The organism is Mesorhizobium sp. PL10 (assembly GCF_053714315.1).
The window spans coordinates 444593-499832 of sequence record NZ_JBSKBR010000001.1 but is presented as its reverse complement, the minus strand read 5'-3'; the positions used below and the strand labels follow the sequence as shown (position 1 = coordinate 499832).

57 protein-coding genes and 1 tRNA gene (2 of these 58 cut by a window edge) are annotated in these 55240 nt (G+C 63.7%); 32 read left to right on the top strand and 26 right to left on the bottom strand.

From position 1 onward, the window contains the following. On the bottom strand, positions 1–232 hold the beginning of the coding sequence (locus ACWGTO_RS02530) for a ComF family protein (RefSeq protein WP_454573505.1). The gene continues 554 nt to the left of window position 1, outside the view; 232 of the gene's 786 nt are visible here — the first part of the coding sequence; it begins with the start codon at positions 230–232; its stop codon lies off the left edge, out of view. A 56-nt stretch (positions 233–288) separates the two neighbouring features. Between ACWGTO_RS02530 and ACWGTO_RS02525 the strand changes: the two genes are divergently transcribed. Continuing rightward, positions 289–1161, top strand: a complete 873-nt coding sequence (locus ACWGTO_RS02525) for a class I SAM-dependent methyltransferase (RefSeq protein WP_454573282.1) — start codon at positions 289–291, stop codon at positions 1159–1161. A 12-nt stretch (positions 1162–1173) separates the two neighbouring features. On the opposite strand, the gene ACWGTO_RS02520 is transcribed toward ACWGTO_RS02525, so the two are convergent. From ACWGTO_RS02520 to ACWGTO_RS02495, 6 genes are all read right to left on the bottom strand, one after another. Further along, the gene (locus tag ACWGTO_RS02520; protein ID WP_454573281.1) at positions 1174–1356 is read right to left on the bottom strand and encodes a Flp family type IVb pilin; all 183 of its coding nucleotides are present in this window, start codon (positions 1354–1356) and stop codon (positions 1174–1176) included. A 127-nt stretch (positions 1357–1483) separates the two neighbouring features. Further along, on the bottom strand, positions 1484–1798 hold the full coding sequence (locus ACWGTO_RS02515) for a hypothetical protein (protein WP_454573280.1): 315 nt from the start codon (positions 1796–1798) through the stop codon (positions 1484–1486). A 96-nt stretch (positions 1799–1894) separates the two neighbouring features. Further along, positions 1895–2314 (bottom strand): 8-oxo-dGTP diphosphatase MutT, encoded by a 420-nt coding sequence (gene mutT / locus ACWGTO_RS02510; RefSeq protein ID WP_454573279.1) that lies wholly within the window; start codon positions 2312–2314, stop codon positions 1895–1897. After that, positions 2311–3060 carry a GNAT family N-acetyltransferase gene (locus ACWGTO_RS02505; protein ID WP_454573504.1) on the bottom strand — a complete coding sequence of 250 codons (750 nt, stop codon included), beginning with the start codon at positions 3058–3060 and terminating at the stop codon, positions 2311–2313. The genes mutT and ACWGTO_RS02505 overlap by 4 nt, the downstream gene beginning before the upstream one ends. A 29-nt stretch (positions 3061–3089) precedes the next feature. Next, positions 3090–4331 carry a bifunctional glutamate N-acetyltransferase/amino-acid acetyltransferase ArgJ gene (argJ, locus tag ACWGTO_RS02500; protein WP_454573278.1) on the bottom strand — a complete coding sequence of 414 codons (1242 nt, stop codon included), beginning with the start codon at positions 4329–4331 and terminating at the stop codon, positions 3090–3092. Further along, positions 4273–4500, bottom strand: a complete 228-nt coding sequence (locus tag ACWGTO_RS02495; RefSeq protein WP_454573277.1) for a hypothetical protein — start codon at positions 4498–4500, stop codon at positions 4273–4275. Before ACWGTO_RS02495 ends, argJ begins: the two co-directional genes overlap by 59 nt. Between ACWGTO_RS02495 and ACWGTO_RS02490 the strand changes: the two genes are divergently transcribed. The 3 genes from ACWGTO_RS02490 (at position 4499) to ACWGTO_RS02480 (ending at position 7440) form a co-directional block, all read left to right on the top strand. After that, a complete protein-coding gene (locus ACWGTO_RS02490; RefSeq protein ID WP_454573276.1) occupies positions 4499–5728 on the top strand; it encodes a caspase family protein in 1230 nt (409 codons plus the stop codon). The two genes, ACWGTO_RS02495 and ACWGTO_RS02490, sit on opposite strands and share 2 nt — an antisense overlap. A 156-nt stretch (positions 5729–5884) precedes the next feature. Next, positions 5885–6469, top strand: a complete 585-nt coding sequence (locus ACWGTO_RS02485; protein ID WP_454573275.1) for a TetR/AcrR family transcriptional regulator — start codon at positions 5885–5887, stop codon at positions 6467–6469. 41 nt (positions 6470–6510) lie between these two features. After that, on the top strand, positions 6511–7440 hold the full coding sequence (locus tag ACWGTO_RS02480) for a glycosyltransferase (RefSeq protein WP_454573274.1): 930 nt from the start codon (positions 6511–6513) through the stop codon (positions 7438–7440). A gap of 71 nt (positions 7441–7511) precedes the next feature. On the opposite strand, the gene ACWGTO_RS02475 is transcribed toward ACWGTO_RS02480, so the two are convergent. Then, entirely contained in the window at positions 7512–8429 is a 918-nt protein-coding gene (locus tag ACWGTO_RS02475; RefSeq protein WP_454573273.1) for a peptidylprolyl isomerase, read from the bottom strand. A 243-nt stretch (positions 8430–8672) separates the two neighbouring features. Here ACWGTO_RS02475 and secA point away from each other — a divergent pair, with 243 nt between their 5' ends. After that, positions 8673–11405 carry a preprotein translocase subunit SecA gene (secA, locus tag ACWGTO_RS02470; protein ID WP_454573272.1) on the top strand — a complete coding sequence of 911 codons (2733 nt, stop codon included), beginning with the start codon at positions 8673–8675 and terminating at the stop codon, positions 11403–11405. Positions 11406–11578: 173 nt separating this feature from the next. Here the strand turns inward: secA and ACWGTO_RS02465 are convergent, their stop codons facing one another. Next, a complete protein-coding gene (locus ACWGTO_RS02465; protein ID WP_454573271.1) occupies positions 11579–14170 on the bottom strand; it encodes a helix-turn-helix transcriptional regulator in 2592 nt (863 codons plus the stop codon). Positions 14171–14410: 240 nt separating this feature from the next. Here ACWGTO_RS02465 and ACWGTO_RS02460 point away from each other — a divergent pair, with 240 nt between their 5' ends. The 7 genes from ACWGTO_RS02460 (at position 14411) to ACWGTO_RS02430 (ending at position 20449) form a co-directional block, all read left to right on the top strand. Beyond that, entirely contained in the window at positions 14411–14683 is a 273-nt protein-coding gene (locus ACWGTO_RS02460; RefSeq protein ID WP_454573270.1) for a DUF4242 domain-containing protein, read from the top strand. Beyond that, the gene (locus ACWGTO_RS02455) at positions 14661–14960 is read left to right on the top strand and encodes a hypothetical protein (protein ID WP_454573269.1); all 300 of its coding nucleotides are present in this window, start codon (positions 14661–14663) and stop codon (positions 14958–14960) included. Before ACWGTO_RS02460 ends, ACWGTO_RS02455 begins: the two co-directional genes overlap by 23 nt. 169 nt (positions 14961–15129) lie before the next feature. After that, positions 15130–15630, top strand: coding sequence for a hypothetical protein (locus ACWGTO_RS02450; RefSeq protein WP_454573268.1), 501 nt, complete (start codon positions 15130–15132; stop codon positions 15628–15630). 261 nt (positions 15631–15891) lie between these two features. Continuing rightward, positions 15892–17295: a lipopolysaccharide biosynthesis protein gene (locus ACWGTO_RS02445; protein WP_454573267.1), complete on the top strand. Its 1404-nt coding sequence runs from the start codon at positions 15892–15894 to the stop codon at positions 17293–17295. Then, on the top strand, positions 17295–18575 hold the full coding sequence (locus ACWGTO_RS02440) for a GNAT family N-acetyltransferase (RefSeq protein WP_454573266.1): 1281 nt from the start codon (positions 17295–17297) through the stop codon (positions 18573–18575). The genes ACWGTO_RS02445 and ACWGTO_RS02440 overlap by 1 nt, the downstream gene beginning before the upstream one ends. Positions 18576–18680: 105 nt before the next feature. Beyond that, positions 18681–19838 carry a YVTN family beta-propeller repeat protein gene (locus ACWGTO_RS02435; RefSeq protein ID WP_454573265.1) on the top strand — a complete coding sequence of 386 codons (1158 nt, stop codon included), beginning with the start codon at positions 18681–18683 and terminating at the stop codon, positions 19836–19838. A 122-nt stretch (positions 19839–19960) separates the two neighbouring features. After that, positions 19961–20449 carry an RrF2 family transcriptional regulator gene (locus tag ACWGTO_RS02430; protein ID WP_454573264.1) on the top strand — a complete coding sequence of 163 codons (489 nt, stop codon included), beginning with the start codon at positions 19961–19963 and terminating at the stop codon, positions 20447–20449. 152 nt (positions 20450–20601) lie between these two features. Here the strand turns inward: ACWGTO_RS02430 and ACWGTO_RS02425 are convergent, their stop codons facing one another. From ACWGTO_RS02425 to ACWGTO_RS02415, 3 genes are all read right to left on the bottom strand, one after another. After that, complete coding sequence (locus tag ACWGTO_RS02425) at positions 20602–21354, bottom strand: SDR family oxidoreductase (RefSeq protein ID WP_454573263.1); 753 nt, start codon at positions 21352–21354, stop codon at positions 20602–20604. A 141-nt stretch (positions 21355–21495) separates the two neighbouring features. Next, positions 21496–22413 (bottom strand): MBL fold metallo-hydrolase, encoded by a 918-nt coding sequence (locus tag ACWGTO_RS02420; RefSeq protein WP_454573262.1) that lies wholly within the window; start codon positions 22411–22413, stop codon positions 21496–21498. Between the two features lie 567 nt (positions 22414–22980). Then, a tRNA-Leu gene (locus tag ACWGTO_RS02415) sits at positions 22981–23065 on the bottom strand. 205 nt (positions 23066–23270) lie between these two features. Between ACWGTO_RS02415 and ACWGTO_RS02410 the strand changes: the two genes are divergently transcribed. Together ACWGTO_RS02410 and ACWGTO_RS02405 are read left to right on the top strand one after the other, a co-directional pair. Continuing rightward, positions 23271–23855: a YqaA family protein gene (locus tag ACWGTO_RS02410; RefSeq protein WP_454573261.1), complete on the top strand. Its 585-nt coding sequence runs from the start codon at positions 23271–23273 to the stop codon at positions 23853–23855. A 62-nt stretch (positions 23856–23917) separates the two neighbouring features. Next, entirely contained in the window at positions 23918–24436 is a 519-nt protein-coding gene (locus ACWGTO_RS02405) for a disulfide bond formation protein B (RefSeq protein WP_454573260.1), read from the top strand. 162 nt (positions 24437–24598) lie between these two features. Here ACWGTO_RS02405 and ACWGTO_RS02400 read toward each other — a convergent pair whose 3' ends face one another. Both ACWGTO_RS02400 and ACWGTO_RS02395 read right to left on the bottom strand, forming a co-directional pair. Continuing rightward, positions 24599–25156 carry an HNH endonuclease gene (locus ACWGTO_RS02400; RefSeq protein ID WP_008874122.1) on the bottom strand — a complete coding sequence of 186 codons (558 nt, stop codon included), beginning with the start codon at positions 25154–25156 and terminating at the stop codon, positions 24599–24601. A gap of 228 nt (positions 25157–25384) precedes the next feature. Beyond that, positions 25385–26026 (bottom strand): DNA-3-methyladenine glycosylase family protein, encoded by a 642-nt coding sequence (locus tag ACWGTO_RS02395; RefSeq protein ID WP_454573259.1) that lies wholly within the window; start codon positions 26024–26026, stop codon positions 25385–25387. Between the two features lie 75 nt (positions 26027–26101). Here ACWGTO_RS02395 and gluQRS point away from each other — a divergent pair, with 75 nt between their 5' ends. Continuing rightward, positions 26102–26983: a tRNA glutamyl-Q(34) synthetase GluQRS gene (gluQRS, locus tag ACWGTO_RS02390; protein ID WP_454573258.1), complete on the top strand. Its 882-nt coding sequence runs from the start codon at positions 26102–26104 to the stop codon at positions 26981–26983. Here the strand turns inward: gluQRS and ACWGTO_RS02385 are convergent. Next, positions 26978–27355: a hypothetical protein gene (locus tag ACWGTO_RS02385; RefSeq protein ID WP_454573257.1), complete on the bottom strand. Its 378-nt coding sequence runs from the start codon at positions 27353–27355 to the stop codon at positions 26978–26980. The two genes, gluQRS and ACWGTO_RS02385, sit on opposite strands and share 6 nt — an antisense overlap. Before the next feature lie 134 nt (positions 27356–27489). Between ACWGTO_RS02385 and ACWGTO_RS02380 the strand changes: the two genes are divergently transcribed. Further along, positions 27490–28395, top strand: a complete 906-nt coding sequence (locus ACWGTO_RS02380; protein WP_454573256.1) for a DMT family transporter — start codon at positions 27490–27492, stop codon at positions 28393–28395. Positions 28396–28458: 63 nt separating this feature from the next. Here ACWGTO_RS02380 and ACWGTO_RS02375 read toward each other — a convergent pair whose 3' ends face one another. Next, positions 28459–29307 (bottom strand): YihY/virulence factor BrkB family protein, encoded by an 849-nt coding sequence (locus tag ACWGTO_RS02375; protein ID WP_454573255.1) that lies wholly within the window; start codon positions 29305–29307, stop codon positions 28459–28461. A 60-nt stretch (positions 29308–29367) separates the two neighbouring features. On the opposite strand from ACWGTO_RS02375, the gene ACWGTO_RS02370 reads away from it, so the two are divergent. The 7 genes from ACWGTO_RS02370 (at position 29368) to ACWGTO_RS02340 (ending at position 34789) form a co-directional block, all read left to right on the top strand. Further along, positions 29368–30234: an SDR family oxidoreductase gene (locus ACWGTO_RS02370; protein WP_454573254.1), complete on the top strand. Its 867-nt coding sequence runs from the start codon at positions 29368–29370 to the stop codon at positions 30232–30234. Between the two features lie 24 nt (positions 30235–30258). Next, the gene (locus ACWGTO_RS02365; RefSeq protein ID WP_454573253.1) at positions 30259–30450 is read left to right on the top strand and encodes a twin transmembrane helix small protein; all 192 of its coding nucleotides are present in this window, start codon (positions 30259–30261) and stop codon (positions 30448–30450) included. A gap of 19 nt (positions 30451–30469) precedes the next feature. Then, entirely contained in the window at positions 30470–31051 is a 582-nt protein-coding gene (locus tag ACWGTO_RS02360) for a cob(I)yrinic acid a,c-diamide adenosyltransferase (protein WP_454573252.1), read from the top strand. 29 nt (positions 31052–31080) lie between these two features. Then, positions 31081–31881: a rhomboid family intramembrane serine protease gene (locus ACWGTO_RS02355; RefSeq protein ID WP_454573251.1), complete on the top strand. Its 801-nt coding sequence runs from the start codon at positions 31081–31083 to the stop codon at positions 31879–31881. Positions 31882–32086: 205 nt separating this feature from the next. Further along, positions 32087–32836, top strand: a complete 750-nt coding sequence (locus ACWGTO_RS02350; RefSeq protein ID WP_013892836.1) for an electron transfer flavoprotein subunit beta/FixA family protein — start codon at positions 32087–32089, stop codon at positions 32834–32836. Between the two features lie 23 nt (positions 32837–32859). Then, a complete protein-coding gene (locus ACWGTO_RS02345) occupies positions 32860–33789 on the top strand; it encodes an electron transfer flavoprotein subunit alpha/FixB family protein (protein WP_454573250.1) in 930 nt (309 codons plus the stop codon). Positions 33790–33910: 121 nt separating this feature from the next. Further along, a complete protein-coding gene (locus ACWGTO_RS02340; protein WP_181061792.1) occupies positions 33911–34789 on the top strand; it encodes a 3-hydroxybutyryl-CoA dehydrogenase in 879 nt (292 codons plus the stop codon). Between the two features lie 28 nt (positions 34790–34817). Here the strand turns inward: ACWGTO_RS02340 and ACWGTO_RS02335 are convergent, their stop codons facing one another. The 3 genes from ACWGTO_RS02335 to ACWGTO_RS02325 all read right to left on the bottom strand — a co-directional run bounded on the left by ACWGTO_RS02335 (position 34818) and on the right by ACWGTO_RS02325 (position 38133). Then, a complete protein-coding gene (locus ACWGTO_RS02335) occupies positions 34818–36752 on the bottom strand; it encodes a PAS domain S-box protein (protein WP_454573249.1) in 1935 nt (644 codons plus the stop codon). Positions 36753–36956: 204 nt separating this feature from the next. Further along, positions 36957–37595 carry an NrsF family protein gene (locus tag ACWGTO_RS02330; protein WP_454573248.1) on the bottom strand — a complete coding sequence of 213 codons (639 nt, stop codon included), beginning with the start codon at positions 37593–37595 and terminating at the stop codon, positions 36957–36959. Between the two features lies 1 nt (position 37596). Beyond that, a complete protein-coding gene (locus ACWGTO_RS02325; RefSeq protein WP_142866419.1) occupies positions 37597–38133 on the bottom strand; it encodes a sigma-70 family RNA polymerase sigma factor in 537 nt (178 codons plus the stop codon). 201 nt (positions 38134–38334) lie between these two features. Between ACWGTO_RS02325 and ACWGTO_RS02320 the strand changes: the two genes are divergently transcribed. From ACWGTO_RS02320 to ACWGTO_RS02310, 3 genes are all read left to right on the top strand, one after another. Further along, positions 38335–39342, top strand: a complete 1008-nt coding sequence (locus ACWGTO_RS02320; RefSeq protein WP_454573247.1) for an iron ABC transporter substrate-binding protein — start codon at positions 38335–38337, stop codon at positions 39340–39342. A gap of 163 nt (positions 39343–39505) precedes the next feature. Beyond that, positions 39506–41077: an ABC transporter permease gene (locus ACWGTO_RS02315; RefSeq protein ID WP_454573246.1), complete on the top strand. Its 1572-nt coding sequence runs from the start codon at positions 39506–39508 to the stop codon at positions 41075–41077. Next, entirely contained in the window at positions 41074–42156 is a 1083-nt protein-coding gene (locus tag ACWGTO_RS02310; RefSeq protein ID WP_454573245.1) for an ABC transporter ATP-binding protein, read from the top strand. Before ACWGTO_RS02315 ends, ACWGTO_RS02310 begins: the two co-directional genes overlap by 4 nt. Here ACWGTO_RS02310 and ACWGTO_RS02305 read toward each other — a convergent pair. From ACWGTO_RS02305 to ACWGTO_RS02285, 5 genes are all read right to left on the bottom strand, one after another. Beyond that, positions 42153–42965, bottom strand: coding sequence for a phosphodiesterase (locus ACWGTO_RS02305; protein ID WP_454573244.1), 813 nt, complete (start codon positions 42963–42965; stop codon positions 42153–42155). The genes ACWGTO_RS02310 and ACWGTO_RS02305 overlap by 4 nt on opposite strands. A gap of 24 nt (positions 42966–42989) precedes the next feature. After that, positions 42990–44090, bottom strand: coding sequence for a sn-glycerol-3-phosphate ABC transporter ATP-binding protein UgpC (gene ugpC / locus ACWGTO_RS02300; protein WP_454573243.1), 1101 nt, complete (start codon positions 44088–44090; stop codon positions 42990–42992). Positions 44091–44100: 10 nt separating this feature from the next. Next, entirely contained in the window at positions 44101–45015 is a 915-nt protein-coding gene (locus ACWGTO_RS02295; RefSeq protein ID WP_454573242.1) for an ABC transporter permease subunit, read from the bottom strand. 7 nt (positions 45016–45022) lie between these two features. Continuing rightward, positions 45023–45907, bottom strand: a complete 885-nt coding sequence (locus tag ACWGTO_RS02290) for a carbohydrate ABC transporter permease (protein ID WP_454573241.1) — start codon at positions 45905–45907, stop codon at positions 45023–45025. A gap of 119 nt (positions 45908–46026) precedes the next feature. Further along, positions 46027–47379 carry an extracellular solute-binding protein gene (locus tag ACWGTO_RS02285; RefSeq protein ID WP_454573240.1) on the bottom strand — a complete coding sequence of 451 codons (1353 nt, stop codon included), beginning with the start codon at positions 47377–47379 and terminating at the stop codon, positions 46027–46029. Positions 47380–47707: 328 nt separating this feature from the next. Between ACWGTO_RS02285 and ACWGTO_RS02280 the strand changes: the two genes are divergently transcribed. Beyond that, a complete protein-coding gene (locus ACWGTO_RS02280; RefSeq protein ID WP_454573239.1) occupies positions 47708–47914 on the top strand; it encodes a hypothetical protein in 207 nt (68 codons plus the stop codon). Between the two features lie 144 nt (positions 47915–48058). Further along, a complete protein-coding gene (locus tag ACWGTO_RS02275) occupies positions 48059–50509 on the top strand; it encodes a bifunctional diguanylate cyclase/phosphodiesterase (protein WP_454573238.1) in 2451 nt (816 codons plus the stop codon). On the opposite strand, the gene tlpA is transcribed toward ACWGTO_RS02275, so the two are convergent. Then, a complete protein-coding gene (gene tlpA, locus ACWGTO_RS02270; protein WP_454573237.1) occupies positions 50501–51202 on the bottom strand; it encodes a thiol:disulfide interchange protein TlpA in 702 nt (233 codons plus the stop codon). The two genes, ACWGTO_RS02275 and tlpA, sit on opposite strands and share 9 nt — an antisense overlap. A 35-nt stretch (positions 51203–51237) precedes the next feature. On the opposite strand from tlpA, the gene argH reads away from it, so the two are divergent. The 3 genes from argH to lysA all read left to right on the top strand — a co-directional run bounded on the left by argH (position 51238) and on the right by lysA (position 54254). Next, on the top strand, positions 51238–52638 hold the full coding sequence (argH, locus tag ACWGTO_RS02265) for an argininosuccinate lyase (RefSeq protein WP_454573236.1): 1401 nt from the start codon (positions 51238–51240) through the stop codon (positions 52636–52638). A gap of 70 nt (positions 52639–52708) precedes the next feature. Continuing rightward, on the top strand, positions 52709–52915 hold the full coding sequence (locus tag ACWGTO_RS02260) for a hypothetical protein (protein ID WP_454573235.1): 207 nt from the start codon (positions 52709–52711) through the stop codon (positions 52913–52915). Positions 52916–52985: 70 nt separating this feature from the next. Next, the gene (lysA, locus tag ACWGTO_RS02255; RefSeq protein WP_454573234.1) at positions 52986–54254 is read left to right on the top strand and encodes a diaminopimelate decarboxylase; all 1269 of its coding nucleotides are present in this window, start codon (positions 52986–52988) and stop codon (positions 54252–54254) included. A 20-nt stretch (positions 54255–54274) separates the two neighbouring features. On the opposite strand, the gene ACWGTO_RS02250 is transcribed toward lysA, so the two are convergent. After that, positions 54275–54577 carry an ArsR/SmtB family transcription factor gene (locus tag ACWGTO_RS02250; RefSeq protein ID WP_112562241.1) on the bottom strand — a complete coding sequence of 101 codons (303 nt, stop codon included), beginning with the start codon at positions 54575–54577 and terminating at the stop codon, positions 54275–54277. A gap of 50 nt (positions 54578–54627) precedes the next feature. On the opposite strand from ACWGTO_RS02250, the gene ACWGTO_RS02245 reads away from it, so the two are divergent. Further along, positions 54628–55240, top strand: the 5' portion of a protein-coding gene (locus ACWGTO_RS02245; RefSeq protein WP_454573233.1) for a threonine/serine dehydratase. 329 nt of this gene lie beyond the right edge of the window; only the first 613 of its 942 coding nucleotides appear in the window; the start codon lies at positions 54628–54630; its stop codon lies off the right edge, out of view.

Sequence of the window (55240 nt, the reverse complement as noted above, 5' to 3'; positions counted from 1 at the left end):
TCGCTTCGGCCGATAGGAACCCCTCGCCCATGTCGTGGGTGAATGGCGTGCCCATCACCGCGCACCATGGCCGCTCCAACAGCCTGAGCTTGGGCCAGCAGGCGCCGCATAAAACGCCGGGCTGAGAGACATGCCTGCGGCAGCCGGCGCAGACCGGCGGGAACAGCACCCGCGCCGGCCAGTCCAACATCGTTTGAGCGAGGCTCTTGATCTCCATCACCGGATCGGCCACGTGGTTTGTCGTCCGCGCCACTTTTATCACAAGGCGGACAAACAGGGATGTTTGCCTTGCAGCCCATCATCGATACAGAGCTCTGGCTGGCACACAAGCGCCGGGCATTGGGCCATCCCCTGGCCGGCGCCGATTTTCTGATGCGGCGGGCAGCGGAAGACCTTGCGGACCGGCTCGGCGCGGTCGAACGCAAATTCGGCAAGGCCGCCGTGCTGTTTTGCCAGACGCCGGACGCAACGGACGTGGTTGCCGCAAGCGGCAAGGCAGCGGAGATCGTGCGCGTCGAGGCTGACGCGGCGTTTCTGGCCGACCGGCCAGGGCTGGTCGCACCGCCCGAGACCGTGCCGTTTCCGCCGGAAAGCCTGGATCTCGCCGTCTCGCTGCTGTCACTGCAGGCGATGAACGACATTCCAGGCATGCTGGTGCAGATCCGCCGCTCTCTGCGGCCCGACGGGCTTTTCCTAGGTGCCTTCGCCGGCGCCGGCACGCTTTCCGAACTGCGCGAAAGCCTGCTCGCCGCCGAGACCGAGCTTTATGGCGGCGCCAGCCCGCGTGTCATCCCCTTCACCGATGTCCGCGATGCCGGCGCGCTGCTGCAGCGCGCCGGCCTTGCACTGCCGGTGGCCGACGTCGAAACGGTGACCGTGCGCTACGATACTCTTTTCGACCTCATCGCCGATCTCAGGGCGATGGGCGAAACCAGTGTGCTGACCGATCGCAGCCGGCGGCCGGGTGCGCGAAAGCTGTTTGCCCGTGCCGCCGAAATCTATGCCGAACGTTTTTCGGACGCCGATGGCCGGATCAGGGCAAGTTTCTCTGTCGTCTGGATGTCGGGCTGGGCGCCCGATGCCTCGCAGCAAAAGCCCTTGAAACCGGGCTCGGCGAAGGTCTCGCTGAAGACGATACTGGAAAATCCCGGCGGGCGGTGACGCCGCTCCGGATCAGTGCTCGGCGAAGGCGTTGGCAAGCTTGCTGTTGGTGTCGCTGAACAGAAACTGGATCGCATTGCTGACCCTACCGACGCCGCCGACGATGGCAAGCGACAGCACGGCGACGATCAGGCCATACTCAATGGCCGTGGCGCCAGTCTCGTCTTCCAAAAATCGCTGCAACAATGTCTTCATGATCGTCGATCCCTCTTGTCACGACCATACCGCCGACCCGTTAAGAAAGGTTAACGGCACAAGCTTAACAGGCGATGAAACGGGGCCTGCGTTAAGGAAATCAATAAGCTTTTGTTGACCTTCTTTCTCAGCAGTCGCCGCTGCGCCGGCCGTCGGCGCGGATGATGCAGACCGAACTGGGTGAGGGCTGCAGCACGCTTCTGCGCAGCGTATAGGTGGCGCGCGAACCGACCGAGCCGGTGCTCATCGTGTCCAGGCCGCTTGCAAGAGCATCGCGGCTGGAAGATCGCGTCTGTTTGTCGAGGACGGGGACCGCAATCAGCGCCAGCGCCACCGCGGCCGAACCGAACAACAGCGTGATGCGCAATACGCTGATGCCGGCATTGGCGGCTCGAAAGCTGCGATCCGGCCGGATCGAGTCCCATTCCCTGTCGAGGCTCATGCAATCGCTCCCGGCGAATCCGCTTTGCCGCAATTTTTCACGACGAGATAAATCTTCCATTAACGCTAGCTACATCAGCCGGCGAAACGGTTGAGATCACAGTAGGTCGATGAGGAACTGGATCAGCGGTGCGTCGGCCGGCGGCATCGGGTAGTCGCGCATCTGCTTTGGCCGGACCCATTTCAACGCCTGCCCCTCTTTCGGCTGCGCGATACCGCGAAAGCGGCGACAGACGAACAGTGGCATCAAGAGATGGAAATCATCATAGGAATGGCTGGCAAAGGTGAGCGGCGCCAGGCAGGGTATGTCGGTCTCGATGCCGATCTCTTCCTGCAGCTCGCGGATCAGGCATTCTTCCGGCGTCTCGCCAGGCTCGACCTTGCCGCCCGGAAACTCCCACAGGCCGGCAAGTTGCTTGCCCTCCGGCCGCTGCGCCAAAAGCACGCGGCCATCGGTATCGACCAGCGCGCAGGCGGCGACCAGGAGCAGGCGTTTGCCGGTGAGAATCTGGCTCATGCTCCCGGGGGCCGTCGATAGTGGTAGCGATAGACTTCCTCGAATTCCAGCGAGCGATAGAGCGCCAGTGCCGGCGCGTTGCCGGCCTCGACCTGCAGCCAGGCTTCCCGCGCACCGCGCAGCCTGGCCCATTTCAGCGCCGACAGGATCAGGTTGCGGCCATGGCCCTTGTTGCGCGCCGACTTGTCGGTAGCGATCTCGAACAGGCCGGCAAGATCGCCGTCATGAACGCAGATCAGCACCGCCAGCGGGTCGGCCCCCTCCTCGAGCGCAAACAGTCCGACCTCGGGTTGAATCGCGCCGATGATTTCCGAAAGACCTGGCCGTAGCGATGCATCCGAGCCGCTGACCTTGAGCGACGCACCAAGAAAGCGGCTGATATCCTTCAGCGGAATCTGGTCCATGGCCGGCGCCAGCTGCGCGTCCGCCAGCGGCAGCCGCATCACCAGCGATTCGTCGAATGTGCTCCAGCCCTCATTGTCGAGATGCCTGGCCAGGTCCGGCCCCGACAGCGGCGAGATGCGGAAGGTCAGCGGCCTGCCATAGGCGTCGAAGCGCCGGCTGGCGCGGCCGATGCGCTCGGCAATGTGCTGGGTGTCGCCGGGATCGAGCGGGTTGACCGAGTTCAGCCGCTTGGCCGGATGACCGGCCGTCAGCCGCACCACCCAGGTGCCGTCATAGTGGACGGCCGCGGCTGGCCAGGCGCGAAAACCCGCCGCCTCGTAGCGGCGCACGATGGCGAGCATGCTTGCCGGATGCCTGGAAGCCAATTTCATCAGCTCCGGTAGTCGCCATTGATGGCGACATATTCCTTGGTGAGATCGCAGGTCCACACCGTCGCCTTGCCGCGGCCGATACCGATATCGGCGCGGATGCGGATGTCGTCGCGCTTCATATAGGCCGAGGTCGCTTCCTCGGAGTAGCCGGGGTCGCGTTCGCCTTCATGCGCCAGACGGTTGTCGCCGAACCAGATCGACAGGCGGTCGCGGTCGGCCGGCTCGCCGGCCTTGCCGACGGCCATGACGACGCGGCCCCAATTGGCGTCCTCGCCGGCAACCGCCGTCTTGACCAGCGGCGAATTGGCGATCGACAGCGCGATGCGCTTGGCCGAGCGCGCCGATTTCGCGCCGGTGACGGTGACTTCGACCTGCTTGCGGGCGCCCTCGCCGTCGCGCACCACTTGCAGCGCCAGCGATTTCAGCACCTTGCCAAGTGCGCGGCGGAAGGCGCCGAGGCGCGCGTCCTTTGGATCGCTGATGGCGGGCGCACCGCGCTTGGCGGCAGCACCGGTGGCGAACAACAGCAGCGTGTCGCTGGTCGAGGTGTCGCTGTCGACGGTGACCGCATTGAAGGTCTTGGTCGTGCCGCGCGACAACAAATCCTGCAACACGGGGGCGGCGATCGGCGCGTCGGTGGCGATGAAGGACAGCATCGTCGCCATGTCGGGCGCGATCATGCCGGCGCCCTTGGAAATGCCGTTGATGATGACGTCGGCGTCGCCGAGCTTGACCGTCGCGGTCGCCACTTTCGGATAGGTGTCGGTGGTCATGATGGCCTTGGCCGCTTCGGTCCAAAGGTCTGGCTTGCCGTCCTTGACCAGTCCGGCCAGCAAATGGCTGAATTTGGTGGTGTCGAGCGGCTCGCCGATGACGCCGGTGGAGGCGAGGAACACTTCGCCTGGCGTGCAGCCGGCGGCCTTGGCCGCCGCCTCTCCGGTCAATTGGGTGGAGGCGCGGCCCTTCTTGCCGGTAAAGGCGTTGGCATTGCCGGAGTTGACGACCAGCACCCGCGCCTTGCCGGCGCCGAGGTTCTGCCGGCAGAAATCGACCGGCGCCGAGGGGCATTTCGATTTCGTGAACACGCCGGCGACAGCGGTGCCGGCATCGAACACCATGGCCAGGAGGTCGGTGCGGTTCTTGTATTTGATCCCGGCCTCGGCGGTGGCGATGCGTACGCCCTCAATGGCAGGCATTTTGGGATATTTCTTCGGCGCGAGCGGCGAAATCGTTGCGGACATTGGGGACCTCGGGCGACGGAAAACGCTGGGGAAGGCCGGTTTGCCCGATACCACGGCCCGGCGCAAGGGCGTTTTCTTGGCCTTCGGCGTCGGCAAGCCACCTTGGATTAAGCTTGCATTTCAAATCCGTTGGCGTCACCGCGGCCTCTGGCGTTATGATATCGGCCATGGGCAGGCTGGTTATCTTGGCAGTGGCGTTTATGGGGCTTTTGCTCCTGAGCGCCGATGCGCAGCCGGAACGGCGCGTGGCGCTGGTCATCGGCAACGGCACCTATGCCGAAGCCGGTACGCTCGCCAATCCGGTCAACGATGCAACAGACATCGCCGGCAAGCTGCGCTCGATCGGCTTCGACGTCATCGAGGGCAACGACCTCGGCAAGCGTGAGCTTGAGCGCAAGATCGGCGAATTTTCCGATGCGCTGGAAGGTGCGGGCGTGGGGCTTTTCTACTACGCCGGCCACGGCCTGCAGGTCGAAGGGCGCAACTATATCGTGCCGGTCGACGCCCGCCTCGACATGCCGGTGAAGCTGCAGCTCGAAGCCGTGCCGATCGACGAAGTCCTCGACATCATGGAGCAGCAGACCAAGGTCAGCCTGGTGTTCCTCGATGCCTGCCGCAACAATCCCTTTGCCCGCAGCCTGAGCCGCACCGCCACGACGCGCTCGGCGACGGCGCTTGCCGGCCTGGCGCAGTTCGATTCGACGCGCGGCTCCTTCATCGCCTTCTCGACGGCCCCAGGTGCTGTTGCCATGGACGGAACAGGACGCAATTCGCCGTTTGCCGCCGCCCTGCTGCGGCACATGGCCCAACCCGGCCAGAGCATCAACGACATGATGATCGCGGTGCGCCGCGATGTAGTCTCCGAAACCCGCGAGGGACAGCGCCCCTGGGAACAGGGTTCGCTGCTCGAGCGGTTCGAGTTCGTGCCTGGCGGCGAAACGGTGGCGCAGCCGAAGCCTGCCGTCGCCGCGGCGCCCGAAACAAAAGTCGCGGCACTCGAACGATCCGTCGGCGACGACAAGACCGCGATCGAGAAATTCCTGCGCGACGACTATCTGGCGCCCGATGCCGCAGCGATCGGCGAAACGGTCAAGCGGCTCTATGCTCCTTCCGCCACCATCTTCGGCACGCGCTATGACAGCGACGCCGTCGTCAAGCTCAAGACTGACTGGTTCGCGCAATTTGCATCCTGGTCGTTCGGTCTCGAGCCCGGCAGCCTCGAAGTGATACCGCAGGGCGAGGACCGCGCTGAAGCCGCGTTCGCGATGAGCTATGACTATGTGTCGAAAGACAAATCGGCGGCACGCATGACCGGCAAGGCTCGAGTTACGCTTGGGCTGGTGAAGAGCGGCGGCCAATGGCGGATCGCCTCGGAAACCTCGCAAGCGATGAACTGATCGCTGTCGAGGGCGAGCCTCGGGCATGCGCCCTCCTGCCCCAAAGCGTATCTGCTGCCCCGCGATTCCCGACTTCCACACTATCGCTTGAAACGGGCCGTTTCGTTTGACTGCCGTCTCACCTATATTGCCGGCGAATTGTTGGCGAGGACAGACATGGGCGAGGATCCGGCGCGCAGATCGATAGGGGCGCGGCGCAACCCAGACAGCGCCGAGGCCATTCTCGAGGCTGCGGAGGCAGTGCTGGTCGAGGCCGGCTATGCCGGCTTTTCCATTGAAGCCGTCGCGCGACGTGCACGCGCCGGCAAACCCACGATCTATCGTTGGTGGCCGAGCAAGGCGGCCTTGCTGCTGGAGGTCTACAAGCGGCAAAAGCGCGTCTCCGTGCCCGATACCGGTAATCTCGAAGACGATATCGTCGGTTTCCTTCAAAACCTCTTCTCGCACTGGCGCGACACATCTTCGGGCAGCGTGTTCCGCTCGCTGATCGCCGAAGCGCAGTCCGATAAAGCGGCGGCCATGGCCCTGACTGGCTATGCCGATGGACGTCGGTCCCACACCGCCCGGATCATCGAGCGCGCCAAGGCGCGAGGCGAGGTTGCGGCCGATATCGATGCAGCGCGGGTCGCCGACCTCATGGCTTCCTATGCCTGGAAACACCTTTTGACCAACCGTCTCGACGAAGACGAGGTTACAATCCGTACCACCGTCCGCTATGTGATATCTGGCATCTCTCGCTAATCGCTGACTTATCGCCGGGGGGCGACTTGACCGAAAACGCGTTGCCAATTCTGCCCGTCAGCCTGGTCATCGTTTCCGACTATCTGACACCCGATGGCGATGAAGAACTGCGTCGGGCAGTGCGCGCCTATGCGCAGGATGCGCGTGGCGTGCCCGGTGAAATCATCATCATGCTGCCGCATGGCCACGCATCGTCGATCGAAGCCGAACTGTCCGACAAACCGGCCTTTTCCTGCCCTTCGGTGATCGTCGCGTCGCATGACAGCGACGAGTCCTCGCAACTGAAAGATGCCGCGCTGGTCTATTGCCGCCATGACCTCGTCGCCGTCGTCGAGGCCGATTGCCTGACGCGGCCCGGATGGCTGGCGATCCTCTACGAAGCTTTCGAGAGGAACCCGAAGATCGATGCGGTTTCCGGTCGTACCATTTATGACCAAGACACCATGATGATGCGGGTGATGTCGCTGCTCGATCGCGGCTTCATCGAACGCCGCAACCGCAAAGGCCAGATCATCCATGTCAGCAACAACGGCGCTCTGTACCGGCGGCCGGTTCTCGAGCACTACCGCTTCGAAGCCGACCACGGACCTTTCGTCTCCTCGCATCTGCGGCAGCATGCGATGTTGAAGGATGGCGTGGCGATGGAGGTAGCCACCGAGGCGGTCTCGATCCATGCCTATGAGGGGCTGGGCTTCATCTGGGACGTCAGGCGCAACAAGGGCTACCAATTCGCGCGCATGGATTTGCTGACGAAGGGCCGACGTTCGAGGCTGGGCCTCGCCTGCCGGGCGGTGAGAACGTCCTTCAAGGAAAACCGGCAGACGGCGCAGGCCGTCGGCACGGCGTTTTGCCGCTGGACAGACTGGCCGCTGTTCTGGGCGATGATGCTCCTGGTGCGCATCCCCGAATTCACCGGTGCCCTTGCCGCAGGCGATCCGGCGGCGTTCAAGGCTTCCACCCACTATCGCTGACTTCCGCCAGCCAAGGCTCGAAACGAAAAGGGCGCCAAACGGCGCCCTTTTGCATGCTTTTCGATGCTGGCCTACTTGCCGGCTTCCATCGTGTCGACAGCCTTCTTCAGATTGGCGTCGGGGATTTCGACCTTGGCGGCGCCGCGCAGCTGCTTGACCAGCGCGAAGTACTTGTCGCGGATAACCGCCTGCTTGGCCTGGTCCTTGACGTCGTCGAACGCCGGCGGTTGCTTGACGCGCTTGTCCTCGAGCTTGATGACGTGCCAGCCGAACTGCGACTGCACCGGCTCCTTGGTGTATTTGCCGACGTCGAGCGCGAATGCCGCCTTGTCGAACTCAGGCACCATCTGGCCAGGTCCGAACCAGCCGAGATCGCCGCCATTGGTCTTTCCGGAGGGATCGCTGGTGTGCTCGTTGGCGAGCTTCTGGAAATCGGCGCCTCCGTCGAGCTGCTTGATGATCGCCTCGGCCTCTTCCTTCGTCTTCACGAGGATGTGACGGGCATGAACCTCATTGACCGGCGGCGTGCTGGCGATTTCCTGGTCGTAGCGGGCGCGCACCTCGGCGTCGGTGACCTTGTTGACGACGCCCTTCTCGACCATCTCACCATGCAGCGCGCGCTGCTGCAGGAACGCCATGCGGCGCTGGAATTCAGGATCCTTGTCGAGCCCGGTAGCGACCGCCTGGGCGGCCATGACGCGGATTTCGATGGCCGCCGAAAGGGCGGCGGCGCGGCGCTGCTCGGGCGGCAACTGCGCGAACTGCTGCGACAGCTCACCCTCCGCAAGCCCAAGGTCCGCCTCGGTCAGCTTCTCGCCATTGACGGTGGCGACGACCGCGTTGGGATCGACGGGTGCGGCGGCCGGCGCGGCAGCATCGGCCGGGGCGGGTGCGGCTTCCTGCGCCATGACAGGCGACAGCGAAAGAGCCGACAGGCCGAAGACCAGGCCAAGGCTGGCGAGCGACGCACGGCGAAACAGTAAGGACATCAAGATTAACTCCAAGGGGGATTGGTCGGGCTTGCAGATCAGCCGGATTGTGGCGGAATTTGGCGCTGCCCATGGGGCTAACGCGGCGTTGACATCAGTTGAGCCCCCTCTTATCTGTCCAACGACTTTGCGTCCAGAACCGTTTTCCGGGCGCTTTTTGCGTTTGTCTGCGTTTCACGCGGAATTGATGGGGCCGGCCGGCGTTCATCTCAAGATTGAGAATTCTATCGAAAGGACCATTGGATGGTCAGTCTCGGCGGTCTCGCCCGTAAGGTTTTCGGTTCCTCCAACGATCGTCGCGTCAAATCGACCCGCCCTCGCGTCGAGGCGATCAATGCCATGGAAAACGAGATGCGGGCATTGTCCGACGCCGACCTTCAGGCGCGTACGGAGAAATTTCGCCAGGACTTCGCCAACGGCGCCACGCTCGATGACCTCCTGGTGCCAGCCTTCGCCACCGCGCGCGAGGCGTCCCGCCGTGTGCTTGGCATGCGCCCATTCGACGTGCAGCTGATCGGCGGCATGGTGCTGCATAATGGCGGCATTGCCGAAATGCGCACCGGCGAAGGCAAGACTCTGGTCGCCACCCTTCCGGTCTATCTCAACGCGCTGGCCGGCAAGGGCGTCCATGTCGTCACCGTCAACGACTACCTCGCCACGCGCGACTCCGAATGGATGGGCCGCGTCTACAAATTCCTCGGCCTCTCGGTCGGCGTCATCGTCCACGGTCTGTCCGACGAGGAGCGCCGCGTCGCTTACGCCGCCGATGTCACCTACGCCACCAACAACGAGCTCGGCTTCGACTATCTGCGCGACAACATGAAGTATGAGCGCGCCCAGATGGTACAGCGCGGCCACAATTACGCGATCGTCGACGAGGTCGATTCCATCCTTGTCGACGAGGCGCGCACGCCGCTGATCATTTCCGGTCCGCTCGAGGACCGTTCGGAAATGTACAACACCATCGACGCCTTCATGCTGCAGCTCGGCCCGGCCGACTACGAGATCGACGAGAAGCAGAAGACCTCGATCTTCACCGAGGAAGGCACCGAGAAGCTGGAAAACCTGCTGCGCGCGGCCGGTCTGCTCAAGGGCGAGTCGCTCTATGACGTCGAAAACGTCGCCATCGTTCACCACGTCAACAACGCGCTGAAGGCGCACCGGCTGTTCCAGAAGGACAAGGACTACATCGTCCGCAATGGCGAGATCGTCATCATCGACGAGTTCACCGGCCGCATGATGCCGGGACGCCGCTATTCGGAAGGCCTGCACCAGGCGCTCGAAGCCAAGGAGCATGTCGCGATCCAGCCGGAAAACCAGACGCTGGCCTCCGTCACCTTCCAGAACTATTTCCGCCTTTACAAGAAGCTGTCCGGCATGACCGGTACGGCGCTGACCGAGGCCGAGGAGTTCGGCAACATTTACGGCCTCGAAGTCACCGAGATTCCGACCAATCTGCCTGTCATCCGCAAGGATGAGGACGACGAGGTCTACCGGACGGTCGAGGAGAAGTACAAGGCGATCGTCAAGGAGATCAAGGAAGCGCGCGCCAAGGGCCAGCCGACGCTGGTCGGCACCACATCCATTGAAAAATCCGAGCAGTTGGCCGAGCGCCTGCGCAAGGAAGGGTTCAAGGATTTCGAGGTGCTGAACGCCCGCCACCACGAGCGCGAGGCGGCCATCGTCGCCCAGGCCGGAAAGCCCGGCGCCATCACCATCGCCACCAACATGGCCGGACGCGGCACCGACATCAAGCTCGGCGGCAACGCCGAGATGCGCATCGAGGACGAACTGGGCGACATGCCTGCGGGCCCCGAGCGCGAGGCGCGCGAAAAGGAAATCAATGCCGATGTCGAACGCCTGAAGGAAAAGGCGCTGGCCGCCGGCGGCCTCTACGTGCTCGCCACCGAGCGCCATGAATCGCGCCGCATCGACAACCAGCTCCGCGGCCGTTCAGGCCGCCAGGGCGACCCTGGCCGTTCGAAATTCTTCCTGTCGCTGCAGGACGATCTGATGCGCATCTTCGGGTCCGAGCGCATGGACGGCATGCTGCAGAAGCTCGGCCTCAAGGAAGACGAGGCGATCATCCATCCGTGGATCAACAAGGCGCTGGAAAAGGCGCAGAAGAAGGTCGAGGCGCGCAACTTCGACATCCGCAAGAACCTGTTGAAATACGACGACGTCTCGAACGACCAGCGCAAGGTGGTGTTCGAGCAGCGCATCGAATTGATGGACGGCGAAGGCCTGTCCGAAACGATCGCCGAGATGCGCGAAGGCGTCATCGAGGAGATCGTCACCAAGAACATCCCGGAAAACGCCTATGCCGAGCAGTGGAACGTCGCCGGCCTCAAGGCCGAAGTCGCCGAGTTCCTCAATCTCGATCTGCCGGTCGAGGACTGGGTCAAGGAAGAAGGCATTGCCGAGGACGATATCCGCGAGCGCCTGACCGAGGCCGCCGACGCTGCCGCCAAGGAGCGCGCCGAGCGTTTCGGCCCCGACGTGATGAGCTATGTCGAACGTTCCGTGGTGCTGCAGACGCTCGACCATCTGTGGCGCGAGCACATCGTCAACCTCGACCATCTGCGTTCGGTCGTCGGTTTCCGCGGCTACGCCCAGCGCGATCCGCTGCAGGAATACAAGGGCGAGGCGTTCGAGCTGTTCCAGGCGCTGCTCGGCAATCTGCGCCAGGCCGTCACCGCGCAATTGATGCGCGTCGAACTGGTCCGCCAGGCCGCCGAAGCCCCGCCTCCGGAAGCGCCGGACATGTTCGGCAGCCACATCGACGGCACCACTGGCGAGGACGACTTCCAGGGCGGCGAAACGGCGCTTCTGGTTCGCCAGGAGAGCAACGCCATCGTCGCTCCCGAAGACCGCGACCCGAACAACCAGGCAACCTGGGGCAAGGTCGGCCGCAACGAGGCCTGCCCCTGCGGCTCCGGCAAGAAATACAAGCACTGCCACGGCGCGTTTGCCTGACACCCCTTGCCTTCTCCCCGTTTACGGGGGTGAGGCGTGGTCCGCGCAGCGGACGAAAAGCCAATTGCTTGGCTTTTCGTACACGAGCGCCCGAAGCGGGAGCGAAGGGCTTGCCCGCAGGGCCGGATGAGTGGAAGCGCCGCCCATCGTTAATCTAGCTGGCTAAACAACCCTCACAACAATCCCGAATCGCGCGCCGCGGCAGTCGCTTCGCCGCGCGACACCGCATCCAGTTTGCCCAGCACCGCCGAGACGTGGTGATCGACCGTCTTCGGCGAAATCGTCAATTGCTCGGCGATCCGCTTGTTGGAGAGGCCGCGTTCGATCAGCTGCAGCACTTGCATCTGGCGCAAGGTGAGGCCGGCCAGGTTGGCGCGCGTCGAGCGGCGTGGGCCACGGGCAATGTTGTTGACGCCGCTGCGACGCATCGTTTCACGCACATGCTGGGCGACCGGCCTGGCTCCGAGCCTCTCGAAAATCTCCAGCGCCGTGCGCTGCGCCTCCTCGTCGCCCTGGGTGAGCACAAGCGCGCGTTCGTATGGCGCTTGCAATTCGTCCCAGAGTGCAGCGGCCGCCTGCCAGTCGCCGGCCAGCAGCAGGCGGTAGGGCTCGGCCATGCCTGATATGTCGCCCGGATCCTGGTCTGGAGCCAGCATTCGCCGCCATGCGGCCAGCTCGGCGAAAACCGCCCTTGTCGGCGCCATGGCTTCGGCACGATCGATCAGCAGCAAGGCCGCGTCCCTGTCGCCCTGGCCAAGCCATGCCTGCTCAGCCATGAGTGCCGCATAAGGCATCAGCCGCTGCAGCTCCGTGCCTTTTTCCAGGAACAGCATCATTTCGGCAAATAGCGGCTCGGCTGACGGATCGCCACGCCGCATCCGCAATTTCGCCAGCGCCACCACGGCGGGATAGCGAACCAGCATCGCAGTCTGGCCACTGGAAAGCACGTCAAGCGCCTCGCTGGCAGCGTCTTCCCAATGGCCTTGGCGCAGCAACAGCTGCGCCTTTACGCCGCGCATATAGTCGCGCCAGGTCACGAGATCATTGTCGACGCAGTAATCGATGCCGCGTTCCAGAAAGGCCTTCGCCTGGCTGAAGCCGAGCTGGTTCATCTCGGTGCAGGCGCTGTTGGTGAAGGCGCGCGCCGCATGCTCCTGAAGGTTCTGCTCCAGCGCGATTTCCAGGCTGCGGGCGAGATCCGCACGCCCCTTGGCAAAATTCAGCCATTGCCCGGCTGCGCCGACATTGTTGAGCGCATGGCAGACGATGTCGGCCCTGTTCATGCGCTCGGCCAGGCTGACGGCCTTCTCGCCAAGCTTCAGCGCCTTGTCCGGCCTCTCGGCCAGCATCGCCAGTTGCGACAGATTGGAATAGGCCATGGCCAATTCAGGGCCGGCAGGCACGGTTTCCAGCAGCGCGACCGCATCTTCGCCAAATCTGTCGGCGGCGCCTCGGTCGCCGGCGAGATAAGCAAGGCGCGACAGCCACCGCAGGCTGTCGCCTTCCTTCGCCCCGTTTCCGTTCGCCTGATGCAGATTGCGCGCATGGGTCTGCGCCTGAATCGCCTCGTCGATCCGCCCGATAAGATGGCACTCGAACGCATAACTCTCGTTGAGCGACGCGCAGTCTTCCGCCCGCTGGCAGTCGACATGCCGTAGCGCGACCTCATAGTATCCGGCGGCGTCGCGATGGGCGCCGACACGCGAGGCCTCGCGCGCGGCAATCGGTGCGAGTGCACGCACTGCCTCCAGATTGTTCGCCTCGACCGCATGATGGACCAGGCGGCCGGTGGAAACGTCGCCATTTTCGAGCAGCGCAGCCAAAGCGCGCTGGTTGAACTGCCGTCTGTGCGAGGTTGTCAGCATCATTTCGATGGCGCGCCGCGCAATGTCGTGGCGGAAGGCGTAGCTGTCGCCCAGATCGTCGAGCAGTCCGTTGGCGACGCACTCGGCAAGCTGGCCGGCGCTGGCCACGCCACACAGGCCCTGCAGGGCCCAGGCGTCGGCCCGGCGTGGAAACACCGACACCGCGTCGAGCATTGCGCGGGCCCCTGGCGACAGCCGCTCTGCACGCGCCAGCACGGCGTCGCGCACGCTTGCCGGCAACGCCGTTTCATTTTCGGCTGACAGCAGTTCGGTGACGAAGAAGGCATTGCCGGCGGTCGCCCGGTAGATGGCGTCGCCGTTGCGGCCGGCCGCATCGGCCAGCGACAGCACGGCCGCCTCGCTGAGCAGCGGCACGTCGATACGCGCCACGCTGCCTGCCGGGATTTCGCCCAGCGCGCGGCGGACCCTGACCTGCGCCTCGCTGCGGTCGGTGCGCGCGGTCACCAGGAGCAGAATCTGGGTGTTGGCGATACGCCGGCCGAGGAAGCGCACGAAATCGAGCGTCGCATCGTCGGCCCAATGCAGGTCTTCGATCACCAGCAGGCTCGGTCCTTTCGCCGCGAAGGCGTCGAGCGCATCGGAAAACAGCGGCAATCTCTGTCCATGCCGGGCGTCGATTGCGCGCGGCAGCGCCCATTGCGCCTCACGGGCCAGGTCGTAGAGAGGTCCCAGCGGGTCGGGAATCGACAAATCCTCGCAAGCGCTTCGCAACGTCGCCGCGCTGTGCCCGACACGGGCCGCGAATGCCTCGACAAGCGCTGTCTTGCCGGCGCCCGCCTCCCCCGCCAGCACCGCAACGCGGCCATGGCCGCCGATTGCATCGCCAAGCAGGCTCTCCAGCTGCTGCAGCTGCGTCTGCCGTTCCAGAAGCATCATCATCATCGTCTCGTATGATCGGAGTTTTCCCACCATGGCGGGCCGCTCACGATAGCCCGGGAAGAGAGCGGCGCAATGTGACTTCGCACACATTGCCGTGACTCTCTCCACAAAGAACGACGCCAACATAGGGAATCGTCCCGCCAAATATGGGGAATCGTTCCGATGCGCGGGCCGGCACGGCGTGGTCAACGTCCAGCCGCGCTCCGATCGAGCGTGAATCAATGGAAAAGGAAGCCTTCCATGCCTCGCTATCTGATTGAACGGACATTTCCGGACGGCCTCAACATACCGATGACCGACATCGGCGCCACCGCGGTGGGCGGCGTCGTCATGCGCAATGCCGAAAAAGGCGTCACCTGGATCCAGTCCTTTGTCACCCCTGACAAGAAGCGCAGCTTCTGCATTTACGAAGCGCCCTCGCCCGAAGCGATCCGCAGCACCGCCCAGAAAAGCTCGCTGCCGGTCGACAGGATCACGGAGGTGCGGGTTCTTGACCCTTACTTTTACCTCTGATCACACGCTCGATCGCTACAATGATGAGCATCAAACTGCCCTTCGCGGCCATGGCGAACTGCCTGATTGCCTGCCGGTCGGTGGAACCGAGCCTGTCCTGGGAAAGACCGGCCACTCCCTGCTCGGCCGTCTATGGCAGTTCGCGACGAAGCTGCCTGCGCATCTGTCTGAAAGGCGGCGCCTGCCCCCGGAAGGCGACTATCTGAGGCACGACATCGGGCTGGCGGAGCGGGAAGTGCCGCAGGAATATTGGCAATATTACTTTTGGGATCGTTGATTTTGCACGATTTTTAGCGGCCACAGCCAGAAGTCCGGCAACCGGCGCCGCATAGCCATCACATGAACCGGGACGAACAAGCCCGTCCCGCCAACCCAACGCCGCTGGCGTTTCGGCAGGCCCGATCGGCCGCCGTCGCCTCAAGCGTCAACAAAACGGACGAAACACCATGACCATAACTCTTTGGACGACACGCTTCGCGGCCCTGGCCGCCATCTCGATCGCGGCCGGCACCGCCCAGGCGCGCGACGCCAATCCGCTGGACGAAAAGGTGCGCGCCGCCAACAGCCGCTTCGAGAATGTGGCAGCCGCCACAGCCGAAGGCTACGCCCCGATCCCTTGCGCCAGCGGCATCACCGGCGGCGCCATGGGCATCCACTATGTCAACGGCGCCTATCTCAAGGACGATGCCGTCGATGTCGCCAAGCCCGAGGCGGTGATGTACGAGCCGATGGCCGACGGCAGCCTCAAGCTGATAGCGGTCGAATACATCACCTCGAAGGGGCCGGCCTCGCTCGAAGGCCAGCTGTTCAACTTCAACAGCGCCCCCAACCGCTACGGCCTCGGCCCATTCTACGAATTGCATGTCTGGGCCTGGAAACAGAACCCGACCGGCGCCTTCGCCGACATGAACCCCAACGTGTCGTGCGACGCGATGAAGGGGATGTAGCACTCCGGTACCTCGGGCACCGGACAAACCCCGGTGCCTGGCCTTCCCCCTTGGCGGGGGGAGGGGCGAGCGCAACGCCGACCGGCTCCCCAGTCTTCCCCGGCGTTCGCTCGCCTTTTGTTTCGCACCGGCGCGCGAGCGACGGACTTTGCACATGCGACTGTCCTTGGCTGATTGGCGCACCCGCCCCCCACCCTTTCTTAAGGTGTTTCGGATACACCGAAAACCTTGAAACGAGGCGGAAAACGGAGAGACATCGGGGTGCGCTTTTCCGCGGCGACGACGGCCGGGCGGTTCTTGCCGCAGCGCTTGGCGCTGCGCATGGGGCCGCTGCTTGGCCGCATCGATGCGGTGCTGTTCACCGCCGACGAGCGCGGCGAAGCCGGGCGCATGTCGCTGATCGCCTTTGCCATCCGCATCGTCAGCGCCGTCATCGCCTTCATCAGCCAGGTGCTGATGGCGCGCTGGATGGGCTCGTTCGAATACGGCATCTTCGTCCTCGTCTGGGTGACGATGGTCATCGTCGGCAACCTGGCCTGCCTCGGCTTCCATACCTCGGTCATCCGCTTCATCCCCGAATACCGCGAACGCAACATGCTGTCCGAACTGCGCGGCATCGTCGTCGCCAGCCGCCTGTTCGTGCTGATTGCCTCAACCGCAATCGCCGGCTTGGGCGCACTGGGGGTCTGGCTGTGCTCGGACTGGATCGAGAGCTACTATGTCATCCCCTTCATCCTCGGCCTGTTCTGCCTGCCGATGATTGCCATGGGCGACCTGCTGCAAGGCCAGTCGCGCGCCAATTCCTGGGCGCTGTTTGCGCTGTCGCCGACCTATCTCGTGCGGCCGGTGCTGATCCTGGCGCTGATGGCGCTGATGCTGGCGCTGGGCTATGCGCCCGATGCCAGGACGGCGATCTTCGCCTCGATCGCCGCCACCTACGCCACCACGCTCGCCCAGCTCATCGGCGTCACCTCGCGCATGGGCAAGAGTATCCCGGCCGGGCCGATGAAGGTGCATTTCGGCAATTGGTTCATCGTCTCACTGCCGATCTTCCTGGTCGAAAGCTTCTTCTTCCTGCTCACCAATGCCGATGTGCTGATGGTCGGCGCCTATCTCCAGCCCAACGACGTCGCCGTCTATTTCGCCACCGTCAAGACGCTGGCGCTGGTGCATTTCGTCTACTTCTCGGTCAAGGCCGGCGTTGCCCAGCGCTATGCGCAGTTCACCCACGGCGAACCGGAAAAGCTCGCCGCCTTCGCCCGCGAGACGGTGTCATGGACCTTCTGGCCGTCGCTGCTGATGGCGCTGCTGGTGCTGCTGCTCGGCGAGCCCATGCTGGTGCTGTTCGGCCCCGAATTCACCGCCGGCTATCCGCTGCTGTTCCTGCTGGTGTTCGGCGTCGTGGCGCGCGCTGCCGTCGGCCCTTGCGAAAGCCTTTTGACGATGAGCGGCAACCAGAACATCTGTGCCGCCGTCTATGCCATGACGCTGGCCTTCAACATCGGCCTCAACATAGTGCTGATCCCGCTCTTCGGCCTGTGGGGGGCTGCGATCGCCACCAGCCTTGCCATGGTCTTCGAGGCCAGCGCTCTGTCCTTCACCGTCTGGCGCAAGCTTGGTATCGTCATGCTGATCTTCGTTCCCGCAGCCAAGGGAGCCGCCTGATGGCTGCCATCCCGTTGATCGAGGAAACCAGCGGCGGTACTGCCGGCGCCATGGTGTCGGGCCTTGCCGGCCTGGCGCGTGATGCCGATCCGGCGCATCTCGAAATCCTCGCCAACAACCGGCCGCAGCGCAAGCTCGCGGTCTATCCGGCCTCGGCTGGCTTCGACCTGGTCGAGGAACTCGACTTTCTCTGCACCCGCACGATCGAACCGAACGTGTTCTTCAACCCGCGCTTCCTGGCGCCGGCCATGCCGCGGCTGGAAGACCGCGAGGTGCGGCTGGCGGTGATCCGCGACGGTGACGAATACCGCAACCGGCTGCGGCTGCTGGTGCCGTTCTCGGTCGAACGGCCGGCCGTGCCGCTCGGCGTTCCGGTTATGCGCACATGGTCGAGCCCGTTCGGCCCGATAGGCACGCCGCTGGTCGACCATGACGACCCTATCGGCGTCGTCGAGGATTTCTTCGGCATGCTGTCGCGGCCGCACCTGAAGCTGCCGAAAGTCTTCGTGCTGCCCGACATAAGGCTCGACGGCCCGTTGGCCAGCGTGCTTGCCACCGTTGCCGAGACACGCGGCCTGACAATGGTCACCACCGGCAAGGCGGACCGGCCGGTGCTCGAAAGTGAGGCCGACGGCGAAGCCTATCTGAAGGCATCGCTGCGCGCGCATCACCATCGCGAATTCCGCCGCCTGAAGCGACGCCTGGGCGATCTCGGCAAACTGGAACATGTCGTGGCGCGCGGACCGGACGAGATCCGCCACGCCATCGAAAGTTTTTTGACGCTGGAGGCCGCCGGCTGGAAGGGCCGCGAGCGCACCGCCATGGCCATCGACCGCTACCGCGCCGCCTTCGCCCGCGAGGCCGTGCACCGGCTGGCCGAACACGATCTGTGCCGCATCCATTCGCTGACCCTGGACGGTCGCACCATCGCCTGCCTGGTCGTCTTCGTCGAGGCTGGCGTCGCCTACACCTGGAAGACCGCCTATGACGAGACGCTGGCGATCTATTCGCCGGGCACGCTGCTGATGATCGAGGTGACCAAGCAGCATCTCGACGACCCCAATATCATGATGACCGATTCCTGCGCAGTGCCCGACCATCCGGTGATGAGCCGGCTATGGAGCGAGCGCAAGCCGATGGGATCGCTGGTGATCGGGCTGACGCCGGATGCCGACCGCCTCGCCCGCCAGGCCGCCTCGCAGCTGCATCTCTACCGCGAGACCCGCAACATGGCGCGCATCCTGCGCAACCGCATGAAGAGTTTGCTGAGACGGCGCTAGGCCGTGCACCCCGCGAGAGCCTTGAGAAAAGCCGCTGGATCAATGGCAAAACCCAAGCTATGGGTCGCGGCGGCAATTTCTGCCGACCTTCACGACAAGCATCCAATGATCAAAACCTTTTTGCGTCACGCCGGTCCCTGTGCGGCCGTCCTCCTGCTTGCGCTGCTGCCCGCTCGAGCCTGGGCCGATAGCTGTCCCGAGGATTGCAGCGAGCCCGCGCCGCCCATCAACATCTACAGCCACACCGCCGCCGACCATCTCGGCCCGGCCACGCTGGGCGCACTGCCGCGCGTCTATGTGCCGAACCGCTCCTCCAACAGCGTCACGGTAATCGACACCATGACGCTGAAGGAAGTCGACAGGTTTCCAGTCGGCAGCAAACCGCAGCACGTCGTGCCATCCTGGGATATGAAGACGCTCTGGGTCGCCAACAATGGCACCGGCAAGAATGGCAGCCTGACGCCGATCGACCCGATGACCGGCAAGCCCGGCCCGCAGATCGCGGTGGACGATCCCTACAATTTGTACTTCATGCCGGATGGCAGCGCGGCCATCGTCGTCGACGAAGCCCTGGAGCGGCTCGATTTCCGCGACCCACACACCATGGCTCTGAAATGGAGCCTGCCGACGCCGACCTGCGCCGGCATCAACCACGCCGATTTCTCGGTCGACGGTTCCTACGCGATCTTCACCTGCGAATACGGCAATGGCGGCCTGGCCAAGATCGACCTGAAGAACCAGAAGGTTCTCGGCCATCTCGACTTCTCGAAAATGGGCATGCCGCAGGACATCCGCCTCTCGCCCGACGGCAAGCTGTTCTATGTCGCCGACATGATGAATGACGGCGTCTTCCTCGTCGACGGCGACAGTTTCAAGGAAATCGGTTTCATCCCGACGGGCATCGGGGCTCATGGCTTTGTCGTCAGCCGCGACGGCAAGCGGCTCTATGTGTCGAATCGCGGCTCGCACAAGATGGAGCAGGGCAAGGCAAAGGGGCCGGGCAGCGTGACGGTGATCGACTTCGCCACCCGCGCCGTCGTAGCGCTTTGGCCGATCCCCGGCGGCGGCAGCCCCGACATGGGCAATGTCAGCGCCGACGGCAAACAATTATGGCTGTCCGGCCGCTTCGACAGTGCCGCCTACATGATCGACACGACATCAGGAGCGGTCACCAAATTCCGGGTCGGCGCCGAGCCGCACGGCCTGACGGTCTGGCCGCAGCCAGGACGGTATTCGCAGGGCCATACGGGAAATATGCGGTAGGCGTCGCGCCACCTCGACGGCTCTTGGAAGCGGGAGGATTTTACCCCGCGTTTACAGGCGATCAAAATAGGGATATTTAATATCCGTATTATGTATTGACTTCCCACTTTCGGAACGGATTTATGATTCTAAAGAGCCAAGTCGAGTGGGCATTGCATTGCTGCGCCATCCTCGCCGGCCTGCCGGAGGGGCGCTATCTGTCGACCAAGGCATTGGCGGAATTGCACGGGCTTCCGAAGGAATATCTTTCCAAGGCATTGCAGTCTCTGTCTCAGGCCGGGCTTGTTCATTCGACGCTGGGTCCGTCCGGCGGCTACCGCCTCGCAAGACCGCCGGCCAAATTAACTTTCCTCGACATCGTGGAGGCCGTGGAAGGCAAAGCGCAGACCTTCATCTGCGCAAACATCCGCGCCAACAACCCCTGCCGCCCGAAGGGTCATTGCGACAGCGGCCCGTGCGCAGTGGCGCGCATCATGGGAGAGGCCGACGAAGCCTGGCGCCAGAAACTGCGCAGCGTCACCCTCGCCGAGCTGGTGGAGACGCTGTCGCGGGAAACGCTTCCTGCCCTATGGAACGACACTTTTGAATGGGTCCTGGACCGGGCGGGATGAGCGCGCTTCGTCGCGGCCGACGGCGCGGTTCAATGCGGCGGCGCCGGGATGAAAGCGGTCAACGCCGCACAGCAAGCGACGGCAGCGAGACGGTGGTTGTCAGGCTTTCGGTTGTGGGCGCCGCGCCGTTGAATACGGCAGGTGCACGTGGGTCACCTTCTGGGTGTTGTGGCGAACCATTGATCGAAGCCGACGCGGCCAATGCGAGGGTTCTTGTCTGAGACCAGGGAACCGTCTTGCAGCTTGGCGCCGAAATAGCGCGCCTCCGGATCGCCAATAACGGTGCGTGTGTCGCCGATCGCCTTGAGATACCGGGCGGCGAAATCGCAGAGTCGCTCGCGCTCGGGCCCAGAGATCTCGATGATGCCGTTGACCGGTGCGGCAAGGGCTGCGTCCGTCACGAAGTCGGCCACGTCATCGGAGGCGATCGGCTGAAGATAGCCCGTCGACAGGCGCGCCGTATCGCCGACCGTACCCTCCTGGGCGATGCCGCCGAGGAATTCAAAGAACTGCGTGGAACGCACGATCGTGTAGGGAATGCCGGCTTCCCGGACGATCTTTTCCTGAGCCACCTTGGCTCGCAGATAGCCGCTGTCCGGCAGGCGATCGGTGCCGACGATGGAAAGCGCAATGTGATGCTTTACGCCGGCCTGCTTTTCGGCCGCGAGCAGGTTTCGGCCCGACGTCTGGAAGAATTCGAGCACGGCCTTGTCCTCGAAAGACGGTGAATTTGCCAGGTCGATCACCACCTCGGCTCCCTTGAGCGCCTCTGCGAGACCTTCGCCGGTGATGGTGTTGACGCCGGTGTTCGGTGAAGCGGCAATCACTTCATGGCCATGCTTGCGCAGGCGTTCGGCGGTTTTGGAACCGATCAGGCCGGTTCCGCCGATGATGACGATTTTCATAAGCTGTCTCCGTTTTCGCAGCCCGTGCGACGCGCGTCGTTCGACACGTCCGTGGGCAAAGGGTTTGGTTGTGGCCGACGGCCGACCGGGGCGCGGCCTTGAAGCCTCCGCGCGCCGGTTCGATCTTAATCCAACAAGCGGTCAGTAGTCCCAGAAAGCCGGCACCCAACGAAAAGCATCGCCGTCGACCGCCACCCGGCCGACGGATGGGAAAGGCAGGTGGGTGGCCACCAGTGACGCTCCGGTCTCCGCCAGTTCCGTCAGAAGACGGACCCGAACGCGGGCTGCCTCTTCGGGGTCGTGTTCGAAGCCGTTGTACCAGTCGGGATGTTCGAACCCGACCGCGAACACCGCGTCACCGGCGAACATCAGTCGGTCGCCGCGGGATGCCACCCGGACCACGCTGTGCCCGGGCGTATGGCCGCCGGTGCGCGTGGCGACCACACCCGGCGCTACCTCGTACTCCTCATCGAACGTTTGCAGCTGGCTGCGAAACTCTTTCATGAACCGGGTGGCGGTCGCCCGAAGCGCCTCTGGGAACCCTGTCGGTATGACCACGTGGGAGAAATCGGGCGATTCCCAGAACTTGACCTCGGCGGCCGCCACGTGGATCCGCAGGTCCGGACGCAGGCGCTCCTTCACCCCGTCGACGAGCAGCCCGCCAACGTGGTCCATGTGCAGATGGGTCAGTATCACGTCGGTCACGGACGAGATATCGATGCCGGCGGCCTCCAGCCGTTTGATCAACTGCCCGGCCCGCGGCAGGTTCAAATTGGGGTCCAGCCCCAGCCCGGCGTCGATGAGTATGGTCTGCGCGCCGCTATGCACCACGACCGCGTTCAGCGACCAGTCGAAAGCGTCCAGCGGCAGGAACATCTCGTCCAGCCAGGCTGCCCGCACGGCGGTTTCCACGTTATGGCCCAGCATTTTGGTTGGGAGCGGAAGTACTCCATCGCTGATCACCAGCACGTCAATATCTCCGACCCGTACCGCGTAGCGCGACGGAACCAGCTCTTCGGGTACCGCCCTGCCGGGTTGGGGGGCGTTGTTCAGGTTCATGCTTATCTCCTTTGACCGGTTTGGAACGGAGGCCGGCTCCACCGGCAATGTTTCGTACCCCGTTCGCAGCCACCCATGCGGACGTGGTTTCAGGTGCTGGTCGCGGCTCCATCTAATTAAGGATATCTAATATCCTTATGGATACAAAATATCCGTAATTTCCGAAAAGTAAAGCCCTTCCGACGCGATCGGCGGAATGGGGCATGACGCGCCAAAAACTCCCCGCTCAGGAGGCCTTGGACAAAGATCCCTGTCGTGTGGATTTGTGGCCTTCGGCTGTTGCGGAACCTATGACAGCCCGTTGGGTTAGGGCCGGAGCGCGCGAAATACCCGTATCGTCATTTGCTGCAGGCGCCGCTGCGGCAGGCCCCTGGCAGGTTTCGGCGAGACGTGTCGAACCGCGTCCGGCTCCTCGCAGCCTTGCAGGCCATTCCAATCCCAGCGGGATGAAGACCGCTGCGCTGTCCTCAAACTCGTGTTTGCAGACTGATTGCCTGACGGAACGCGGCCTATCGAACCGCAACGATATCAAGGCCATTCAAATTGTCGGGAGACATCAAAAAAATATGGTGCCCCTAGCCGGGATCGAACCAGCACTCCTTGCGGAACTCGATTTTGAGTCGAGCGCGTCTACCAATTCCGCCATAGGGGCTCAGGCCGGACGGCCTGGATGGGCGCGGACTATACGGTTGGAAGCCTGTTCGTCAACTGGCCAAATGCGCCGCCGTGCCCTGCTTGCGGCAAAAGCCCGCCTTTCGGTTTCATGAAGCTCCTGCCATTGTGCAGCGCGGAAAATCTTTCTAGACAGGCTCGCATCAAAGCGCGTTGCGTCTGGGCGACATGCATTAGGAGAGCCGATGCTTCGCGGACTTTACGACTGGACCCTGTCGCTTGCGGCCCGCAAATCCGCCGAATGGTGGCTGGCCTTCATCGCCTTCGTCGAAAGCTCGGTGTTTTTCATACCTGCCGACGTCTTGTATCTGCCCATGGCGTTGGCGCGGCCCGAACGCGCCTATCGCTACGCGCTGACCGCCACTGTTGCGTCCGTGCTGGGCGGCATTGCCGGCTGGCTCATCGGTTACTATGCCTACGACACGATAGCACGGCCGATGCTGGAGCACTTCGGCGGCCTCGACACGTTCGAGAGGTGGCAGTCGTCCGGCACCGGGCTGATGCTGGTGCTGCTCGTCACATCCGGTGCTGCGCACTTGCCGCCGATGAAAGTGGTCACCATTCTGGCAGGCGCCCTTCACGTCAATCTTGTTGTCTTCATCATCTCGGCCATCCTGGCGCGCGGCGCTCGCTTCTTGCTTCTTGCGTGGCTGCTGCGCCGCTATGGCGAAGAGATCAAGGAATTCATCGAGAAGCGTTTGGGATTGATCGTCGGCGCCGGCGCCGCCGCCCTGATTTTGCTCTATATCGTGGTCAAATACGCCTTCTGACCGCCCACGGCGGGCGGTGGTTCAGGACTATGCCGGCGGACGGCGAATTCAACGGACGAAACATGACAGCTACGATGACTGCCGACACCGGACGCCAGCGGACGCGCACCGCTTTGTTTCTCGCCGTCGCCATGGCCGCCACGGTCGGCTCCGCGCTCGCCTTCCAGCATATTGGCGGTTACATCCCCTGCCATCTCTGCCTGGAGCAGCGCACGCCCTATTACATCGGCGCCCCGCTGATGCTTCTGGCCGTGATCGCCTCGATGCTCCGCGCGCCTGCGTTGCTGACGCGCGGCCTGCTGGCCATTGGCGGCCTGCTGATGCTCTATGGACTTTATCTCGGCGTCTATCACTCGGGCGTCGAATGGGCCTGGTGGCAAGGCCCGGCTGACTGCACCGCCGGCGCCGGCCCGGTCGACACCGGCGGCAAGGGCGTGCTGGACGCCCTCGACAAATTCGTGCCGCCATCCTGCGACAAGGCAGCACTCCGCATCCTCGGCCTGTCGCTGGCCGGCTGGAACGCCATCGCCAGCTTCATCCTCGCCGCCGTCGCCTTCCGTGGCGCCCTGGCCAAGGACTGATAGAGCGCAAGAGCGCCGACGCGAGATCGTTCTAAAGAATTTGGCAGGCTGAGTCGTATGGAGTGATTGTCGAGAACCGAAGCGGAGCGTACGCAAGTACGTGAGCATCGGAAGCGCAGACAATTGCTCCAGACGACGGGCCTCCCGAATTCTCGAACGATCTCAGGGTTCGAGTTCGACATCCCAGTATAGATAATCCATCCAGCTTTCATGCAGATGGTTGGGCGGGAACAGCCGGCCATTGTTGTGCAGATCGTGCACGGTCGGCTGATAGGGCTTTTGCAGCGGCCACATCTTGGCGTGCGCCGGCATCATGCCACCCTTCCTGAGATTGCAGGGCGAACAGGCGGCAACGACATTCTCCCATGTCGTCGCCCCGCCGCGATGGCGCGGGATGACGTGATCGAAGGTCAGATCCTCGGGCGTGCCGCAATACTGGCACTGGAAGCGGTCGCGCAGGAAGACGTTGAAGCGGGTGAAGGCTGGATGCCTCGACGGCTTCACATAAGCCTTCAGGCTGACGACGCTGGGCAGCTTCATCGAGAAGGTCGGCGAAGACACCGCATGCTCGTATTCGGCGACAATGTTGACCCGATCGAGGAACACCGCCTTGATGGCGTCTTGCCAGGACCAGAGCGACAAGGGGTAATAGCTGAGCGGACGATAATCCGCATTCAGCACCAGCGCAGGAAGCCCATCCGGAGATACGGCAACCGTCACCTTGTTGACCTCCTCGTTTCGCACATGACCCCGAAAATCGAGTTCGATTTTCGGAAAGGATCATGTGCAACTTCAAAAGCTCTACCGCGTCCTTTGCGCATCCACTGGATGCGCGGCGCGGTAACCGATCGGCGCGGATACTGTAAGCCCGACATGACAGGGATGTGAAGCGGATTGTCGCTCGCCAAAAGCGGCAAAAATGCAGGATTTTCATGCTTTTTTGCGGTTTCAGGCCGGTGGCGCGGCGTCCCTGCCCCTGGTTTCGCGATAATAGGACCAGAAAAGCCGCGATGCGACACCTCGCCACGGGCTCCATGATTCGGCCAGAGCGATGAGTGTTTTCTCCGGCGGACGCGGCTCGATGCCAAGCGCATGGCCAACCGCGCTCTGCAGCGCGACGTCGCGCGCGGGAAAAATATCGGGGTGGCCGGCGGCGAACAGAAGATAGACTTCAGCCGTCCACGGACCGATGCCGGGTACCGCTGTCATGGCCGCGATCGCCTCTTCGGCGTCGAGCGAACAGAGGTGATGCAGGTCAAGCCCGTCGGCCACGGCCTGGGCAATCGCGATCAGGCCGCGCTGCTTTGGCCGCGACAGCCCGGCCTCGCGAAACGTGTCCTCGCCGGCGGCAAGGATGGCCTGCGGCGTCAACGGGTCGACCAGCTTCACCAGCCGGCCGAAAATGGCATCAGCGCTGGCGCGGGAGACCTGCTGCGAGACGATGATCGAGGCAAGGCTACGAAACCCCGGCTCCGACAGCCGCAACGGCACCTCGCCGGCCATGCCGCGCACCTTTTCCAGGCGCGGGTCGATTGTGCAGAGCGCATCCAGCCCCCGCGCAATGTCGTCCAGTGTCGCGATGCGTTGCATGGTATCCTTGTCCGCCGATGAGCAGCAAAGTAGCAATTGGCAAAACCGTTGCACAACCGGATTGCCGCCTCAGAGATGACGCTCCTGACATTCCGCTTCGCGCCGAGCCCGAATGGCGAACTGCACCTCGGCCATGCCTATTCGGCGCTGCTCAACCAAAAGCTGGCAAAGGCCGCCGGCGGCCGCCTGTTGCTACGCATCGAGGACATCGACACGATCCGCTGCACGCCGGAATTCGAGGCCGGCATTTTTCGTGATCTCGAATGGCTAGGCCTCGAATGGGAACGACCGGTGCGCCGTCAGGCCGAGCACTTCGCCGACTATCAGGCCGTGCTCGACCGGTTGATCCGCGAGGAACTCGTCTACCCCGCCTTCATGAGCCGTGGCGAGATCAGGGCCTTCATCGCCGACAGTGAAAAGCGCGGCCGCGACTGGCCGCGCGACCCCGACGGCGTGCCGCTCTATCCCGCCGCCGACAAGGCGCTGCCGATCAGCGAACGTAACCGCCGGATCGCCGACAATGCGCCCTTCGCCTGGCGCCTCGACGTCGAAGCGGCACGGGCGCGCGTCGGCACGGATTTGTCCTGGCGCGAATTCACCGACGAGACGTTATCGGCGACGCGAACCATAGAGGCGCGGCCGCAGGACTGGGGCGACGTCATTCTCGCGCGTCGCGACATCCCGACCAGCTATCACCTGGCCGTCGTCGTCGACGACGCGCTGCAAGGCGTCAGCCATGTCGTACGCGGCCAGGATCTGTATTCCGCGACCGGCATCCAGCGCTTGCTGCAGGAACTGTTCGGCCTCGACCGGCCGGACTATTTCCATCACCGTCTCGTGCTCGGATCGGACGGGCGTAAACTGTCGAAGAGTTTTGGCGACACCGGCCTTGCCGCGCTCAGGCAGTCCGGCGCTTCGCCGGACGATATCAGGCAGCTCGTCGGTCTCTGGCTATAACCGTGCCAGCCCCGCCTTGAGCAGCGCCAACGCGCCGATAAACGCGAAGGCACCGCCCAGTCCCCAGGCAACCGCGAGCTTCAGATCTCTAAGGACGATGCCATGCTCGTTCGCGACCATGATCGCGACGAAAAAGCCAAGCGTGAACAGCAGCGTGTTGCCGGTCGAGCCAAAGCCGTCCTCCTGCATGATGGCGTCGAGCGCCGAGCCGAAGAAGAAGCCGAACACGGCCACGCTCGCAACCGTCATCAACAGCCAGCTTGTGTCGAGATGCAACAGCATGCGCGCTCCCCCTCGAAGCCGAAACGCGGTGTCGCCGGATCGATCGACAGAAGTCGATTGCCCCCGACGACGCCCTTTGAGTTCGGCCACCCATTACATTCCAACAAGCTTATGGATCAATTGTTTCGCTTTGCTTGCCGGATTGAACCGCATTAGAGCAATTGCCGTAGTTGACTCTTCACCCAATCGGGCCTCCCCCCGGACGCGAAACGGCTTCCCCCAAAATGCACAGTCTCAAGCGGTTCATCCCCGCCTCGTTCGTCGTCCTGTGGGCGACCGGCTTCATCGGCGCGCGCTATGCCATGCCCTGGGCGGAACCCTTCACTTTCCTGGCGGTGCGCTTTGTCATCGCCGCCTTGCTGCTCGCCGGCCTGATGCTCGTGCTTGGCTCGAAGCGAGCCACAAGGGCCGAAGCGCTTCACGCCACCGTCGCCGGCATCCTTATGCATGGCGTCTATCTCGGCGCGGTGTTCTGGGCGATCCACAGGGGCATGCCGGCCGGGCTTTCGGCGCTGATCGTCGGGCTGCAGCCGCTGATCACCGCTGTGCTTGCCGGCAAGTTCCTCGGCGAGGCCATCCTGCCACGCCACTGGGCCGGCCTCGCTGTCGGACTCGTAGGCGTCGTCATTGTGCTGTGGCCGAAGCTCGGCGCGCTCGGCGGCGGCGTTACGCCGGAAACGCTGACCGCTTCGCTGGTCTCGGTGCTGGGCATGAGCGCCGGCACCATCTGGCAGAAGCGCTATGCCTCGGGCGGCGACCTGGTGGCGGCGACGATGTGGCAGTATATCGGCGGCGGTGCCCTGATGATCCTGGCTTCGCTCGCCTTCGAAACACACACGGTCATCATCAATGGTGAGCTGATCTTTGCCATGGCCTGGCTGGTGCTGGTGCTGTCGATCGGCGCCATCTTCCTGTTGATGGTGATGATCCGTGACGGCGAGATGTCGAAAGTCGCCTCGCTGTTCTACCTGGTGCCGGCCGTCACCGCTGTTATCGCCTGGGCGCTGTTCGGCGAACAGCTCAGCCTTGTACAGATTGTCGGCATGGCGATCGCGACGTTCGGCGTTGGCCTGGCCACGACTCGGCCCGCCAAGGGGAGAACTGAGGAATTGAAGAACTGGGGAACCTGAGGAAATCTGGCGCTGTGTGCTCCTTCTCCAGTTCTCCAGTTCCTCAATCCGGCCGGGATCGACTCATCCGACCCGGGCGCGCGCTTCGAGAAAGCGGCTGATCGCGGCGTTGAGCTCGCCGCCAAGGATGAAGATCGCCGACAGCATATAGAGGAAAACCACTGCGATCATGATCGAGGCCAGCCCCGCATAGGTCGTCACATAGGACGAGAAATGGTCGAGGTAGGTTGCAAACATCGTCGAGCCGATAAGCCATGCGGCCAGGGTGAAACCGATGCCAGGCACCAGTGAGACGAAGCGGCGCTTGCCCGCCGGCAGCCAGTAATGCACAGCAAACAACCCGCCGATGATGACCGCTGAGGCGATGACGTAGCGCCACAGCGTGATCGTGCCGGTATAGGGTTTGATCCACTCGAAATGGGCTTCCGCCAGCCGCGCTAGCAAGGGCGCAAAGACCAGCAGCAGGCTGATCGCCAGGAACCCTGCCGTGGCGATCAACACGAAGAAAATGCTCTGCACCCGCCGGTAGATAATGCCGCGCGTCTCGGCGACCCGGTAGGCGCGGTTGAGCGAGGTGCGCAGCGCCTCGATGCCGTTGGAGGCGAAATAGGCGGCCAGCAACACGCCATAGGTCAAAAGGTCGGTGCGCCGCACGGTCAGCACGTTGAGCACTTCGCGTGCGATCGGCTTGGCGATCTGCTCGGGCCAGGTGTCGAACACCAGATGCACGGCGGTATCGGCGAACGCCTGCGCGCCGAGGAAACTCGCCAGTGTGGTGGCAAAGATCAGGAACGGAAACAGCGCCATCAGCGAAGTGATCGCCAGATGGCTGGCCATAGCCCAGCCGTCGTCGGTGTTGAAATGGCCGAGCGCGTCATAGAGCACGCGGCGCAGCACGACGATATTCCGCATCAAGAGCCGCGTTCCCTTCGATTGTCTCGACGCCGCGAATATGGGAAGGGATTGTGGCAAATGGCAACCCTTGCTCAAACCATGATCCCGCCGGCGAAAGAGTTGCGCACCATCATCGTCACCGGCGCCTCGTCCGGAATCGGCGCCTATTGCGCCCGGGCGCTGAAGGCCGATGGCTGGCGCGTGTTCGCAACAGCGCGCAAGCCTAAAGACATCGCCATGCTCGAGGCCGACGGCATCGAGGCGTTTTACCTTGACTACCGCGAGCCGGACTCCATCGCAGCCCTTGCGGCATCGGTGCTGGAGCGTACGGGCGGACGCCTCGACGCCCTATTCAACAACGGCGCCCACGCCCAGCCCGGCGCCGTCGAAGACTTGCCGGTTGCGGCTTTGCGGGAGCAGTTCGAGGCCAATTTCTTCGGCTGGCACGACCTCACCCAGCGCATCGTGCCGGTGATGCGCCGCCAGGGGCACGGTCGCCTGGTCCATTGCTCCTCGATCCTCGGCCTGGCGCCGGTACGCTTTCGCGGCGCCTATTCAGCTTCCAAGCACGCGCTGGAGGGTCTCATGCTGTGTATGCAGCAGGAGATGCAGGGCAGCGGGATCCACGTTTCGCTGATCGAGCCGGGGCCAGTGACGTCGAAAATCGCCAGCAACGGGCTGTTCTGGTTTTTAAAAAACATCGACCACGAGAATTCTGTCCACCACGTCGCCTATGCCGCGCAACTGGCGCGGCTCAGGGCCGGCGGTAGCTCATCGCGGCTGAAACCAGGGCCCGAGGTGGTCTATGCGGCTTTGCGCCATGCACTTCTGTCGCGGCGCCCGCGCCCGCACTATGTGGTAACAGTGCCGGCTAAGGTCGGCATGGTGCTCAAGCGCATCCTGCCGGCATCGATGCTCTACCGCGTTCTGGCCAGACGCGCCTGACCGCAACAGAACTGGGAACAGACCATGGCAACTAGCTTGAAAATTCTCGTCGCTCTCGCCATGGCAGCCGTGCTGATTGTGCTTATACGCGGCCTCATCAACATGATGCGCGGCGGCTCCAGCGTGACATCGAACAAGCTGATGCAGGCGCGCGTGCTGCTGCAGGCCCTGGCCTTGGCGCTGATCCTTCTGGTGGTGTATTTCACCCGCAAGTGACGGCAATGGGGGGCAGAGCGTGGTCAAGCTCAACAAGATCTACACCCGCACCGGCGACGACGGCACCACCGGCCTCGGCACCGGTGAGCGCAGGCTGAAATCCGACCTGCGCGTCGATGCCTATGGCACGGTCGACGAAGCCAATGCCTGCATTGGCATCGCCCGCCTGCACACGGCGGCTAGCCATCCGGCCATCGACGCCATGCTGTCCCGCATCCAGAACGACCTGTTCGATCTCGGCGCCGATCTCGCCGTTCCCGATGACGGCAAGCCGCTCGGCTACGAGCCGCTGCGCATCATCGCCTCGCAGACCGACCGCGTCGAAAAAGACATCGACCTCCTCAACAAGGAGCTTAAGCCACTGAAATCCTTCGTGCTCAACGGCGGTACGCCGGCGGCCGCCGCTTTGCATCTCGCCCGAACCGTGGCGCGACGGGCCGAGCGTATCATGGTGTCACTGGCGCAGAACCCGGCTGAGCACGTCAATCGCGAGGGGTTGAAATACATCAACCGCGTCTCGGACTTTCTGTTCGTGGCCGCCCGTGCGGTCAATGACAACGGAAATGCCGACGTGTTATGGGTGCCCGGCAAGAACCGCTGAATTCTCGAAAGCGGACGAGGGCTTGGGGCATGTTCATCCCGCTGTACGACACCAACAGGTTGCGCCACATAAGGCTGCAATATGTGACGATCTGCCTGATCGTGGCCAATGCGCTGGTCTTTCTCATCACCACGATCGGTGGCGAAAATTTCAACAACGCAGCCGTGCTCGGTCTCGGTTTCATTCCTTCGGTTGTCCACAACACGGCAGAGCTCTCACCTGAATTCGTCGTCATTCCGGAGAGCCTGAGCTACCTCACTTATGCCTTCCTGCATGCCGATATCTTCCATCTCGGCGGCAACATGCTGTTCCTGTGGGTGTTCGGCGACAATGTCGAGGACGCGCTCGGCCACATCCGCTATCTCATCTTCTACCTGCTTTGCGCCATCGCCGGAGCCGCTTTCCAGGGGCTCGTCGCCTGGGATTCGCAAGTGCCGCTGATCGGCGCCTCCGGCGCCATCGCCGGGGTCGTCGCCGCCTATCTGGTCCTTTATCCTCGGGTGAAGGTGTGGGTGCTGGTCTTTGCCCGCATTCCGCTGCGCATCCCGGCCTTCATTCCGCTGATCCTGTGGATCGGCTTCCAGATGGTGATGTTTGCCGCCGGCGGCGAAAACCAGATATCCTGGGCCTGCCATATTGGCGGCATCATCGCCGGCGGCGTGCTGGTGCTCATTATGCGCAGCCGCGGCGTGCCTCTACTTGCCGGCGATGACGGCGAACCGGAGCCCGCCGATCAGCCGGCCGTTTCCACCGGGCCGTCGCCAGCCGATCCCGCGCCCACGCAACCGGCGACGCGCTGGGGCCGCGGTGGCGCTTCCGGTCAGGACTGAACCGATTTGAGTGGCGCACATGTATTGACGCGCAAGGTCACCGCAACTACGGAGGGCGCCACCGTTAGGCGGCAGATGATCAGAATTCCGTCCGGCCAGAATTCCGTTTGGCCGGAATTCAGTCAGGAATGTCGGCTTTCGACAACTCTGCAGTGGCGCACGCTGCTATAGCGCGCCCGAATATCTCAGGAGAGGTGACAGGCAAATGAAGATCCTTGTGCCCGTGAAGCGGGTTGTGGATGCGAACGTCAAGGTTCGCGTTAAGGCTGATGGTTCGGCGGTCGAACTCGCCAACGTCAAGATGGCGATGAACCCGTTCGACGAGATCGCGGTGGAAGAGGCGATCCGGCTTAAGGAAGCCGGCAAGGCCGAAGAGATCATCGTCGTTTCGATCGGCCCGCAGCAGGCGCAGGAAACCCTGCGCACCGCGCTCGCCATGGGCGCCGACCGCGCCATCCTGGTCAAGACCGACGAACAGACCGAGCCGCTCGGCGTCGCCAAGGTGCTGAAGGGCGTCGTCGAGGCGGAACAGCCCGGCCTCGTCATCCTCGGCAAGCAGGCGATCGATGACGATTCCAATCAGACCGGCCAGATGCTGGCCGCCCTGCTCGGCTGGGCGCAAGGCACCTTCGCCTCCAAGGTGGTGCTCGACGGCGACAAGGCCAAGGTAACGCGCGAAGTCGATGGCGGCCTGCAGACGGTGGAACTGAAAATGCCGGCGATCGTCACCGCCGACCTTCGCCTCAACCAGCCGCGCTACGCCTCGCTGCCCAACATCATGAAGGCCAAGAAGAAGCCGCTCGACGAAAAGAGCCCGGCCGATTACGGCGCCGACGTCAAGCCGCGCCTGAAGGTGATCAAGACCGAGGAGCCCAGCGGCCGCAAGGCGGGCGTCAAGGTCAAGAGCGTCGCCGAACTGGTCGACAAGCTCAAGAACGAAGCCGGCGTTTTGTAAGCGATCGGGAAAGGAACAGAAAAATGACCATTCTCCTCATCGCAGAACACGACAACGCAACCCTTTCCGACCAGACCGCCAAGGCGCTCTCGGCGGCCCTGCAGATCGGCTCGGACGTGCATGTACTGGTTGCCGGCAAGGGCGCCAAGGGCGCTGCCGACGCTGCCGCCAAGCTGAAGGGTGTCATCAAGGTGCTGCTCGCCGAGGCCGACGAGCTGGCCGAGCGCCTCGCCGAACCGACGGCGGCACTCGTTGTCTCATTGGCCGGCGCCTACGACACCGTCGTCGCCCCGGCGACCTCGTCGGGCAAGAATGTCGCCCCGCGCGTGGCGGCATTGCTCGATGTCGCGCAGGTGTCTGAAATCATCGAAGTGGTGTCATCAGACACCTTCAAGCGCCCGATCTATGCCGGCAACGCCATCCAGACGGTGCAGTCGACCGACCCCAAGAAGGTTATCACCGTGCGCACCGCCTCCTTCCAGGCGGTGCCCGAGGGCGGCTCGGCCACGGTCGAGACCGTCAAGGCGGCGGCCAATCCCGGCCTCTCCTCCTTCGTCGAGAACAAGCTTTCCGAGAACGACCGTCCGGAACTGACCTCGGCCAAGATCATCATCTCGGGCGGCCGTGCGCTCGGTTCCTCGGAGAAATTCCAGGAAGTCATCCTGCCCGTCGCAGACAAGCTCGGCGCCGCCGTCGGCGCGTCCCGTGCCGCGGTCGATGCCGGCTATGCGCCCAACGACTGGCAGGTCGGCCAGACCGGCAAGGTCGTGGCTCCCGATCTCTACATCGCGGTCGGCATCTCCGGCGCCATCCAGCACCTTGCCGGCATGAAGGATTCGAAGGTCATCGTCGCCATCAATAAGGACGAGGAGGCGCCTATCTTCCAGGTTGCCGATTACGGCCTGGTCGGCGACCTTTTCGTCATCCTGCCAGAGCTGCAAAAGGCGCTTTGACGCTCTCTGCCAAAGCGTATTAAATTGTAAAGGGGTGGGGTAGACGAAGCTGCCCCACCCTTTTAGTTTGCACTGCACAAAAAGCAGGCCGCAAAGGCCTTTTTCGACGGGATCGCAGTAAATGGCCAAGATCGAGACGATCGGCATCATCGGCGCGGGCCAGATGGGCGGCGGCATCGCCCACGTGTCGGCGCTTTCGGGCTACAAGGTACTGATCTACGATGTCTCTCCCGACCGAATCGAAAAGGGCATCGCCACCGTCAGCGGCAACATGGCCCGCCAGGTCGGCTCCGGCAAGCTTGACGAAAAGCTGCGCAACGATGCGATGGCGCGCATTTCGGCGGCTCCCGCCATGGCCGATCTCGCTGGTGCCGATCTGGTGATCGAAGCGGCGACCGAGGACGAGACGGTCAAGCGCAAGATCTACGCCCAGCTCTGTCCGCAGCTAAACCCCGAAGCGATCCTGGCGACCAACACCTCTTCCATCTCGATCACCCGGCTGGCCGCGCAGACCGACCGTCCCGAGCGGTTCATCGGCATACATTTCATGAACCCGGTTCCGCTGATGAAGCTGGTCGAACTGGTGCGCGGTATCGCCACCGAAGACCAGACCTTCGAGGCCGCCAAGGCCTATGTGAAGCAACTCGACAAGACGATCACCGTCTCGGAGGATTTCCCCGCCTTCATCGTCAACCGCATCCTGTTGCCGATGATCAATGAGGCCATCTACACGCTCTACGAGGGTGTCGGCTCGGTCGACGCCATCGACACCGCCATGAAGCTCGGCGCCAACCATCCGATGGGACCGCTGCAGCTGGCCGATTTCATCGGCCTCGACACCTGCCTGTCGATCATGCAGGTGCTGCATGACGGCCTGTCGGACTCGAAGTATCGCCCCTGCCCGCTGCTGGTGAAATATGTCGAAGCCGGCTGGCTCGGCCGCAAGACCGGACGCGGCTTCTACGACTATCGCGGCGAACACCCGGTTCCGACGCGCTAACCACCAGAACGAAGAGCCAGCGCTGCCCTCAGGACGCCGCCGCGAGCCGCGGCCCGGCCCGGTCCTTTGACCCATTGCCTTCAGCTGCCACGGAAACACAGCCGCGGCCGGCGGCCTTGGCCGCATAGCAGGCGGCATCGGCACGGGCGATGATCTCGTCGACTTCACCGCTACCGGCACGGATCGGCGCCAAACCGATGCTGGCATCGATCGCATGCGGCCGGCCGTCCCAGGTGAACTGCAGGCTGCGGATGGCGTCGATGATCGAGCGCGCGGCAATCCTGGCGCCGGGGCTCGATCCGGATTTGAGGATGACCGCGAATTCGTCGCCCCCGAGCCGGGCGACGATATCCTCCGGCCCAAGCGCGCCGCGAATGGCGTCGGCAACCCGCTTCAGCAGGGCATCACCCGCGGCATGGCCGCCAGTGTCGTTGACCAGCTTGAAATGGTCGAGGTCGATGAACATGAAATGATGCTCGCCCGCAGGTCTTGCCGCGCCGGCCTTGCGACTCTGGTCGACCAGCTCTTCCATGGTGCGGATAAAGCTTGAACGGTTTGCGAGGCCGGTGAGCGCGTCATGCGCGGCGGCGTAGGCCAGCTGGCGCTGCAAGGCGCGCGCATCGGTGAAATCCTGGAAGACGATGACGAGGCCGCAGAACTCCTGGCGTTCGTTCATGATCGGCGACACCACCTGGCGAATGCTGCAGCGCGTGTCGTCGCGGCGGATAAGGACGGCGCGGCTGTTCTGATCGGCGGGGCTGGCGACGCCGAGCGCCGGCCGCGTCATGCCGATTCGTTGCCCGGTTTCCTCGTCCACTGCCCAGTAAACATGGCCAAGGGTCTTGCCGAGCGCCTCGGCGCCGGCAACGCCGGTCAGTTTTTCGGCGACCGGGTTCATGAAGGTAATGCGGTTGGCCGCATCGGTGCAGATGACGGCGTCGCCGATCGACTGCAGTGTCACCCTCAACCGCTCCTTCTCGTCCGCCAGCGCCGCTGCCGACACAATCAGGCTTTCCTCGGTCTGCTTGCGCTGGGTAATGTCGGTCAGGCTGCCTATGGCCCGGATCAGCCGGCCTTCGCTGTCGCGCTCGAGTGTCTTGCCGCGATCGAGGATCCAGACCCAATGGCCATCCTTGTGACGCATCCTGAACTCGGCTTCGAAAAACGCCGTCTTGCCCTCCAGATGGGCGCGATCGGCCTCTGCCACCTTCTCCTGGTCGTCGGGGTGGATCATCTCCAGCCAGCGGTCGGGATCGCCGTCCAGTTCGCCATCGGCATAGCCCAGCATCTTCACCCAGGTGGCGGAGTAGGTGGTGCCGCCCTTGCGCATGTCGAGATCCCAGACGCCTTGTCCGGCACTGGCCAGGGCAAAATTCCAACGCGTTTCGGCTTCGGCTATGCGCGCCTCGGATTGCTTGCGTGCGTCGATATTCTCGATCTGCGAGACGAGGTAGAGCGGGCGGCTGCTCTTCTCGTCGCGGATGACGGAACCGGCAAGATGCGCCCACACCGGGGTGCCGTCTTTCTTGAGGTAGCGCTTTTCGAACTGAAAGGCGTTGGTGGTGCCCGCCCGTATGCCGTCCATCGTCTCGCGGCCGATCTGCACATCATCGGGATGCGTGATCTGGAAGAAGGTCAGCGCCTCGATCTCTGCCTTGCCGTAGCCGAGCATGGCGGCGAAGGCCGGATTGGTTTCGTGGATACGGCCATCGAGGCCGACGATGGCGATGCCGATCGCCGAATCCTCCATCGCGCGACGGAAGCGCTGCTCGCTCTCGGCGATCTGCCGGCGGTCGTCGAGTACCCGGTAAATGAACAGGGCGGCGAGCATCGGCGCCACGGCGGCGACCGGCACCGATATCAGCAGGCAGAGCTTCAGCACTTCGGCGCTGACGTCGAGCCGCGACAGCAGCATCGCCACGACGGCGGCGCAAAAACCGCCGGCCGCGAGCACCAAAGCCACGTGACTGTCAGCCTGCAGGCTTTTTCGTTTCCATCGCGTCACTGTGCATGCCACCCCGTGCGCAACACATTTCTGCGGAAAATCTTGGATGATCGATTTTAAGGAAAGGTTGCGCCGGAGCCATCGGCAACACGGTTAGCCCGCAAACAATTGCCGGCATGATTAAGGATCGGTGATTATTGCCGGCGATCTCAGGCGGCCCGGTTACCAGCGCACGAAGAACCGTCCCCCGAGCGCGCCGAGCCCGGCGAGGACTGCGATCGCAAGCGTATACCAGGTGGCGACGAAAAGCGGCGAATCGTCGAAGCAGTGCGCGGCGTAGAAGGTCGCCGCCAGCCCCCCGGCTAGCAGGCCCGCGACCGCGCCTGCAAGCACCGGCCGTGTCGGCGCGCCATAGCGCAGCATCCAAAGAAAGACGGCAAGCGGCCCGATGCCGATCAGCGGGATGAAGCCCATGCAGATCATCATGTTGGAGCCGACCATGCGCGTGCTCCACATCGGCTCCGGCACCATGAACAGTTCGAGAGCCACGGCCACGGCCACAAGCAGCGGCGCCGCAAGCATCCAGGCTGCGGCTCTCGCCGTCGAAGCGCCCGGTGTCGACAGTGCCCGGATCAGAGCGAAGGCTGTGGCGGCCAGCACCAGCGTAAAGACGAATTTCGCCAGGAACCGCACCGTGTGCATTGCGATCATGATGTCGGGGCGCGGACCAATGGTAAGGAAGAAGACCACTGCGGCGATCACCGCAGCGGCAGCCGCCGCCATCCACCAGGCCGAGCGCAGCGGCATCGCCTTGCTGCGCACGTCAGCGTCAAGCGCCTTGATGAGATCTTCGGTTCTCATGTCACTGCCGCCCGAAACGTTTGGCGATTGCGGCAAGCCCGCGATGCAGCGATACCCTGACCGCCGTCTCGCTGACGCCGAGCTTGGCCGCCGTCTCGCCGATCGAGCGGCCATCGACCGATATGGCCGAGACCACCGAACGCTGCGCCGGCGGCAAGCCGTCCAGCGCCCGGTTGATGTCCCGTTCGCTGACGGTCTCGGCTTCCGGCTCGGCAAAAGTTTCGGCGATCTCGTCGATCTCGATCTCGATACGCCGTCCGCGCCGCCGAAAGGCATCGATCAGCTTGAAGCGGGCAATCGCATAGATCCACGGCAGCACCGGCGCGTCCTGGCGCCAGGTATGCCGTTTCACATGAATGGCCAGCAACGTTTCCTGCACGACATCCTCGGGATCGACCCCGCCCTGTACGATCTTGCGCCTGACAAAGCCGCGAACAAGCGCGGCGATCCGGTGCAGAAAGTCGGCGTAAGCCCTTTCATCTCCCGCGATCGCGGCCCGCATCAGCCGGGAAAGCTCGGCCTCATCCTTGCCGCTCACAAGAGTTCACTCCCCGATCTTCGCGCCTCGGCGCTGATTTGTTACGTGGCCAACGAAATAATGTCCAAGCCAAAGTGCCGCAAAATCACGAAAGTTTGCGGGGGCGGCGACCGATTGAAGCAGCCCGCCAATGTTGACTATGCTAATCAGGTATTGGTAGGTGCAGGCGTAACCAGACCAGACAGATCGAGGACGACGCCCATGAGATATGCCCTCTCCACTTTGACCAGCGCTGCCGCGCTGGCCGTGAGCTTGATTGGCGGCCCGGCGATGGCCGAGAATGCCGGCATCATCGTCTACAATGCCCAGCATGAGAGCCTGGCCAAGGAATGGGTCGAAGGTTTCACCAAGGAAACCGGCATCAAGGTCACGCTGCGCAATGGCGGCGACAGCGATTTCTCCAACCAGATCGTCGCCGAGGGCGCTTCTTCGCCGGCCGACGTGCTCCTGACCGAGAACTCCCCCGCCATGACCCTGGTCGAGGCTTCGGGCCTTTTCGCGCCGGTCGACACCGACACGCTGGCCCAGGTCCCGGCTGAATTCCAGCCGAGCAGCGGCAAGTGGGTGGGTGTCGCGGCGCGCAGCACCGTCTTTGCCTACAACAAGACCAAGCTCACCGCCGACCAACTGCCCACATCGATGCTCGATCTCGCCGATCCGAGCTGGAAAGGCCGCTGGGCCGCCTCGCCGTCGGGCGCCGATTTCCAGGCCATCGTCAGCGCGCTGCTTGAGCTCAAGGGTGAAGCCGCAACCGCCGACTGGCTGAAGGCGATGAAGGAGAATTTCACCCCCTACAAAGGCAATGGCACGGTGATGAAGGCGGTCAATGCCGGCGAGATCGAAGGTGGTGTCATCTACCATTATTACTATTTCGGCGATCAGGCCAAGACCGGCGAAAACAGCAAGAATGTCGCGCTGCACTATTTCAAGAACCAGGATCCCGGCGCCTTCGTCTCGATTTCCGGCGGCGGCGTGCTGGCCTCGAGCAAGCATCCGAAGGAAGCCCAGGCGTTCCTGAAATGGGTGACCGGCAAGGGCGGCCAGGACGTGCTGAAGACCGGCACATCCTTCGAATACGCAGTCGGCAAGGACGCTCCGTCCAACCCGAAGCTGGTGCCGCTGGCCGATCTGCAGGCGCCGAAGGTCGATCCGGCGACATTGAACTCCAAAAAGGTGACCGATTTGATGACGGCAGCCGGCTTGCTTTAGTCCGTGTTCGTCCTAAAAGGGCAACGACTGCGCTCCTGCGGGCCTTTCCGCAGGAGCGTTCTGTTTTCGAGATGGCATCGTCCATGACGACACATTGCATTTCTGGCCGCGCCTCCGGCGCTACGGACGCCCTCGCCCTGGCGGCAGTGGCGCGGCCGAACTGATGCAATCTGCGGTCGATCTCGCAGACCCGAGCACGGCAGCCAGGCGGTCCCGCCGGCAGCCCATGTCCGGGATCGTGCTCCCCGCTATTGTCGTCTCGCTGTTGTCGCTGCTGCCGCTTGCCTTCATCATCTGGATCGCCGTGCAGACCGGCTGGGACACCGTCTCGGCCCTGATCTTCCGGCCCCGCGTCGGCGAACTCCTGGTCAACACCGTGCTGCTGGTGACGCTCACCGTGCCAATCGCGATTGTGTTGTCGATAGCGCTGGCTTGGCTGACCGAGCGCAGCGACCTGCCCGGCGCTCGGCTGTGGGCCTGGCTTGCGGTGGCGCCGCTTGCCATCCCCGCTTTCGTGCACTCCTATGCCTGGATTACTTTGGTGCCGGGGCTGCACGGCCTGTGGGCCGGCCTGCTGGTGTCGGTCCTTGCTTATTTCCCGTTCCTCTATCTGCCGGTCGCGGCGTCGCTGCGCCGGCTCGATCCTGCTTTGGAGGATGCAGCCGCAGCGCTCGGCCTCGGACCGTGGCGCGTATTCGCACGTGTGGTGCTGCCGCAGCTCAGGCTGGCCATTTGCGGCGGCGCGCTGCTGGTCGGCCTGCATCTGCTTGCCGAATATGGCCTCTACGTTTTCATCCGCTTCGACACGTTCACCACCGCCATCGTCGACCAGTTCCAGTCGACCTTCAACGGCCCTGCCGCCAACATGCTGGCCGGTGTGCTGGTGACATGCTGCTTCGTGCTGCTCGCGCTGGAGGTGCTGGTGCGCGGCGAAGAGCGCTACGCCCGCGTCGGCTCGGGCGCCGCGCGCCAACGGCAGCGCAGCAGGCTCGGGCGCGCCACGCTGCCCTGCCTGGCTCTGCCTGCCATCACCACGCTGCTCGCCATCGGCGTGCCCTTCGTCACCATCGGCCGCTGGCTTGCCGCCGGCGGCGCCGATGTCTGGCGTTTCGACGAGATCGGCCTGGCGCTGGGCCAGACGCTGTTCCTGGCGCTCGCCGGCGCCCTGCTTGCGACCATCGCCGCCATGCCGATGGCATGGATCTCGATCCGCGCACCGGGGCCGCTGCAGCGGCTGCTCGAGGGCTGCAACTACATTGTCGGCTCGCTGCCCGGCGTCGTCATCGCGCTGGCGCTGGTCACCATCACCGTGCGCATCGCCATGCCGCTCTACCAGACGCTGGTCACCATCCTGGTCGCTTATGCCCTGATGTTCCTGCCGCGCGCTTTGATCAGCCTTCGGGCATCGATTGCACAGGCGCCGATCGAGCTTGAACGTGCCGCCGCGAGCCTTGGTCGGCCGCCGCTGAAGGCGCTGTGGTCGACGACGATCCGCCTGTCGGCGCCTGGGGCCGCGGCGGGCATGGCGCTGGTCGCGCTCGGCATCATGAATGAACTGACCGCCACCCAGATGCTGGCGCCCAATGGCACGCGCACGCTGGCCATGGCGTTCTGGTCCTACAGCGGCGAGATCGACTATGCCTCGGCCGCCCCTTACGCCTTCATCATGGTGGCGATGTCGCTGCCGCTGACCTGGCTGCTCTATGTCCAGTCGAAACGGATGGCCGGACGATGAGCTTTCTCGAAATCAGCGGCCTCACCAAGCGATACGGCCCGGTCGCCGCAATTGCCGGCGTCGACCTCAGCGTCGCCAGCGGCAGCCGCACCGCGATCGTCGGCCCCTCCGGCTGCGGCAAGACGACGTTGCTTCGGCTGATCGCCGGCTTCGAGGCGCCGGACCAAGGGCGCGTCGTGCTCGACGGCGAAGTGCTGGCCAATGGCAGCCATGCGGTGCAGGCGCACCGCCGCGGCATCGGCCTGGTGGCGCAGGACGGCGCGCTGTTCCCGCATCTCAGCATCGCCGACAATATCGGCTTCGGCATGACCCGCGGCGAAGAGCAGCGCACTGAGCGCATCGCCGAACTGGCCTACACGGTCGGACTAGACAAGGCGATCCTCAAACGCCGACCGCACCAGCTCTCTGGCGGCCAGCAGCAGCGCGTGGCGCTGGCCCGCGCCATGGCGATGAAACCCAGGCTGATGCTGCTCGACGAGCCGTTCTCGGCGCTCGACACCGGGCTTCGCGCCTCGATGCGCAAGGCGGTCGCCGAACTGCTCGAAGCCGCCGGCATCACCACCATCCTGGTCACCCACGACCAGGCCGAGGCGCTGTCCTTCGCCAGCCAGGTCGCGGTGATGCGCGACGGAAAGTTCTCGCAGATCGGCACGCCGCGCGAACTCTACCTGCAGCCGAAGGACCGCATGGTCGCCGAGTTCCTTGGCGACGCCATCATCCTGCCGGCAAAGATTTCAGGCGGCTTCGCCACTTCCTCGCTCGGCCGCATTGCCGTCGACTCGAAGGAGCGCCGCGACATCGCCCGCATCATGCTGCGGCCGGAACAGGTCCAGGTGAAACGCACCGCGCGCGAAGGCATGTCGGGCCCGCCGGGCACGATCTTCGCCGAGGTGACGGAATCCGAGTTCGCCGGCTCGATGTGCACCATTGCGGTGCGGTTGTTGAACAACCCCGATCCGCCCGACGCCGCGGCAATAGGCAACACGCCACTGACGCTGCGCAAGCCGGGCATCGACGCGCCGGCAGTCGGCGAGATCGTGCGGCTGACCGTCTCCGGCAAGGCGCATGTGTTTTCCTAGCTAAACCTGCCGACCCTCTGGCCTGTCGCCGGTGACCAGAGCGGCCATGTCTCAAGGAAGTCGTTGTTGTGCACGACCACCCGTCGCGCGGCCGCGTCGATGAGAACGATGCCGTAGGTCGGCGGCGCCTGTTCGACCACCTCATCGCCGACCAGATCGAGCATGAAGCGGGCATGCAGGCCGCGCTGCGCGGTGAACGGAATACCGGCGACCGTGCCGGCAATGTCGCGGTGGACATGGCCGAAGAAGATATGGCCGACATTGCCGTGGCGCGCCAAAAGGTTGAGGAAGCGCTGCGGTTGTTCCAGCCCGAGCGGATCGAGCAGCGGCAGGCCGAGCTCGACCGGCGGATGATGCAGGAAGATGTAGGCCTGCTTTTCCGCCGCCTCGCCAAGCCGGGCGTCGAGCCAGGCCAACCGCTTGTCGCAGAGCTCGCCGGTGACGCGGCCTTCGGCCAGGCTGTCCAGGAATACGAGCGATGCTTGCGGCGTATCGAAGACAGACTGCACGAAGCCATTGTCGTCGGTCGGATTTTCGGGGAATGCCGCCAGGAGATTGGCCCGCCGGTCATGATTTCCCGGCAGCAGCCGGTACGGCAGGGAAAGCCGTTTCAGGCTCGATTTGAGATCGGCATAGCTTTCGGGCGCACCCGTCTCGGTCAGGTCACCGCTGAAAACACAAAGGGCCGCATCGCCATGGCGGGCATTGATGTGCTCGATGCAGCGGTCGAGCCGCTCATGCAAATCCGCGCCAAAACGGATTTCCCCGCGGCGGCCGAGATGGACGTCCGTGACCTGGATGATTTTCATGATGTGACCTGTAAGCTGTAAGTGTCAGAGCGCCGGTTCCGGCACCGAGGCCTTGAACACGTCGAGCCGGCTGCCGGTCTCGGAAGAGAAGAAATGCAGGTCGGCCTCAGAGAACTGCAGGCCGACGGCGCTGCCCGGAACCGGATGGACGACCTCCGATGTCACCACCGAGAACGGTGCGCCGTCGAGATCGACATAGACGACGCGTCCAGCGCCCAGTTCCTCGACCAGGTCGACGGTCGCTGCCAGAGCGCCCGGCGTGCCGGGCGCGACCAGGCGCACCGCCTCCGGCCGGATGCCGACCGCGACTTTGGTGCCTACAGGGAGGCCCGTGCGCGTAACGCTAAGCTTGCGGCTGTCGCCGAGCAGCGACAGGCCGTCAAGCGTGACTGCCCCTTCGAGCATGTTCATCGCCGGCGCACCGACGAAGGTGGCGACGAAGCGGCTCGCCGGACGGCTGTAGACTTCGGCCGGCGTGCCGACCTGTTCGACACGGCCGCCATTCATCACCACCAGCTTGTCGGCCAAGGTCATCGCCTCGACCTGGTCGTGGGTGACGAACACCGAGGTGGCGGCGAGCCGGCGGTGCAGCTTGCGGATTTCCGAGCGCATCTGCACGCGCAGCTTGGCGTCGAGGTTGGACAGCGGTTCGTCGAACAGAAACACCTTCGGTTCGCGGATCATGGCGCGGCCCATGGCGACGCGCTGGCGTTGGCCGCCGGACAGCGCCATCGGCTTGCGGTCGAGCAGATGTTCCAGCTCCAGCGTGCGCGCAACCGCCTGGATGCGCTGGGTGCGCTCGGCGGCGGGAACGCCCGATACTTTCAGCGAATAGCCGATGTTCTGCGAAACACTCATATGCGGATAGAGCGCATAGTTCTGGAACACCATGGCGCAGCCGCGCTCGCGCGGTTCGAGCTTGTTGACCACCGTGCCGTCGATGGCGATCGTGCCGCCCGAAATGTCCTCCAGCCCGGCGATCATGCGCAGCAGCGTGGACTTGCCGCAACCCGACGGCCCGAGGATGACGACGAATTCGCCCGTGGCGATGTCGAGATCGACGCCATGCACGACCTGCATCTTGGCGTAGCTCTTCGTGATGTCGCGAATGGTGATGGAGGCCATTGGTTGCTCCTTATTTTTCGGTGGCGATCAGGCCGCGCACGAACCAGCGCTGCATGGCGACAACGACGATCAGCGGCGGCAGCATGACGATGAGCGTTCCGGCCATGGCGATATTCCATTCAGGAATGCCGCCGACGTTGGGAATGAGCTGCTTGAGTTCGGTCACAGCCGTCGCATGAGACTGGTCGGTGGTGATGAGCAGCGGCCACAGATACTGGTTCCATGCCCACAGGAACATGATGGTGCCGAGCGCGGCCATGTTGTTGCGCGACAACGGCAACAGGATATCGATGAAGAAGCGCAGCGGCCCGGCGCCGTCCATGCGCGCGGCTTCGGTCAGTTCATCCGGAACAGTCAGGAAGAACTGCCGGTAGAGGAAGGTGCCGGTGGCGGTGGCGATCAGCGGCAGGATCAGCCCGGTGTAGGAATTGAGCAGGCCGAGGCTGAGCGAAACCTGGACGCCCGACACCTTCTCGATCAGCCAGGTCAGGCCGGTAATGTCGAGGATGGTCTGGTAAGGCGACAGCACGTTGGCGACGACCGCATAGGTCGGCACGATGCGTACTTCCAGCGGCAGCATCAGCGTCACGAAGATCAGCCAGAAGATGAAGGTGCGGCCGGGATAACGGAAATAGACGATCGAGAAGGCGGTCAGCGCCGAGATGATCACTTTGCCGGCGGCGACGCCCGCCGCCATGACAAAACTGTTGAACAGTTTGGGGCCGAGGTCGGCTGTCGTCCACGCCGTTTTGATGTTGAGCCAGAAGTCGCTGCCGGGCAGCAGCGACATCGGCACGTCGTTGACGTCCTTGAGGTTGTGCGACGCGGCGATGACCACGATCACGAACGGCGCGATGCAAAACACGAAGCCGACGAACAAGATCACATGCGTGAAAAAATTGAGGAACGGGGTGCGCTCTACCATATCCGCCTCACCTGTAGTGCACGCGCCGCTCGATGAAGCGGAACTGGAAAATGGTCAGCACGACGATAAGCAGCATCAGGATGATGCTCTGTGCGGCGGCGCCCGAATAATCGAGCCCTTTGAAGCCGTCGGAATAGATCTTGTAGACCATCAGATTGGTGGCATTGGCCGGGCCGCCCGAGGTCATGATGTCGACGATGCCGAAGGAATCCTGGAAGCTTTCGGTGATGTTGATGACCAAAAGGAAGAAGATGGTCGGCGTGATCAGCGGGAACTGGATGTCCCAGAACCGCCTGATGACGCCGGAGCCGTCCATCGCCGCCGCCTCTATCAGCGAGCGCGGGATGGCCTGGAACGCGGCGAGGAAGAAGATGAAGTTATAGCCGACATATTTCCATGAAAAGGCGACGATGATCGACGCCATCGCGTCCGCGCCATCGAGGCCGGGGTCCCAGAAGCCGGGCCAGACCTGGTTGACGACAGCCATGAAGCCGGCTTCCGGCGCCAGGATGAAGCGGAACGCCATCGCGAGCGCGGGGGCCGCGATGCCGTAGGGCCAGATCAGCACCACGCGGTAGAGGCGCGAGCCGGCAAGCTGGCGGTCGGTGAGCGCCGCAAGCACAAGCGCGATGAACATCGCCAGCCCGGTGCTGATGCCGGCAAAGATGAGGCTGGCGGTGATCGAGTTCCAGTAGTCGGCGTTGGACAGGATCGAGCGGAAATTGTCGAGCCCGACCCAGATGTTGCCGCCGCCCCAGGGCTGCTGCAGCGTCAGTGACCAGTACACGGCCTGGCCAGCCGGCCAGTAGAAGAAGGTGAAGATCAGCAGGAGCTGCGGCACCGCAAAAAGGATGCCGATAGTCCACCTGCTGAAGGTAACGCGTTTTTCCATCGGTCCGCCGACGCCCGCCTGACAGCTGGCTTAGAGCAAGGTGAGGTTAATAACGAAATGGCCGCCCGTCGACCCTAGCATGATGCTCGGACGCGACGGGCGGCCCTGAAGTCAGGCGATCAGGGCAGGGTCTTGCCCGGATAGGTCTGCTGGAAGCGGTCGAGGATGGCGTCGCCGTTCTTGACCAGCGTGTCGAGGCCTTCCTGGACGCTGACCTTGTTGGCGAAGATGGCCTGCATCTGGGTGCCGAACTCGGCGCGGATCTGGGTGAAGTTGCCCAGACGGATGCCGCGGGTGATGTCGGTCGGCTCCGACGCGGTCAGGCTGGCGATCGCGACTTCGCGACCTTTGTAGGGAGCCTTGTCGTAGAAACCCTGGGACTTCAGGTAGTCGAAGCCCGACTTGGTCACCGGGATGTAGCCGGTGTTGGTCGACCAGAACAAAGCGGTCTTGGGGTCGTGGATGAAGTTCAGGAAAGCGGCGGCGCCCTTGTACTCGGCGTCCGATTTGCCGGAGAGCACCCACAGCGACGCGCCGCCGACGAGCGAGTTCTTGCGCTCGGTGCCGGCATAGACCGGCAGCTCGGCGACATCCCAGTTCATGCCTTCCTTCTGCGTCTTGCCGACGGTGCCGTGGTCGCCGACCGAGGTCATGATGACCTGGCACGTGCCGGAGGCGAAGGCCTGGACCATATCCTGGCCGAGATCCTTGGACTTGATCTTGATCAGGCCGGCGTCATACCACTTCTTCAGATCGGTGACGTACTGCACGAACTTGGTCTTGTTGACTTCAAGACGGGCGTCGAGACCGTCATAGCCGTTGCTCTTGGTGGCGATCGGCTGGTTGTGCAGTGCCGAGAACTGCTCCATCAGCTGCCAGCTTTCATTGGCCGAGATGTTGATCGCCATCGGGCACTCATAGCCGGCGTCCTTCAAGGCCTGAAGGTCGGTGGCGACATCTTCCCAGGTCTTGGGCGCTTCGGTCTTGCCGATCTTGGCGAAGGCGTCCTTGTTCCAGTACATCAACGGGGTCGACGAATTGAACGGGAACGAGAGCATCTCGCCCTTCGACGTCGCGTAGTAGCGGGCGATGCCGGGGAAATAATCGGCGTAGTCGATCTTGTAGCCGTTTTCTTCCATCAGCTTGTCGGCGGGCTTGTAGGCGCCGGACAGCATCATGGTGGCGGTGCCGACGTCGTAGACCTGCACGACGGCGGGCTGCTTGCCGGCGCGGAAGGCCGCGATGGTGTTCTGCAGCGTGGCGTCGTAATTGCCCTGGCTGGTACAGACGACTTCATAGTCGGCTTGCGATGCGTTGAAGTTCTTGCACAGCGTATCGACAACGCGGGCGAGGTCGCCCGACAGGCCGAACCAGAAATCGAATTTGACCGGCTCCGCGGCAGCCGGCTGCGCCAGCGCGATGCTGAAGGCTCCGGCGGCAAGGGCCGCAAGGCCCCGCTTGAAGATCGACATGGATTTTATCCCTCTTGAGTGGCTGATGACATCAGGCTTTGCGCAAGTCCCTTGCCGCTCTCATAGAGAAGGTATGTGACAGTTCTGTTGTGCCTTTTCGGGCTTGTAGACAGCCGGTCTCTCCTCCTCGACGGCCACGCCGGCATGAAACCGTCATATCGGCGCCCTAGGTACCTAGGGCGCCTCGGAATGGCGTAAAGACCACCCGCAAGAATGATTATCCGGCTAAGATGTCTTTCCAGATGACGGGTCAGATGACGGGCTTGAGTGGAGAGATGAATGTTGGTCCCGCAATTGACGCACGTACCCCGCCGCCAATCGCCAGGCGATGCGCGAAGGCGCGCGCGGCTATGATTGGCAGTTCGCCAACAATCTCGATTTGCCAACACAGCGGCGCGAGGCCGGCGATCCAGCTCCGATCGGCCGCATCGATTGGTTCTTCACCCGTGGCCTTGCGGCAAGCGCCCCTACGGTCCTGCCCACAGTGCTTGCCGATGGCTGCCCGAGCTCCGATCACGAAGCGCGCTGCTCGTGACCGTGCGCCTGGTATGAGATAAGATCGCCGCGAGGTACAACCCGGAAAACCCGCTATAGTTGTGGTGCGCATAATTGATTCTTCAACCGTCCCGTACTAATCAAAGTCCATGGCTGATTGCTGCGGGAGGGCAGGTGGCGCGAGATGCTGACGGTCTATAATTGCATCGTGCACCAGCACGATCTGAGACTTGTCGTACTGGCAGCCCTTATTTGCGGTATTTCCTCCTTCTCGGCGGTCAATCTGCTTCGCCATGTCGACCGCTCAAGCCGGCGCAACCGCTATACCTGGCTGATGATATCAGCCACTTCCACCGGCTTCGGTATCTGGGCGACACATTTCATCGCCATGCTTGCCTTTTCTCCGGGAATCCCCAACGCGTACAATGCGGAACTGTCGGCGCTTTCGCTCGCCGCTTCCGTCGCCCTGACGGCCGCCGGCATGTGGATTGCAACCTTGCGCCGGCGCATCGACTACGCCTTGGTCGGCGGCGCCATCCTCGGTGCCGGCATCGCCGCCATGCACTATATCGGCATGGCCGCTTTCGAGGTCGAAGGCCGCATCGTCTGGAACACGCTTCTGGTCGCCGTCTCGCTGCTGGCAGGCATCACCCTCGCCGCGATGGCGCTGCTGGTCGTGCTGCGGCGCCCGTCCATGCAGGCGACCATCGCCGCCGCCGTCCTGTTGACGCTGGCGATCTGCACCCTGCACTTCATCGCCATGGCCGCAGTGTCGATCTTCCCGGACTCCTCCATCGAAATATCACGGTTCACAGTCGAACCGGTGTCGCAGGCCTTCGCCGCCGCTGCAGTCAGCCTGGCTATCCTGGTGCTTTCAGCCGCAGCATTGTGGATCGACCTGCGCTTCCGTCGTCACAAGCTCGAGGCCGAGCGCATGCACGGCCTCGCCAACGCCGCCGTCGAGGGCCTGATCGTCTGCGACGGCGCCCGCATCGTCAGCGCCAATGACAGCATCGTTGCCCTCACCGGCATGGCGCCGGAAGCGCTGAACGCGATGCTGCTCGGCGACCTCTTCGGCGAACGCACCGCGGCCAGCATGTCCGACTGCAGCGGACAGGCACAGGAGGCGGAACTCAGAGGCCATGACGGCACCGCCATCCCCGTCGAACTGATCGCCAGAAGCATCGACTATTGCGGCAAGCCGCACAACGTCATCGCCGTGCGCGACATCCGCGAACGCAAGAAGGCCGAGCAGGAGATCGTGCGCCTCGCCCACTTCGACCCGCTGACGGGGCTCCCCAACCGCCGCAGTTTCTCGGGCCGGCTCGAGGCCGAAATTGCCGCAATGGGCCACGGCGGCAAGGGCGGGTATCTTGCGCTGCTGCTGCTCGACCTCGACCGCTTCAAGGAAGTGAACGACCTTTTCGGGCACGGCGCCGGCGACGCCATGCTGCAGAAGGTGGCGCTATGCGCCTCCGCCGTGCTCCGCCACGGACAGATGCTGGCGCGTCTCGGCGGCGACGAGTTCGCCATCATCGCCCCGAACCTTTCTGATCCGCAGGCAGCCGGCCGCATCGCCGAGGCGGTGCTGGCGGCCATGCGCGAGGAAAACCGGCTGTCGGTCGGTGGCGGCCTGGTGTCGGCCAGCATCGGCATTGCACTTTATCCGCTCGACGCCGACGAGCCGACAGCCCTGGTCAGCCACGCCGACACCGCGCTCTATCGCGCCAAGGCCGAAGGCAAGGACACCTACCGTTACTTCGAGGCCTCGATGGGCGCCGAGGCGCGCGACAGGCGCGTGATGGAGCACGAACTGCGCCAGGCCATAGCGCGCAATGAGTTTCGCCTCGTCTACCAGCCGCAGAAGGAGATCAGCAGCGGGCGGATGGTCGGGTTCGAAGCGCTGATCCGCTGGCGTCATCCGCAGCGCGGCGACGTGTCGCCGGCGACCTTCATTCCGGTGGCCGAAGACAGCGGCGTCATCATCCAGATCGGCGAATGGGTGCTGGCGACGGCTTGCGCCGATGCAGCGCGCTGGAAGAACCCTCTCACCGTCGCGGTCAATGTCTCGGCTGTGCAACTCCACAACCCGAATTTCAGCCGCAAGGTGCACGAAGTCCTGCTCGGCTCCGGCCTGGCGCCCGGCAGGCTCGAAATTGAGATCACCGAAACGGCACTGGTCAAGGACATGCCGCGCGCGCTCGCCACCTTGCGGCAGGTCAAGGCGCTGGGCGTGCGTGTGGCGATGGACGATTTCGGCACCGGCTACTCCTCGCTGTCCAACCTTCGCGCCTTCCCCTTCGACAAGATCAAGATCGACGGCTCGTTCATCAAATCGGTCGACAGCAACGGCCAGGTGGCGGCCATCGTGCGCGCCGTGCTGGGGCTCGGTCGCGGTCTTGGCCTGCCGGTTCTGGCCGAGGGCGTCGAGACGCTGGGCGAACTGAAATTCCTCGACGCCGAGGCCTGCGAGATCGGCCAGGGCTATTATCTCGGCCGGCCGAGTCCGATCGAGCACTTCAGCGAACTGACCGGCGTCACTGCACCGGTGGTGCCGGAAGAAGCCACGATCAAACCGCGCAGCGGCGGCAGCATCCTGATGCTCGAACCTGCGGCGGCTCTTCGCTCAACTTGAAGGTTCGAGCGCGGCCTCGACCAGCCGCTTGGCATCCGGCCCCGACCATTCGGCCGGCCCGTTCATATGCGCGACCAGGCAGCCTTCGCCGTCGATCAGCATGGTGACGGGAAGGCCGAGCGCCAGACCGCGCGTCTTGACGTCGTTGAACAGCGCCAGCGTTGGGTCGCGGTAGTAACCGAGCTTCTCGATACCGATGTCGCCAAGGAACTTCTTCGGCTTCACATCGTCGCCGGCATCGACATTGACCGCGATCACCTCGAAGGCGTCGCTGCCCTTCTCCTTCTGCAGCGCGTCGAGCGCCGGCATTTCGGCGCGGCAGGGCGCGCACCATGTCGCCCACAGATTGAGCAGCACCGTCTTGCCGGCGTGGTCGGCGATCGTCATCGGCTTGCCGTCGGGGCCGTTGAAGGCAAGGCCTTTCAGCGATTGCGGCGGATCGGCGGGCAACAATGCGGCAACCTGGCCCGTGGCCGCGGCGGCGACCTTCTTGGCATGGTCGCTCTTGGCTGCGCAAGCGACGTCGTCGTTGCTGCCGCCGGCGGCAGCTTGCGCTGGGGCGCTGCCGGAGGCTGCGTTGTTGCCAGAACCGCTCTCGCTGACATATACCGCGACCGCGCCCGCCAGCACGCCTGCCACCAAAGCGGCAAGGATCAGGCGCGGGGCCGGGAAGTATCTATTGCCGTTTGCCATTTTTCTAAAACTACTCCGGAGCACGGGTTATAGCGATGAGCGACAAGAAGGCCAGCAACCAGATGTGGGGCGGACGTTTTGCCTCGGGTCCGGCCGCGATCATGGAAGCGATCAACGCGTCGATCTCGTTCGACCGCAAGCTTTATGCGCAGGACATAAGAGGTTCGATCGCCCATAGCGAGATGTTGGCTGAAACGGGCATTATTTCGGCAGCCGATCAAGAAAAAATCGCTCACGGCCTGAACACAATCCTGAAAGAGATCGAGGCCGGCACGTTCGAGTTCTCGACCCGGCTGGAAGACATCCACATGAATGTCGAGGCCCGCCTCGCCGATCTGATCGGCTCGGCAGCCGGCCGCCTGCACACCGCCCGCTCGCGCAACGACCAGGTCGCGGTCGACCTCAGGCTCTGGGTCAAGGACGAGTGTTTCCGCGTCGCCGAGGCGCTGAAGGGTCTGATATCAGCCTTCCTCGAGCGGGCCGAGGAGCATGCGGCAACCGTCATGCCGGGCTTCACCCATATGCAGGCAGCGCAGCCGGTGACCTTCGGCCACCACTGCATGGCCTATGTTGAGATGTTCTCGCGCGACCTGTCACGCGTCCGCGACGCCATCGAGCGAATGGATGAAAGCCCGTTGGGCGCGGCAGCCCTTGCCGGCACCAGCTTCCCGATCGACCGCCACCAGACCGCAAAGGCGCTGGGCTTCCGCGAGCCGATGCGCAATTCGCTGGACAGCGTTTCCGACCGTGATTTCGCGCTGGAGTTCTTAGGCCTGGCAGCGATCTGCGCCACGCATCTGTCGCGGCTCGCCGAAGAGATCATCATCTGGTCGACGCCGCAGTTCGGCTTCGTCAGGCTGTCGGATTCCTTCTCCACCGGCTCCTCGATCATGCCGCAGAAGAAGAACCCGGACGCCGCCGAACTGGTACGCGGCAAGACCGGCCGCGTCACCGGCCATCTGGTCGGACTGCTGACGGTGATGAAGGGCATGCCGCTGACCTATGGCAAGGACATGCAGGAGGACAAGGAATCGGTCTTCGACGCCGCCGAAACGCTCGATCTGATGCTGGCGGCGATGACCGGCATGGTGCGCGACATGACGGTGAATGCCGCCGCCATGAAAAAGGCCGCCGGCTCCGGCCATGCGACCGCGACCGATCTCGCCGACTGGCTGGTGCGCACGCTGGGCCTGCCCTTCCGCGAGGCGCACCATGTCACCGGCCGCGCGGTGGCATTGGCCGAAGAGAAGAAGGTGAGCCTTGAGAAGCTTTCGCTGGAGGATCTGCAGCCGATCAACCCGGGCATCACCCAGGACATCTTCTCGGTGCTTGCCGTGCAGAACTCGGTGAAGAGCCGCACCAGCTTCGGCGGAACCGCACCTTCGGAAGTGCGTAAGCAGATCCGCGCCTGGAAAAAGCGCATCGCCAAGGCATGATGCCGGGGTGCAATGCGCCGAAAACTCGGTTAAAAGCGGCAGCACATAAAAGTTTCGGACGGATGGATCGATGACCGCACGCAGGATTTTGGTGACGCTGACCCTGCTGGCAGCGATGGCTGCCGTGACCGCCTGCGGCCGCAAGGCCGGCCTCGACACGCCCTATGAAGCGGCCGTCCAAGCCCGCAAGGACGCCGAGCGAGCCAAGCAGCCGGTGCCGCCGGAGCCGGAAAAACCGGTTGTGGACAAGAAATTCATCCTCGACCCGCTGCTCTAGGATCGATGAGAACCGGGGCTGGTCTTCTCAGCCCGATCTCGCTGTACCCCAACTTTTCGGAACCGCTCCCGTGAACCATTTCGACTACCGCGACGGCGTGCTCCATGCCGAGGACGTGGCGATACCAGACATCGCCGCAAGCGTCGGCACGCCGTTCTATTGTTATTCGACGGCCACCCTGACCAGACATTACCGGGTGTTCGCCGGAGCCTTTGCCGGGCTCGACACGCTGGTCTGCTACGCCTTGAAGGCGAATTCCAACCAGGCGGTGCTGCGCACGCTGGCAAGGCTCGGCGCCGGCGCCGACACCGTCTCGGAAGGCGAAATGCGCCGTGCGCTCGCCGCCGGTATCCCGGCCAACAAGATCGTGTTTTCCGGTGTCGGCAAGACCGCGCGCGAAATGGATTTCGCGCTCGAGGCCGGCATTCTCTGCTTCAACGTCGAATCCGAACCCGAGCTGGAGTTGCTGTCGGCCCGCGCCACGGCACTCGGCAAGGTGGCGCCGGTCTCGCTGCGCATCAACCCGGATGTCGACGCCAGGACCCACAGGAAGATCTCCACCGGCAAGGCCGAGAACAAGTTCGGCATACCTTGGCAAAAGGCCCGCCAGGTCTATGCCCGCGCTACCGGGTTGCCGGGCATCAAGCCCATCGGCATCGATACCCATATCGGCAGCCAGATCACCGAGTTGCAGCCCTTTGACGACGCCTTCGCCCTTCTGGTGGAACTGGTCGGCGCGCTGCGCGCCGATGGCCACGCCGTCGAGCATGTCGATCTGGGCGGCGGCCTCGGCATTCCCTACCGCACCGACAACAGCCCGCCGCCTCTGCCCGATGCCTATGCCGAGATCGTCAGGAAGCATCTGACAAAGCTTGGGGTGAAGGTGATGTTCGAGCCGGGCCGGCTGATCGTCGGCAATGCCGGCATCCTGGTCTCCGAAGTGATCTTCGTGAAGGAAGGCGACGCCAAGAATTTCCTTGTCGTCGACGCCGCCATGAACGATCTGATCCGGCCGACGCTGTATGACGCCTTCCACGACATCAAGCCGGTGGTGCAGCCGTCGGCCGACACTCCGCGCATGGCGGTCGATGTCGTCGGCCCGGTCTGCGAGACCGGCGACTATCTCGGCCTCGACCGTGACCTGCCCCGGCTGAAGTCTGGTGACCTGATTGCCGTCGCCACGGCCGGCGCTTATGGCGCGGTGCAATCGGGCACCTACAACACAAGGCTTCTGGTGCCCGAGGTTCTGGTCGACGGCGACCGTTTCCATGTCGTGCGCCAGCGCCAGACCTATGATGAGCTCATCGGCCTGGATTCGGTGCCCGACTGGCTCGCATAGAAGCCGCCGCGCCGGCTCCGCTATAGCCGGTTCTGGATGAGCATCCTTGTGTCGGCGATCTTGTCCTCGTCGCGGCGGTAGAACGTCCATTGCTTGATGCGCTTGGGGCGCAGCAGGCCGGCCTGGGTAAGCACGCGCATATGCTCGGAGAGCGTCGCCTGCGTAATGCCGAGCTTCTCTGCGATCAGCAGCGCGCAAACGCCGTCCTCGACCAGATCGCCGTCTGCCTGGGCCGGGAAATGCGCCCGCGGATCCTTCAGCCAGTCGAGGATCTGCAGTCTGCGTTCGTTGGCGATCGCCTTGAAGACATCAACCTCTTGCATTTAGCCATTTTGCCAAGTTACTAATTGCTGTCAATCCCAAGGAGATGGTCATGACCAACGGCAACAGCATCACGCGCGAACGCATTGCCGCGATGGAGCCGCGCATCCGCCCCTATGTCAGACACACGCCGGTGTTGCGCGTCGACATGGCCGATTTCGACCGGCCGCCGCTGGCGGTCGACCTCAAGCTCGAATGCCTGCAGCATTCCGGCTCGTTCAAGGCGCGCGGCGCCTTCACCAATCTGCTGGAACGGCCGGCGCCCGAGGCCGGCGTCGTCGCGGCGTCGGGCGGCAATCATGGCGCCGCTGTCGCCTATGCCGCGATGCGGCTCGGCCACAAGGCGACGATCTTCGTCCCTGAAGTCAGCCCGCCGGCTAAGCTTCAACGCATCCGCGGCTACGGCGCCGAACTGATCGTCGGCGGCGCCCGTTATGCCGAAGCGCTGGCCGCCAGCGAGGCCTTTGCCGAAAAGACCGGCGCGCTGCAGATCCACGCCTTCAATCAGGAAGAAACGCTGGTCGGCCAGGGCACGCTCGGCCTCGAGATCGAGCAAGACTTGCCCGAAATCGACACGCTTCTGGTCGCTGTCGGCGGCGGCGGCCTGATCGGCGGCATCGCCGCCTGGTTTGCCGGCCGCATCCGGATCATCGCCATCGAGCCCG

Bases quoted from the DNA above. Each gene is read 5' to 3' on its own strand.
- ACWGTO_RS02355 (WP_454573251.1), top strand. From the start codon at position 31,081: ATGTTCATCCCGCTGTACGACACCAACAGGTTGCGCCACATAAGGCTG.
- ACWGTO_RS02290 (WP_454573241.1), bottom strand. From the start codon at position 45,907: ATGGAAAAACGCGTTACCTTCAGCAGGTGGACTATCGGCATCCTTTTT.
- ACWGTO_RS02340 (WP_181061792.1), top strand. From the start codon at position 33,911: ATGGCCAAGATCGAGACGATCGGCATCATCGGCGCGGGCCAGATGGGC.
- ACWGTO_RS02310 (WP_454573245.1), top strand. From the start codon at position 41,074: ATGAGCTTTCTCGAAATCAGCGGCCTCACCAAGCGATACGGCCCGGTC.
- ACWGTO_RS02460 (WP_454573270.1), top strand. From the start codon at position 14,411: ATGCCTCGCTATCTGATTGAACGGACATTTCCGGACGGCCTCAACATA.
- ACWGTO_RS02405 (WP_454573260.1), top strand. From the start codon at position 23,918: ATGACAGCTACGATGACTGCCGACACCGGACGCCAGCGGACGCGCACC.
- ACWGTO_RS02490 (WP_454573276.1), top strand. From the start codon at position 4,499: ATGGGCAGGCTGGTTATCTTGGCAGTGGCGTTTATGGGGCTTTTGCTC.
- ACWGTO_RS02450 (WP_454573268.1), top strand. From the start codon at position 15,130: ATGACCATAACTCTTTGGACGACACGCTTCGCGGCCCTGGCCGCCATC.
- ACWGTO_RS02505 (WP_454573504.1), bottom strand. From the start codon at position 3,060: ATGCTCGCCATCGTGCGCCGCTACGAGGCGGCGGGTTTTCGCGCCTGG.
- ACWGTO_RS02365 (WP_454573253.1), top strand. From the start codon at position 30,259: ATGGCAACTAGCTTGAAAATTCTCGTCGCTCTCGCCATGGCAGCCGTG.
- ACWGTO_RS02285 (WP_454573240.1), bottom strand. From the start codon at position 47,379: ATGTCGATCTTCAAGCGGGGCCTTGCGGCCCTTGCCGCCGGAGCCTTC.
- ACWGTO_RS02515 (WP_454573280.1), bottom strand. From the start codon at position 1,798: ATGAGCCTCGACAGGGAATGGGACTCGATCCGGCCGGATCGCAGCTTT.
- ACWGTO_RS02280 (WP_454573239.1), top strand. From the start codon at position 47,708: ATGCGCGAAGGCGCGCGCGGCTATGATTGGCAGTTCGCCAACAATCTC.
- ACWGTO_RS02260 (WP_454573235.1), top strand. From the start codon at position 52,709: ATGACCGCACGCAGGATTTTGGTGACGCTGACCCTGCTGGCAGCGATG.
- ACWGTO_RS02430 (WP_454573264.1), top strand. From the start codon at position 19,961: ATGATTCTAAAGAGCCAAGTCGAGTGGGCATTGCATTGCTGCGCCATC.
- ACWGTO_RS02485 (WP_454573275.1), top strand. From the start codon at position 5,885: ATGGGCGAGGATCCGGCGCGCAGATCGATAGGGGCGCGGCGCAACCCA.
- ACWGTO_RS02435 (WP_454573265.1), top strand. From the start codon at position 18,681: ATGATCAAAACCTTTTTGCGTCACGCCGGTCCCTGTGCGGCCGTCCTC.
- ACWGTO_RS02320 (WP_454573247.1), top strand. From the start codon at position 38,335: ATGAGATATGCCCTCTCCACTTTGACCAGCGCTGCCGCGCTGGCCGTG.
- ACWGTO_RS02495 (WP_454573277.1), bottom strand. From the start codon at position 4,500: ATGGCCGATATCATAACGCCAGAGGCCGCGGTGACGCCAACGGATTTG.
- mutT (WP_454573279.1), bottom strand. From the start codon at position 2,314: ATGAGCCAGATTCTCACCGGCAAACGCCTGCTCCTGGTCGCCGCCTGC.
- ACWGTO_RS02315 (WP_454573246.1), top strand. From the start codon at position 39,506: ATGCAATCTGCGGTCGATCTCGCAGACCCGAGCACGGCAGCCAGGCGG.
- gluQRS (WP_454573258.1), top strand. From the start codon at position 26,102: ATGACGCTCCTGACATTCCGCTTCGCGCCGAGCCCGAATGGCGAACTG.
- ACWGTO_RS02520 (WP_454573281.1), bottom strand. From the start codon at position 1,356: ATGAAGACATTGTTGCAGCGATTTTTGGAAGACGAGACTGGCGCCACG.
- ACWGTO_RS02475 (WP_454573273.1), bottom strand. From the start codon at position 8,429: ATGTCCTTACTGTTTCGCCGTGCGTCGCTCGCCAGCCTTGGCCTGGTC.
- ACWGTO_RS02465 (WP_454573271.1), bottom strand. From the start codon at position 14,170: ATGATGATGCTTCTGGAACGGCAGACGCAGCTGCAGCAGCTGGAGAGC.
- argJ (WP_454573278.1), bottom strand. From the start codon at position 4,331: ATGTCCGCAACGATTTCGCCGCTCGCGCCGAAGAAATATCCCAAAATG.
- ACWGTO_RS02350 (WP_013892836.1), top strand. From the start codon at position 32,087: ATGAAGATCCTTGTGCCCGTGAAGCGGGTTGTGGATGCGAACGTCAAG.
- ACWGTO_RS02395 (WP_454573259.1), bottom strand. From the start codon at position 26,026: ATGCAACGCATCGCGACACTGGACGACATTGCGCGGGGGCTGGATGCG.
- tlpA (WP_454573237.1), bottom strand. From the start codon at position 51,202: ATGGCAAACGGCAATAGATACTTCCCGGCCCCGCGCCTGATCCTTGCC.
- ACWGTO_RS02410 (WP_454573261.1), top strand. From the start codon at position 23,271: ATGCTTCGCGGACTTTACGACTGGACCCTGTCGCTTGCGGCCCGCAAA.
- ugpC (WP_454573243.1), bottom strand. From the start codon at position 44,090: ATGGCCTCCATCACCATTCGCGACATCACGAAGAGCTACGCCAAGATG.
- secA (WP_454573272.1), top strand. From the start codon at position 8,673: ATGGTCAGTCTCGGCGGTCTCGCCCGTAAGGTTTTCGGTTCCTCCAAC.
- ACWGTO_RS02440 (WP_454573266.1), top strand. From the start codon at position 17,295: ATGGCTGCCATCCCGTTGATCGAGGAAACCAGCGGCGGTACTGCCGGC.
- ACWGTO_RS02305 (WP_454573244.1), bottom strand. From the start codon at position 42,965: ATGAAAATCATCCAGGTCACGGACGTCCATCTCGGCCGCCGCGGGGAA.
- argH (WP_454573236.1), top strand. From the start codon at position 51,238: ATGAGCGACAAGAAGGCCAGCAACCAGATGTGGGGCGGACGTTTTGCC.
- ACWGTO_RS02330 (WP_454573248.1), bottom strand. From the start codon at position 37,595: ATGAGAACCGAAGATCTCATCAAGGCGCTTGACGCTGACGTGCGCAGC.
- ACWGTO_RS02345 (WP_454573250.1), top strand. From the start codon at position 32,860: ATGACCATTCTCCTCATCGCAGAACACGACAACGCAACCCTTTCCGAC.
- ACWGTO_RS02425 (WP_454573263.1), bottom strand. From the start codon at position 21,354: ATGAAAATCGTCATCATCGGCGGAACCGGCCTGATCGGTTCCAAAACC.
- ACWGTO_RS02380 (WP_454573256.1), top strand. From the start codon at position 27,490: ATGCACAGTCTCAAGCGGTTCATCCCCGCCTCGTTCGTCGTCCTGTGG.
- ACWGTO_RS02375 (WP_454573255.1), bottom strand. From the start codon at position 29,307: ATGCGGAATATCGTCGTGCTGCGCCGCGTGCTCTATGACGCGCTCGGC.
- ACWGTO_RS02275 (WP_454573238.1), top strand. From the start codon at position 48,059: ATGCTGACGGTCTATAATTGCATCGTGCACCAGCACGATCTGAGACTT.
- ACWGTO_RS02295 (WP_454573242.1), bottom strand. From the start codon at position 45,015: ATGGTAGAGCGCACCCCGTTCCTCAATTTTTTCACGCATGTGATCTTG.
- ACWGTO_RS02370 (WP_454573254.1), top strand. From the start codon at position 29,368: ATGGCAACCCTTGCTCAAACCATGATCCCGCCGGCGAAAGAGTTGCGC.
- ACWGTO_RS02420 (WP_454573262.1), bottom strand. From the start codon at position 22,413: ATGAACCTGAACAACGCCCCCCAACCCGGCAGGGCGGTACCCGAAGAG.
- ACWGTO_RS02250 (WP_112562241.1), bottom strand. From the start codon at position 54,577: ATGCAAGAGGTTGATGTCTTCAAGGCGATCGCCAACGAACGCAGACTG.